Annotated in this window: 51 protein-coding genes (1 of these 51 running past the window's edge); 18 read left to right on the forward strand and 33 right to left on the reverse strand. The window is 46.2% G+C overall.

What is annotated here, in order from left to right:
• Positions 1–5: 5 nt before the first annotated feature.
• From ACYVGR_RS07835 to ACYVGR_RS07875, 9 genes are all read right to left on the reverse strand, one after another.
• The gene (locus ACYVGR_RS07835; RefSeq protein ID WP_460955250.1) at positions 6–419 is read right to left on the reverse strand and encodes a 3-hydroxyacyl-CoA dehydrogenase NAD-binding domain-containing protein; all 414 of its coding nucleotides are present in this window, start codon (positions 417–419) and stop codon (positions 6–8) included.
• Positions 416–823: a RidA family protein gene (locus tag ACYVGR_RS07840; protein ID WP_460955252.1), complete on the reverse strand. Its 408-nt coding sequence runs from the start codon at positions 821–823 to the stop codon at positions 416–418. The genes ACYVGR_RS07835 and ACYVGR_RS07840 overlap by 4 nt, the downstream gene beginning before the upstream one ends.
• Positions 820–1,617 carry a creatininase family protein gene (locus ACYVGR_RS07845; protein WP_460955254.1) on the reverse strand — a complete coding sequence of 266 codons (798 nt, stop codon included), beginning with the start codon at positions 1,615–1,617 and terminating at the stop codon, positions 820–822. Before ACYVGR_RS07845 ends, ACYVGR_RS07840 begins: the two co-directional genes overlap by 4 nt.
• A gap of 99 nt (positions 1,618–1,716) precedes the next feature.
• Positions 1,717–3,507, reverse strand: coding sequence for a RagB/SusD family nutrient uptake outer membrane protein (locus tag ACYVGR_RS07850; RefSeq protein WP_460955256.1), 1,791 nt, complete (start codon positions 3,505–3,507; stop codon positions 1,717–1,719).
• Positions 3,508–3,530: 23 nt separating this feature from the next.
• Positions 3,531–6,692, reverse strand: coding sequence for a SusC/RagA family TonB-linked outer membrane protein (locus ACYVGR_RS07855; protein ID WP_460955258.1), 3,162 nt, complete (start codon positions 6,690–6,692; stop codon positions 3,531–3,533).
• A gap of 718 nt (positions 6,693–7,410) precedes the next feature.
• A complete protein-coding gene (locus tag ACYVGR_RS07860; protein WP_460955260.1) occupies positions 7,411–8,049 on the reverse strand; it encodes a GntR family transcriptional regulator in 639 nt (212 codons plus the stop codon).
• A gap of 121 nt (positions 8,050–8,170) precedes the next feature.
• Positions 8,171–8,533 carry a cupin domain-containing protein gene (locus tag ACYVGR_RS07865; protein WP_460955262.1) on the reverse strand — a complete coding sequence of 121 codons (363 nt, stop codon included), beginning with the start codon at positions 8,531–8,533 and terminating at the stop codon, positions 8,171–8,173.
• A 13-nt stretch (positions 8,534–8,546) separates the two neighbouring features.
• A complete protein-coding gene (locus tag ACYVGR_RS07870; RefSeq protein ID WP_460955264.1) occupies positions 8,547–10,445 on the reverse strand; it encodes a redoxin domain-containing protein in 1,899 nt (632 codons plus the stop codon).
• A gap of 150 nt (positions 10,446–10,595) precedes the next feature.
• Positions 10,596–12,059, reverse strand: a complete 1,464-nt coding sequence (locus tag ACYVGR_RS07875; protein ID WP_460955266.1) for a sodium:solute symporter — start codon at positions 12,057–12,059, stop codon at positions 10,596–10,598.
• 158 nt (positions 12,060–12,217) lie between these two features.
• On the opposite strand from ACYVGR_RS07875, the gene ACYVGR_RS07880 reads away from it, so the two are divergent.
• From ACYVGR_RS07880 to chrA, 5 genes are all read left to right on the forward strand, one after another.
• Positions 12,218–12,508: an ATP-dependent Clp protease adaptor ClpS gene (locus ACYVGR_RS07880; RefSeq protein WP_182463388.1), complete on the forward strand. Its 291-nt coding sequence runs from the start codon at positions 12,218–12,220 to the stop codon at positions 12,506–12,508.
• A gap of 91 nt (positions 12,509–12,599) precedes the next feature.
• The gene (recR, locus tag ACYVGR_RS07885) at positions 12,600–13,211 is read left to right on the forward strand and encodes a recombination mediator RecR (RefSeq protein ID WP_460955268.1); all 612 of its coding nucleotides are present in this window, start codon (positions 12,600–12,602) and stop codon (positions 13,209–13,211) included.
• 150 nt (positions 13,212–13,361) lie between these two features.
• Entirely contained in the window at positions 13,362–14,057 is a 696-nt protein-coding gene (locus tag ACYVGR_RS07890) for a superoxide dismutase (RefSeq protein ID WP_460955270.1), read from the forward strand.
• A gap of 140 nt (positions 14,058–14,197) precedes the next feature.
• Positions 14,198–15,157: an isopenicillin N synthase family dioxygenase gene (locus ACYVGR_RS07895; RefSeq protein WP_460955272.1), complete on the forward strand. Its 960-nt coding sequence runs from the start codon at positions 14,198–14,200 to the stop codon at positions 15,155–15,157.
• A 145-nt stretch (positions 15,158–15,302) separates the two neighbouring features.
• The gene (gene chrA, locus ACYVGR_RS07900) at positions 15,303–16,505 is read left to right on the forward strand and encodes a chromate efflux transporter (protein WP_460955274.1); all 1,203 of its coding nucleotides are present in this window, start codon (positions 15,303–15,305) and stop codon (positions 16,503–16,505) included.
• 15 nt (positions 16,506–16,520) lie between these two features.
• On the opposite strand, the gene ACYVGR_RS07905 is transcribed toward chrA, so the two are convergent.
• From ACYVGR_RS07905 to ACYVGR_RS07915, 3 genes are all read right to left on the reverse strand, one after another.
• Positions 16,521–18,695, reverse strand: a complete 2,175-nt coding sequence (locus ACYVGR_RS07905; protein ID WP_460955275.1) for a GEVED domain-containing protein — start codon at positions 18,693–18,695, stop codon at positions 16,521–16,523.
• 203 nt (positions 18,696–18,898) lie between these two features.
• Complete coding sequence (locus ACYVGR_RS07910; protein WP_460955277.1) at positions 18,899–19,387, reverse strand: GtrA family protein; 489 nt, start codon at positions 19,385–19,387, stop codon at positions 18,899–18,901.
• Positions 19,388–19,450: 63 nt separating this feature from the next.
• A complete protein-coding gene (locus ACYVGR_RS07915) occupies positions 19,451–20,368 on the reverse strand; it encodes a PhzF family phenazine biosynthesis protein (protein WP_460955279.1) in 918 nt (305 codons plus the stop codon).
• A 313-nt stretch (positions 20,369–20,681) separates the two neighbouring features.
• On the opposite strand from ACYVGR_RS07915, the gene ACYVGR_RS07920 reads away from it, so the two are divergent.
• Positions 20,682–21,212: a GNAT family N-acetyltransferase gene (locus tag ACYVGR_RS07920; protein ID WP_460955280.1), complete on the forward strand. Its 531-nt coding sequence runs from the start codon at positions 20,682–20,684 to the stop codon at positions 21,210–21,212.
• A gap of 179 nt (positions 21,213–21,391) precedes the next feature.
• Here the strand turns inward: ACYVGR_RS07920 and ACYVGR_RS07925 are convergent, their stop codons facing one another.
• The 4 genes from ACYVGR_RS07925 to ACYVGR_RS07940 form a co-directional block, all read right to left on the reverse strand.
• A complete protein-coding gene (locus ACYVGR_RS07925; RefSeq protein WP_460955281.1) occupies positions 21,392–22,186 on the reverse strand; it encodes a phytanoyl-CoA dioxygenase family protein in 795 nt (264 codons plus the stop codon).
• A gap of 51 nt (positions 22,187–22,237) precedes the next feature.
• Positions 22,238–23,608 carry a hypothetical protein gene (locus tag ACYVGR_RS07930; protein WP_460955282.1) on the reverse strand — a complete coding sequence of 457 codons (1,371 nt, stop codon included), beginning with the start codon at positions 23,606–23,608 and terminating at the stop codon, positions 22,238–22,240.
• Between the two features lie 83 nt (positions 23,609–23,691).
• Entirely contained in the window at positions 23,692–24,765 is a 1,074-nt protein-coding gene (locus tag ACYVGR_RS07935; RefSeq protein WP_460955283.1) for a hypothetical protein, read from the reverse strand.
• Between the two features lie 507 nt (positions 24,766–25,272).
• On the reverse strand, positions 25,273–26,031 hold the full coding sequence (locus ACYVGR_RS07940; RefSeq protein WP_460955284.1) for a DeoR/GlpR family DNA-binding transcription regulator: 759 nt from the start codon (positions 26,029–26,031) through the stop codon (positions 25,273–25,275).
• A gap of 323 nt (positions 26,032–26,354) precedes the next feature.
• On the opposite strand from ACYVGR_RS07940, the gene ACYVGR_RS07945 reads away from it, so the two are divergent.
• The 6 genes from ACYVGR_RS07945 to ACYVGR_RS07970 all read left to right on the forward strand — a co-directional run bounded on the left by ACYVGR_RS07945 (position 26,355) and on the right by ACYVGR_RS07970 (position 36,569).
• Positions 26,355–29,468 (forward strand): SusC/RagA family TonB-linked outer membrane protein, encoded by a 3,114-nt coding sequence (locus ACYVGR_RS07945; protein WP_460955286.1) that lies wholly within the window; start codon positions 26,355–26,357, stop codon positions 29,466–29,468.
• Between the two features lie 11 nt (positions 29,469–29,479).
• Positions 29,480–31,000, forward strand: a complete 1,521-nt coding sequence (locus tag ACYVGR_RS07950) for a SusD/RagB family nutrient-binding outer membrane lipoprotein (RefSeq protein ID WP_460955288.1) — start codon at positions 29,480–29,482, stop codon at positions 30,998–31,000.
• Positions 31,001–31,009: 9 nt separating this feature from the next.
• The gene (locus ACYVGR_RS07955) at positions 31,010–33,286 is read left to right on the forward strand and encodes a glycoside hydrolase family 20 protein (protein ID WP_460955290.1); all 2,277 of its coding nucleotides are present in this window, start codon (positions 31,010–31,012) and stop codon (positions 33,284–33,286) included.
• Positions 33,287–33,356: 70 nt separating this feature from the next.
• On the forward strand, positions 33,357–33,815 hold the full coding sequence (locus tag ACYVGR_RS07960; RefSeq protein ID WP_460955292.1) for a RidA family protein: 459 nt from the start codon (positions 33,357–33,359) through the stop codon (positions 33,813–33,815).
• Positions 33,816–33,934: 119 nt separating this feature from the next.
• Positions 33,935–35,155, forward strand: coding sequence for an aminotransferase class V-fold PLP-dependent enzyme (locus ACYVGR_RS07965; protein ID WP_460955293.1), 1,221 nt, complete (start codon positions 33,935–33,937; stop codon positions 35,153–35,155).
• A 136-nt stretch (positions 35,156–35,291) separates the two neighbouring features.
• Positions 35,292–36,569, forward strand: coding sequence for an amidohydrolase/deacetylase family metallohydrolase (locus ACYVGR_RS07970; RefSeq protein ID WP_460955295.1), 1,278 nt, complete (start codon positions 35,292–35,294; stop codon positions 36,567–36,569).
• A 92-nt stretch (positions 36,570–36,661) separates the two neighbouring features.
• Here the strand turns inward: ACYVGR_RS07970 and ACYVGR_RS07975 are convergent, their stop codons facing one another.
• The 11 genes from ACYVGR_RS07975 to ACYVGR_RS08025 form a co-directional block, all read right to left on the reverse strand.
• Positions 36,662–37,111: a (4Fe-4S)-binding protein gene (locus tag ACYVGR_RS07975; RefSeq protein ID WP_460955297.1), complete on the reverse strand. Its 450-nt coding sequence runs from the start codon at positions 37,109–37,111 to the stop codon at positions 36,662–36,664.
• A 38-nt stretch (positions 37,112–37,149) separates the two neighbouring features.
• On the reverse strand, positions 37,150–37,566 hold the full coding sequence (locus tag ACYVGR_RS07980; protein WP_460955299.1) for an OsmC family protein: 417 nt from the start codon (positions 37,564–37,566) through the stop codon (positions 37,150–37,152).
• Positions 37,567–37,678: 112 nt separating this feature from the next.
• Positions 37,679–38,308 (reverse strand): orotate phosphoribosyltransferase, encoded by a 630-nt coding sequence (pyrE, locus tag ACYVGR_RS07985; RefSeq protein ID WP_460956080.1) that lies wholly within the window; start codon positions 38,306–38,308, stop codon positions 37,679–37,681.
• Positions 38,309–38,467: 159 nt separating this feature from the next.
• Positions 38,468–39,754 (reverse strand): hemolysin family protein, encoded by a 1,287-nt coding sequence (locus ACYVGR_RS07990; protein ID WP_460955301.1) that lies wholly within the window; start codon positions 39,752–39,754, stop codon positions 38,468–38,470.
• Positions 39,755–39,842: 88 nt separating this feature from the next.
• Positions 39,843–40,070, reverse strand: coding sequence for a hypothetical protein (locus ACYVGR_RS07995; RefSeq protein WP_182464339.1), 228 nt, complete (start codon positions 40,068–40,070; stop codon positions 39,843–39,845).
• A 52-nt stretch (positions 40,071–40,122) separates the two neighbouring features.
• Positions 40,123–42,798, reverse strand: a complete 2,676-nt coding sequence (gene ccsA / locus ACYVGR_RS08000) for a cytochrome c biogenesis protein CcsA (RefSeq protein WP_460955303.1) — start codon at positions 42,796–42,798, stop codon at positions 40,123–40,125.
• 73 nt (positions 42,799–42,871) lie between these two features.
• The gene (locus ACYVGR_RS08005; RefSeq protein ID WP_460955305.1) at positions 42,872–43,312 is read right to left on the reverse strand and encodes a cytochrome c maturation protein CcmE domain-containing protein; all 441 of its coding nucleotides are present in this window, start codon (positions 43,310–43,312) and stop codon (positions 42,872–42,874) included.
• A 46-nt stretch (positions 43,313–43,358) separates the two neighbouring features.
• On the reverse strand, positions 43,359–43,613 hold the full coding sequence (locus tag ACYVGR_RS08010) for a CcmD family protein (protein WP_460955307.1): 255 nt from the start codon (positions 43,611–43,613) through the stop codon (positions 43,359–43,361).
• A gap of 68 nt (positions 43,614–43,681) precedes the next feature.
• A complete protein-coding gene (gene ccsA / locus ACYVGR_RS08015) occupies positions 43,682–44,341 on the reverse strand; it encodes a cytochrome c biogenesis protein CcsA (RefSeq protein ID WP_460955309.1) in 660 nt (219 codons plus the stop codon).
• 68 nt (positions 44,342–44,409) lie between these two features.
• Positions 44,410–45,084 carry a heme exporter protein CcmB gene (locus ACYVGR_RS08020; RefSeq protein ID WP_460955311.1) on the reverse strand — a complete coding sequence of 225 codons (675 nt, stop codon included), beginning with the start codon at positions 45,082–45,084 and terminating at the stop codon, positions 44,410–44,412.
• A 330-nt stretch (positions 45,085–45,414) separates the two neighbouring features.
• Positions 45,415–46,578 carry a DmpA family aminopeptidase gene (locus ACYVGR_RS08025; protein WP_460955313.1) on the reverse strand — a complete coding sequence of 388 codons (1,164 nt, stop codon included), beginning with the start codon at positions 46,576–46,578 and terminating at the stop codon, positions 45,415–45,417.
• A 258-nt stretch (positions 46,579–46,836) separates the two neighbouring features.
• Here ACYVGR_RS08025 and ACYVGR_RS08030 point away from each other — a divergent pair, with 258 nt between their 5' ends.
• Both ACYVGR_RS08030 and ACYVGR_RS08035 read left to right on the forward strand, forming a co-directional pair.
• Entirely contained in the window at positions 46,837–47,076 is a 240-nt protein-coding gene (locus tag ACYVGR_RS08030) for a hypothetical protein (RefSeq protein WP_460955315.1), read from the forward strand.
• Positions 47,077–47,120: 44 nt separating this feature from the next.
• Complete coding sequence (locus tag ACYVGR_RS08035; RefSeq protein ID WP_460955317.1) at positions 47,121–47,396, forward strand: hypothetical protein; 276 nt, start codon at positions 47,121–47,123, stop codon at positions 47,394–47,396.
• An 83-nt stretch (positions 47,397–47,479) separates the two neighbouring features.
• Here ACYVGR_RS08035 and ACYVGR_RS08040 read toward each other — a convergent pair whose 3' ends face one another.
• Entirely contained in the window at positions 47,480–47,689 is a 210-nt protein-coding gene (locus ACYVGR_RS08040; RefSeq protein WP_460955319.1) for a hypothetical protein, read from the reverse strand.
• 405 nt (positions 47,690–48,094) lie between these two features.
• On the opposite strand from ACYVGR_RS08040, the gene ACYVGR_RS08045 reads away from it, so the two are divergent.
• The gene (locus ACYVGR_RS08045) at positions 48,095–49,567 is read left to right on the forward strand and encodes a sensor histidine kinase (RefSeq protein ID WP_460955321.1); all 1,473 of its coding nucleotides are present in this window, start codon (positions 48,095–48,097) and stop codon (positions 49,565–49,567) included.
• 585 nt (positions 49,568–50,152) lie between these two features.
• On the opposite strand, the gene ACYVGR_RS08050 is transcribed toward ACYVGR_RS08045, so the two are convergent.
• The 5 genes from ACYVGR_RS08050 to ACYVGR_RS08070 form a co-directional block, all read right to left on the reverse strand.
• Positions 50,153–50,479, reverse strand: coding sequence for a hypothetical protein (locus tag ACYVGR_RS08050; RefSeq protein WP_460955323.1), 327 nt, complete (start codon positions 50,477–50,479; stop codon positions 50,153–50,155).
• 184 nt (positions 50,480–50,663) lie between these two features.
• A complete protein-coding gene (locus ACYVGR_RS08055) occupies positions 50,664–51,872 on the reverse strand; it encodes a glycosyltransferase family 4 protein (protein WP_182463360.1) in 1,209 nt (402 codons plus the stop codon).
• 166 nt (positions 51,873–52,038) lie between these two features.
• Positions 52,039–52,812, reverse strand: coding sequence for a glycosyltransferase family 2 protein (locus ACYVGR_RS08060; RefSeq protein ID WP_460955325.1), 774 nt, complete (start codon positions 52,810–52,812; stop codon positions 52,039–52,041).
• Positions 52,809–53,408 (reverse strand): WcaF family extracellular polysaccharide biosynthesis acetyltransferase, encoded by a 600-nt coding sequence (locus tag ACYVGR_RS08065; protein WP_460955327.1) that lies wholly within the window; start codon positions 53,406–53,408, stop codon positions 52,809–52,811. The genes ACYVGR_RS08060 and ACYVGR_RS08065 overlap by 4 nt, the downstream gene beginning before the upstream one ends.
• A gap of 19 nt (positions 53,409–53,427) precedes the next feature.
• Positions 53,428–54,360: a glycosyltransferase family 2 protein gene (locus tag ACYVGR_RS08070; RefSeq protein WP_460955329.1), complete on the reverse strand. Its 933-nt coding sequence runs from the start codon at positions 54,358–54,360 to the stop codon at positions 53,428–53,430.
• A gap of 133 nt (positions 54,361–54,493) precedes the next feature.
• Between ACYVGR_RS08070 and ACYVGR_RS08075 the strand changes: the two genes are divergently transcribed.
• The 3 genes from ACYVGR_RS08075 to ACYVGR_RS08085 form a co-directional block, all read left to right on the forward strand.
• On the forward strand, positions 54,494–56,485 hold the full coding sequence (locus ACYVGR_RS08075) for a sialate O-acetylesterase (RefSeq protein ID WP_460955331.1): 1,992 nt from the start codon (positions 54,494–54,496) through the stop codon (positions 56,483–56,485).
• Between the two features lie 63 nt (positions 56,486–56,548).
• The gene (locus ACYVGR_RS08080; RefSeq protein ID WP_460955333.1) at positions 56,549–57,313 is read left to right on the forward strand and encodes a methionyl-tRNA formyltransferase; all 765 of its coding nucleotides are present in this window, start codon (positions 56,549–56,551) and stop codon (positions 57,311–57,313) included.
• Between the two features lie 104 nt (positions 57,314–57,417).
• Positions 57,418–57,671 carry the start of a polysaccharide deacetylase family protein gene (locus tag ACYVGR_RS08085; RefSeq protein WP_460955335.1) on the forward strand. Its footprint extends 595 nt past the window's final position, so only the first 254 of its 849 coding nucleotides appear in the window; its start codon is at positions 57,418–57,420; its stop codon lies off the right edge, out of view.

The following is a 57,671-nucleotide window of genomic DNA, read 5'->3' on the forward strand; positions in this document are numbered from 1 at the left end:
CATGGCTACGATCCGACTTCTGGGTGCTTGAGGCCGCTTTGCAAGACCGATACCGGAATGGCCGAGGTGTTACTACCAATAATTGCCGTTGGTGCGAGGACCGTTTCCAGTTGATGATACAGCCGTTTCTTTTCGTCTATACTCTCCGTAATCGACTCAATCACAACGGGATGATTGCTCAATAACGAAACGTCGTTGGTGATGGTAAGACGGCTTAGAACGCTTTCAGGTGTATCCGTCAACAGCCCTTCCTGGCTTAACTGCTGTAGGTAGCCAAGAATACGATTCCGGGCTTCATCGGCGGTTTCGATTTCTTTAATCAGCGCAATAACCGTGTGGCCAGCCGCCAGAATGCAGGTTGCAATGCTACTTCCCATCAGGCCAAGCCCTACCGTTCCGATGCGTAGTTTCGAACTCATAAATCGCTGGGTTGAACGGTGGGAGAACTGATGCGGGCAATGGCGTCAATTTCAATCTTGATTCCATCCGATAGCACCGATTGTACTGTTGTACGGGCTGGGCGTATGCCGGTGAAGAAGCTGCTATAGGCGGCATCGTAGCGGTCAAACTCGCGGATGTCTTCCAGATGGACGGTACATTTTACAATGTCATCAATGGTTCCCCCGGCGGCTTCTACAATCTTTTGTACGTGCGAGAGCGTCAGTAAGGTTTCTTCTTCGATGGTGCCGTATTTCACCTCACCCGTTACCAGATCCAACGGACCCTGACCGCTAACGAATAGCAGATCACCGACCAGCACACCGGATGAATAGGCTCCTGTGTTGACCGCTTTGTCGGGATGTTTAATTTCCAGCTTCTTCATGGTTTTGTTGCCAGGTTTTCAGACAAAGGCCAGTTTTTGAATGATTCCAGAAATTGGATCAATGCGTTGACTGCCTGGTCGAATAAATGTTTTCCTTTTTCGGGCGTGCCCAGTTGAGGTTCTCCGCTGCTACCGTTGCTGGAAATGAATTCGGTTTGTTTGAAGATCGTTACGCCCCGATACGGCTCGTCATCTTCCCAGCCGATGTAGCCATTGCGCTCAGGTCGTTGTGCCCGTGCCACCCGTTCCATCCAGACTTTTTCGGGGAAAAGATGGAGCATCAAACTCGTTTCGTATTCGCAGGCATGACTCAATGCCGGGCTTTCCATCGGAGCCTCGCCCGCAAACGGACGGCCTGCCAATTCCCAATAGGTTGCCAGCGCAATGGTAGGCTGATGGCTGGCGTCGAAACGTTTGCTCAAGATGGCCAGCGCCTGTTTCACGGGGGTAATATTGCCGCCGTGCCCGTTGAGGAGTACAATACGTTTGTGCCCACTAAGTACCAGCGACTGTACCAGATCTATAATTACCTGCGTGTATAATTCCGGGGCAAGGCTCATGGTACCGCCAAAAGACATATGGTGGTGACTGGAGCCAAACGGCAGGGTGGGACATAGCATCACCGTTTCGGGCAACGCTTTCTCGGCTTCCTGAGCAATCCTGGTTACGATATCCGTATCGGTTGACACTGACAGATGCGGGCCGTGCTGCTCCATTGCCCCGAGGGGAAGCAGAATAATGGCGTCCTTAAGGGACTGTTTAATCGATTGATACGTTGACGCGTAAAAGAGCATACTTACTTTAATTTAGCTTCTATTGATTCTTTGGATTCTATTGATTCTGGTTGTCAACACAATAGAATCTAAAGAATCAATAGTTTCGGATCAGGAAGTTTAGTACCCCGGATTTTGTACAAGTACAGGTGCGCTACCCGTCACACTTAAATCAATCTGAGCCTGCGGAATCGGGTAAAGCTCGTTCCTGCCTTTCGTGAACGTCGCTCCTTTCATATAGGTGAAATCGTAGCCTGAAATAGACGTTTCGTGCTGGACGTAATTGTTCAGCGTCGTAGCCATATAGCCCGTACCGTTATCCCAGCGACGTAGATCGAAGAAGCGGTGGCCTTCCATCGCCAGCTCCAGTTTACGTTCGAACCGGACGGCTTCCCGAGCATAGTCTTTTCCATTAGCTACGAACTGATCGGTGTATAAACCGACCTTGTAATTAGCCGCTGGCTCGCTCGTGAATCCTTTCAATGGGGCACTGTTGTCAACATATTTCTTTACCCAGCCATTCGGATTGGCGGCCCGTGCCCGAACCATATTCACGTAGGTTTGCGCCTGCGCCAGCGAACCAATTTCAACTTCCACCTCAGCAGCCCACAGGAGAACATCGGCAAAGCGAATCATGGTGTAATTGTTGGATGTCCAGCGCGAAAACATGGAAGTTGTTGCCTGAGCGGCCTGATAATAGATTGTTTTAATCGGACTGTAAGGCCCTGCTACAGCTTGTACCCGAATCCAGGCTTTACCCGGATGGATACCCCAGTCGAGGTAGGGTATTCCCCGGCGACCAACTGTATAATCCAGACGCGCATCGAGGGTTCCGGTGTAGGGTGTAAACGGTGCGCTACTTTCAATACCCTGATCATTGGTTATATCGGAGTTATTGAAGGTTGTGAGCAAAGGCAGACCTGTATTAGGGTCGGTTTTGTACGAGTTAACCAGACTGAACGAAGGCTGATAGGCTCCGCAACAGGTAGCCGGGCCACCCATCGGGAAGTTCAGTGCGTCGCCGTAGTTGCCGTTCTGATAGGTTTGATCGATAGACATCTGCACTGCGAAAACCGATTCGGCGCTGTTCTTTTTTAGCGGATTGAAGTTATCAGCGAAATTGACCAGCGCATATTTAGCGCCTGAAGCCGTCACGCCATTCGCAATCACATCGGCCAGAACGGGCTTCGCGTCGGTGTATTTATCCTGGAACATGTATACCTTGGCCAGAAACGCTTTGGCTGCCCAGCTATTCGCCCGACCTGGGTCCGATTTGGTGGCGCTCAGGTTGTCGGCTGCAAATTTAAAATCCGCTTCCAGTTTAGGCCAGATCGAGGTCGTGTTCGACACGTTGTAGTTGCCGTTAGCATAACTCACCGTCTCATCGAGGTAGGGGACATTCTCCCACAACTTAGCCGCTTCGAAATGATAGACCGCCCGCAGGAACATGGCTTCGGCTTTTACCTGCTTGATTTCGTCGGCGGTCATCGAATTGTCGGTAACCTTAGCCAGCAATCGTAACACGTCGTTGGCCCGTTGCACACCCGCGTACAACACAATCCATTTGTTGTTGAATGGAGCCATGGTTGCGTCGTATTTGTAACTCTCGACCGATTCCATCGGGGGCAAAGCCGATGCCTGGGTTCCGGTATGTGCGTCATCGGAGGTTACACCCCCGAAAATCCAGTTGCTAACCCCGATAAAGTAATAGGTTGTGTTGGGAACTCCCCAGCCGTCGAGCAGGGAGTAAGCTCCAACTAAGAGGCCATTGACCCCGGCCTTGTTCGCTAATGTCGATTCGCTGGTGGCACCGATAGCCCCTACTTCCAGGTAGTCTTTTGTGCAGGAATTGGTTGCGGTTAAAAATACCAGGCAACACGATAAGCCGACAACAAACTTCTTATAGTTCATGATTGATAACGGTTTATGGTATTTTAAAAAGAGACGTTAAGGCCGAAGATGAAATTTTTCTGATTGCTGGGGTAGTTACCATAATCGACGCCAAAGGCCGAGCTAAGTCCGCTCACTTCGGGGTCAAGCCCGCTGTATTTCGTGATGGTGAACAGATTGGCAGCCTGACCGTAGACCCGGACTTTATTCAGGCCGTATTTCCGTAACAGGAGTGGGCTCACGGTATAACCAATCACCAGCGAGCGCATTTTCAGGAACGAGCCGTTTTCGACGTAGAACGAGTTAGATACACCCGATGAGCTGAACGACCCCGTCGATTCAATCTTTGGAATGTTTGAATTTGGGTTTTCAGGCGTCCAGGCATTTAACAAATCGTTGCTTTTAGCGCCTACATAGGTACTGAAAAAGTGGGTGAACGATTTTACGGTGTTGTAAATCTCATTCCCCTGCGACCCGTAGAGCGTAGTCGAGAAATCGAAGCGCTTGTAGGTTACCCCCAGATTCAGGCCATACGTAAAGTCGGGGTTTGGACTACCCAGGAAGGTGCGGTCGCTGGCGTCAATCTTACCATCGCCGTTCACATCCTGGTATTTAAAGCGACCTGGAGCAGCACCACTTTGCGTAGGCGAAGCCGCTACTTCGTCATCGCTCTTGAACAGGCCAATTACTTTGTATCCGAAAAATGAGCTTACTTCCTGACCAACCTGGTTCCGAACGACGTTGCCCAGGTTCTGGGTGTTTGCGGTTTCGAAGTAGGTGGGCGACGGAATGTTGATTACTTTGTTGTTGTAGGTGGTAATATTGGCACCTACGCTGAACTGTAGATCGTTGTTGACGGTCCCTCTATACGTTAAGCCAATATCGACGCCTTTGTTCTGAATATCGCCGACGTTGACAGTCGGTGCGGTTGCGCCACCAGCCGTTGCTGGCAAGGTTTGCGGGAACAAAAGACCATTGATCGACTTCTTGTAATATTCGAAAGATAGGTCGATTTTGTTAAGCAAGGTGGCATCGAAACCCAGGTTAGTCACTACGTTTTCTTCCCATCCCGTATTCGGGTTTCCGATGTTGGTTTGCGCAAAGCCCTGCGTGATTTTGTTGCTACCCGTAATGTCGTAATACGCATCGTAGAACGACCCACCGAACAGCGTAAAGGCGTTTTGTGGGCTAACGTTATTCTGCGAACCCAGCACGCCGTAGCTGCCACGTAGTTTCAGATCGTTCAACCAGGTCACGTTTTTCATGAACTCTTCGCCCGTCACCCGCCAACCGGCCGATACCGATGGAAACGTACCATATCGGCGCTGAGAGCCAAACCGCGATGAGCCATCCCGACGAACAGTAACGCCTAACAGGTACTTCTCTTTGAACGAATAATCCAGCCGACCAAATAGAGAAAATAAGGTGTTTTCGTAGGCGCTACTGGTATTGGTTACGTTCGATGTACCGTTGTTGAGTGTCAGGTAGTCGTAGCTGGTAGAGAAGAAACCGCTGCTGGAAGCCGTAACTGCCCGGCCGTAGTTCCGAATCGCTTCTGAGCCAAGAATTACTTTTATAGTATGATCTCTAAACGCATTGGAGTAGGTCAGCGTGTTGGTCCACATTGTATTCGTGTTGTAGGCAGAAGCCTCAGCGAACGAATTGGGGTTTGTATTGCCTTCTGAGTTGTTATAAGGCGTAAACGTAAAGGTTGTAGCGTATTGATTATCAATGCTTCCGCCGAAGCTGGTCCGCGCCGTGAAGTGCTTCAGAAAGTCGACTTCAGCAAATACGTTTCCAACGACATCCCAGGTATTCGTCCGGTTATTGGCGGTGTTCATCTGAACGGCAACCGGGTTCGAAGAACTACCTAACTCAGGTCCGGCAAAGGTTCCGCCATAGTTTCCTTTGATGTCATAAACCGGAATGATTGGCATGGCCCGATATGTCCAGGCAATTGGGTTACCGCTACTCAGGTTGTCGAAACCAGGATTCTGTTTGTAGAAGAAATAGGCGTTCTCGCCAATACGAACGTTATTTTTGACCTTGAACTGCGTGTTAACCCGGCCTGAATATCGTTTGAGGTAGGTTTTCAACATAGTGCCCTGTTGATTGAAATAATTCAAAGAGACCATGTAATTCGACTTATCAGTGCCACCACTGGCTGTCAGGTTATGACTGGTTATAGGGGCACTTTTAAAAAGTTCATGGAACCAGTCGGTGCCCGTTTTGTTGACTGCCTGGATGAGGTAATTCCTAGCAGGGTTGGTTGCATCGAAGTTGTATTTTGATGGATCAACGGCTGCGTCACCTGCATTCCCTACGCCGGTTGCGCCTGGGCCACGGTATGTATAGTCCGGTAACCCATTCTGAAACAGACCAGTAGTTGGATAGGCCACTTTCGTCAAACGGGCGAAATCCGTAGAGTTCATTAAGTTGAACACATTGCCCTGCAAGGGTTGCTGGGTACCATAATAAGCATCATACGAAATAGTTGGCTGGCCTGATTTTCCTTTTTTGGTCGTTACGATAATGACCCCGTTCGAGCCACGAACCCCGTAAATGGAAGCTGCGCCCGCATCTTTCAATACCTGAACCGACTCAATATCGCTGGCACTCACATTGTTGAGTTCCGCCTGAACCCCATCGATCAGCACCAGCGGCTGGGTATTACCAAACGAGCTTATCCCCCGAATAAAGATGTTGCTGGTACTTCCGGGCGCGCCTGAATTCAGAATGGTTACCCCCGGTACCTGTCCCTGCAATGCCTGTACGGCTGAACCGGCAGGGATAGACTTCAGCGATTTCATATCGACAATCGATACCGAACCCGTAATGTCCTTCTTCTTTTCGGAGGAGTATCCCGTAACGACAACCTCACTCAACGAAGTGGTGGAAGGGGCCAGCGCAATTGAGAATGTTGTTTGTGAGCCAACCGTAATTTCCTGTGCCTGATAGCCGATATACGATACAATTACGCTAGCGCTGGCCGGAACCGTCAGCGTAAAGGCTCCATCGGCCCCGGTGAAGGTACCAACAGTTGTTGAGCCTTTAAGTAATACGTTTGCCCCTGCAATGGGTAGCTGATCTTCAGCACTGGTGACTTTCCCTGAAATCAGTGTTTGCGCATTTGCCCAAACTGTTGCCAGCATGCAGAAGAGCAGCATGCATACCGTTTCTTTTCTAAGATGTAGTGAGTCGTTCATAATCTGTTTTACAAAAAGAGTTACGCATTTGAAGAGTGTTGCCATGGGGTACTCCATCGTAGCCACTTACGATCCTTGTGAAAAGAGCCGTTGATACGTCGTTGAGCTAATCAATACATGTTTACTTCTAAAGCGGTGTGTTACACTGTGATTTAGGTCGGTTTAAGGTAAAGTAGATTCCAGACGCCATTCGGCTTGTTCGGCAATCAGTAGTTAACTGTGTAAACAGGGCCCTGCCTATTCAGCTAGCTATATCACCCGTCGACTTGTTTGCAGTGCGACTATTGGTACTAACTCTATTTAGCAAGAAGGACTGTGCTTGCTTCTGGTATTTGATTACAAATCAAGTGTATTTTTGTAAACAAAAAAAAATTTCAGAATAATTTTTAAGCTAAACGGGGTAATTCTTTCAAGAAATAGGGAGTGAAAGGTCATTTCGGATGAAATAATCGGCAGATTGGCAAAAGAGAAGAATAAACACGAAGTGAAATTGTTGGCAATCGGGTTGGAGAGTGGACGTTTACAGGATCCGTTGAATGTACCTTGCTAGGTAAGTTTGATAAGTGGGGGAAAGGTACGAATGTCCCATCGGGGGCGTACCAAAGCATTGTCGCATTCAAATTGGCCCATTACTTAAGCAACTAAGCCTATGCAAAATGACCCCGATGGATGGTCGGGGTCGTGTGCAGGTAATTCTTATATATTATTCGTATTTCCGCTATTCAATCTCTAGCGAAGCGGCTTCTCCCCGGAGTAAATGCTTGATAAGTGCCTCTTGTGCAAGGGGTAAGTCTTTGTCTTTCAGCCCTTTTAGTATTTGTCGATGTTCCTGGTCAGTAAGCTCATAATCGTTCATGTGTATCTGAGTCTTCCCAATTTTTTGGTGGAATAAGGGAATGTTGCTGATTTGGTAAATGTCCATTAGCTTAGAATTACCAGCACAGTCGATGAGGGTTTCATGAAATTTGACATCAGCCTCCAGCGCACCGCTCAAATACCCACGAGCGACCATAGACGAGAAGTCGTCGCAGATTTCTTCAAGCTTGGCAAGCTGCTGATCATCAATCTTTTGGATCGCTAACCGTAAGGCGCTCAATTCCAATATTTCGCGTATTTCGCGTATTTCACGAATATCATCGGCCGTTATGGATTTCACGAAATAGCCGCCTTTCTCGCCAAAGACAACTAATTGCTCACCCTGAAGTCGAGTAAGCGCTTCGCGAACCGCCATCCGATTCACATCCAGCTTTTTAGCCCAGAGGTCTTCTTTTAAGCGAGTTCCCGCCACTAATTGGTTGGATAATATTTTTCGCCTGATTTCGATATAGGCCTTATTGGCAAGCGAATCGACTTTCATATTTTGTAAACAAAAAATAGATCTATTTAGATGACAAATGTAAGATTTTTTGTAATCAATTAAGTTATTGTATGATTCTGTGTGATGTATGTATTGATTATATCTCTTTTGCGAAAAAAATCTATTCCGTCACGACGACCCGATCGCCATGACTCTTGGGCGTTGAAGTAACCATAAAAACGACATCATGCAGTGAGTCGTTCCGCATTTGATGTGGAACGAAGGGCGGGATTTCGATGCCTTCGTTTGCCTTCATACGGATTGTCTCCTGATTGATTTCCAGAGTCGCTTCGCCCGATAAGACAAAGAAAAATTGCCGCGACTGTCGGTGATAATGTTTTACTTCAGCCGTTCCTGGTGGCATACGTTCCTGAATAATGCTTAGTGAATCGGATTTTACTAAATGCCAGCCATCGCACTCAGCTCCCCAGATGTAGTGTTCGGCATTTTGCGTAGATATGATTTTCGGATTATCCTCTGGCATTGGGTTTGAACATTTACTTTCCTTCTTTCAGCATTTCGACCACCAGGGCCAGCTCATTAACGGTGGCTTCAGGGTCGCCCGAAAAACCAATTTGCCGATACCGAACGCGACCATTAGGGCCAATTACCACCTTCGTTGGGATGCCCTGAACTTTATAGGCATTAGACACTTTCTGCTGACTATCCAGAGGCACCACAAAATTGTATGGATGTTTTTCCATGAAATTATGCACTCGCTGAACTGGCCCACCTTCGCGTGTATTGACGAACAGGAACCGGACATTTGGGTCACTTTGGAATCGATTCTGAGCCTGTTGCATGGCTGGGAACGACGCAATGCATGGCCCGCACCAGGTGGCCCAGAAATCAAGGACAATCACTTTACCCTTAAAGGCCGAAGACGAAATGGTTCGCCCCAATAAATCGGTGAGGGTAAAGGCAGGAGCTGGCTCGTTGATCAGCTTTTCCTGAATCTCATCGCGTTGATCTGCCTTTATATCGGCTTCGAGATTGGCCAGATACGTATCGGCTTTGGCAGGTGTGTTGCCGGGTTGTTTGGCATACCAATCATGTAACGCGGTTTTCAGGCCCGGTGTCGCCTTGCCTACCTGAATGGCAGCCTCAGTCATCGGAAGCGCATCGGAGGCATGATTCGCCCGTAGAGCGCATAGGAAATAGCGTTCGTTCGTGCGTGGATCACTGGCTTCGGCATCATCGGGATTGATAACCTCCTGGTAGGCAGTATAGGCTTCGGTGTATTTGCCTTGCTGTTCCAATGCCCGAGCATACGTGTTCATTAACTGCCGTTGCCGGTTTTGCTTTTCAGCTTCCCAGTTAGCCGACGCGTTTCTGGGTTTGGGGTGCGCTTTTAATACGGTGATCGCGTGCTTGATCAGCTGTTCCGCTTCGGGTAAAGAGCGACGTTCGTCGGCTAGTTGAAAGGCAATGGTATTCAGAACCAGTACATCGGTTTGGGTGGTTGGCTGCTGTTCGACAAACGTAACCAGACCCCGGATATCGTTATTTTTGAAGTATCCATTTGTCATAATCACCGCCAGATCGGACAAATGCGATGAAGTCGGAAATTCATGGACAAAGGCTTCATAAGCCGCTTTTTGGCGAGTCCAGTCCGTTTGGGCCCGAATGGCGATAGCGCGGTCTTTCTGTACTAACGAACCCGCAGGTTCCAACACTTTTTGCCGCTCGCGGAGGGCATTCACTTTCTGATAATCACCCATGCTATCGTACAATCGTATCGCATCGGTCAATTCAGTAAGCGTTGGATTTGGGCGGGAAGCTAAATAACTCTCTATCTCGGCTTTGACTTTAGGACCATAGCCCGGTTTTTTCTGTTTAATAAGCGCGGCTAACCGATCGGACCAGTACAGCGGCTGCAAATCAGGGTTTTGTGCCAGCTCATGATTATAGAGCGTGACAACCCAGTTAGGATCGAACCGTGTGTTTGTTTCATTCAAAAAATGACTACGTGTAAATACCGATGCCTGACCACCCGTAGCATGGGGTACAATTCGGCCCGATGCATCACAAACCGGAATGACATAAAACTGGCCATTGTTCAGGTCAGTCCGCTGAGGCTGCTTGCTATTTCGAAAAAACAGCATTGTCCCCGTTACGTCTTTAGTCGGGATGTAAATTTCGCCCACATAATCAGTGCCCTGTCGTACTAACGAGACGGTTGTCGGGCGGCTGATCTGCATCATACTTGGGGTACTATACCGCACAAAACGACCCTCCAGTGTGCTGTCTTTGGCCAGAGGGGTCGTTTGGGGGCTATATGTAAATGACACTATCTGTCCAAGCTGCGGTTTTTCGGGCGAAAAACAGAATTGGGCCTGAGCGAATGAAAACGCTATTGACAGCAGGGAAAAGGTTAGGGAAAGTCTACTATTCATAACGTATTTTGTGTCACAACCGACTAAAGTCAATAATAAAATAGAATTAACCACAAAGACACGGAGAACGCAGAGTTATAGTTTGATAATACGTGAATTTCTGCTCTGAGTTCTCTGTGTCTTTGTGGTACATAATCTTGCAAAATGCACTTACACCGCCACAACTTCTTCTTTCTGTACCGGTTTCGAAATCGCCCACAGGCCAACAAACGTAAACAGGCCGTTCAGTAGTAACCGTTCGAAACCAAACTGATAACCGCCAAACCAGGTCGCTGAGTTTTCATTGACATAGTAGGTGAGTATGGGTGAAACCACACAAATGAACGGCACAACGCGATCCATAACTGGGCGTTTGCTGAAAATACCAAATGCATACAACCCCAATAATGGTCCGTAAGTATAGCCCGCAATGTCAAAAACGGCGGTAATGACTTCTTTGCTATTCAACTGTCGGAACACAATGATGACGATATAAAACAGTATTGAAAAGCCAATATGAACGATGTGTTTGATTCGGGACCGTTCGGCTTCCGGGCGCTTCTCCACGTCCATGAAATCGACACAAAAAGAGGTTGTTAGCGCGGTTAGAGCAGAGTCGGCACTGGCGTAGGTAGCGGCTGTAATACCCAACAGAAACGTAATGGCAACAACTAGACCAAGGTGATTGAGCGCCAGCATTGGGTACAGGTCATCGGTACGAGTTGGTATTTCGATACCTTCGCGTTGAGCATATACGTATAACAAGACACCAAGCGAGAGGAACATAAAGTTCACGAAAACGAGTGTTACCGTAAACCAGAACATGTTCTTCTGGGCTTCGCCAATATTCTTACAGGTCAGGTTTTTCTGCATCAGATCCTGATCAAGACCAGTCATTACGATAGCAATGAATGCCCCCGAAATAAACTGCTTGAAGAAGTTCTTAGGGTCATTGCCATCCCAATAAAACACCTGCGACATCGAGCTGGTTTTTACGGTTTGGATCAATCCGCTGAACGATAAACCCAGCTCCTGGGAGATTAGCACAATAGTCAATACAACCGCCGTAACCAGAAATACGGTTTGGAGTGTATCGGTTACAATAATCGTTTTAACGCCCCCTTTGAAGGTGTAAATCCAGATTAATCCGATTGTGATGAACACCGAAACCTCGAATGGAACGCCCAATGCGTTGAAAAGAGCAATCTGTAAAACCCCGGCTGCTACGTAAAGCCGCACGGCTGAACCCACCGTTCGGGCAAGCAGAAAGAAGCCCGCTCCCGATTTGTAGGACCAGAACCCAAATCGCTTTTCGAGGTAGCCGTAAATGGAAATCAGATTCAGTCGGTAATAGAGGGGCATCAATACGGAGCCGATCACAAAGTAACCAACGATGTAGCCCAGGACAACCTGAAAATACGAAAATCCAATCTTTCCAACAGCTCCTGGAACCGAAATAAATGTAACGCCTGATAAGGAAGTGCCAATCATCCCGAAAGCGACTAACCACCAGGGAGACTGGCGATTCGCGGTAAAAAAAGCATTGGTATCGGCTCCCCGGGCTGTGTAAAACGAGACGGCAATCAGCATCCCGAAATAGGCAATTAAAATCACTAAAGCGAGGGTAGTGTTCATGAAGTAGACTAACGATTTATAACGGACAACGTACAAGTGGAAAGCCTGTCCGAAGGCAACTTTTTAAGCTCAATTAAGGTTGTTTTTGTGTACGGATATAGTTTTTAAAACTGCCCATTTTTCCGTAAATTTGCTAAGTAAACACGCTTTTCGATCCCATGCAACCTTTTGAAGAAAACGACTGGTCGACCGACGTACATGTACTCGATGAAGTAGTTGAAACCGACGTTCATAACCTCGTGGTTTTCAATGATGATGTCAATACGTTTGAACACGTCATTGATACGCTGATCGACGTTTGTGAACACACCCCCGAACAGGCCGAGCAATGCACACTCCTGATTCACTACAAAGGGAAGTGCTCTGTTAAAAACGGTTCATGGGAAGAACTTGTCCCGATGCGTAATGAGATCTGCCGTAGAGGTATCTCGGCTGAGGTTTTAAATTAAAGGCGAAAGAGCGAAAGAGTGCAAGAGCGAAAGTTGACGCGTCAGCCACTCTTTCGCTCTTGCACTCTTTCACTCTTTAATTAGCAAACAATTGGAGTATCCATCCAAACTAATAGAAGAAGCGGTTAACGAGGTGTCGAAGCTGCCGGGAATTGGGAAGAAAACCGCACTCCGGCTGGTATTGCATCTGCTTAAACGTGACGAAGACCAAACCGAGTTGCTGGCCCAGAGCTTAACGGCCATGCGAACGAAGGTCAAATATTGTCAGAAGTGCCATAACCTGTCAGACCACGATCTGTGCACCATTTGCGCCAGTCACAAACGCGATCAATCCTTGATTTGCGTTGTAGAAGACACGCGCGATGTCCTCGCGATTGAAAATACGGCCCAATTCAAAGGCTTATATCACGTGCTGGGAGGAATTATTTCGCCCGTTGAAGGAGTCGGTCCAAGCGATTTGCAAATTGACTCGCTCATGGCTCGTTTACGGGGGCCAGAAGGTGAACACGTTCGCGAAATTATCCTGGCCATTAGCCCCACCATGGAAGGGGATACAACAGCTTTTTATCTGCAAAAGAAACTCAAGCCGTTTAATCTTAAAATCTCGACCATTGCCCGGGGTATTCCCATCGGGGGCGATCTCGAATATGCCGATGAGGTAACCCTTGGCCGGAGTATTCTGAGCCGGATTGCCTATGAATAATCTCTGGCTCCAATAGCCTAGGGGAGACAAAAACTCGTTTCTTTGCGTCTGTGACCGTTCGTTGTTGAACATTCGCCCATTTGTGGGGTTTTGTTTAACGGCACCTGTGGTCACAGACGTTTTTTGTTTTTCCCAAAACCAATCATTCGCATGAATCGCTCCGAGTTTTTGAAACTGGCATTCGGTACTTCAGCCAGCTTGATAGCCTTCCGTTCTCTTGGATTTGCACCTGCTCAGGCAGAGGGACCGTTTAAGTTGCCGCCACTCCCTTACGATACGGGCGCACTTGAGCCACATATCGATAAAATGACCATGGAGATTCACCACGGTAAGCACCACAAAGCTTATGTGGACAACCTGAATAAAGCGGTTGCCGGAACCGACATGGCGAAGATGGATATTGAGGCCCTGGTGAAAAGCGTAACAACCAGTACCCCAGCCGCTGTGCGTAACAACGCGGGTGGTCACTGGAATCACACGTTCTTCTGGAATATCATGGGGCCTAATGCGGGTGGCGCACCAAAAGGCGCTCTGGCCGATGCGATTAATAAGAAATACACTTCGTTCGACAATTTTAAAACGGAATGGGCTAAGGCTGCCACCGGTCGTTTTGGGTCAGGCTGGGTATGGTTGATCAAGAATGGTAACGAGGTTGAAATTGTCTCGACACCGAATCAGGACAACCCACTAATGGCGCTGGCCGAGAAAAAAGGTACACCTGTTCTGGGCCTTGATGTTTGGGAACATGCTTATTATCTGAAGTACCAGAACCGTCGCCCCGACTATGTTACCGCTTTCTGGAACGTAATTGACTGGAATAAAGCAAGCAAGCATTTCGGCGCCTAACCGAAAGAGTAATAGCGTTAAAAAGTTATAAAGTCATAAAGTTGTAGAGTTGGTTAACACGCCCATGGACTCTACAACTTTATGACTTTATAACTTTTTAACTCTTAGCTTTTGTATTTTTGTGAAAATAGTTTTCGTCTATGTTAGCAGAAGAATTATACAATGAAATTCCGTCTTTGGATTTGGCGGATTTCACCTCAGGCGATCCTGACCGCAAAGCTAAATTCGTGCAGGATTTAGGCCGGGCGTTTAACCAGATTGGATTTGTGGCCATTCGGAACCACGGCCTGACCGATGAGTTGACGAAAAAATTATATAGCTCAGCACAGGCATTCTTTTCATTGCCGGATAGTGTGAAGCAAAAATACGAGCACCCCGAACTCAACGGCCAGCGCGGCTATATTGGCAAAGGGAAAGAAACCGCGAAAGGCTTTAAAGTCGCTGATTTAAAGGAGTTTTACCACATCGGTCAGCCTGAGCCAGAAGGCGATATGCCTGCCAATGTGATTCCTGAAGAATCGCCTGAATTCGGGGAAGCAACGCTGACAGCTTACCGAACACTTGAGAACGCAGGCAAGCAATTGCTGCGAGCTATTGCCCTTTATCTGGAGTTACCCGAAACGTATTTTGATGATAAAGTTCGGAACGGCGACAGCATTCTGCGGGCTCTCCATTACTTCCCACTTGATCCCAACACGACGCCTGATGGTGCTGTACGAGCGGCTGCTCATGGCGACATCAATCTGATTACATTGTTGATGGGGGCTTCGGCTGATGGCCTGGAAGTATTGCGTCGTGATGGTAAATGGATTGGCATTACAGCCCTGCCCGATCAGGTTGTGGTTAACGTGGGAGATATGCTCGACCGGCTTACAAACCACAAATTGAAGTCGACGATTCACCAGGTTGTGAACCCGCCCCGCGAGAAAATGAATCAGTCGCGCTACTCGATTCCGTTTTTCATGCACCCACGGGCCGATATGGACCTTACTAGCCTGGAAAGCTGTATTGATACACAACACCCCAAACTATATGTCGATATGACAGCCGGGGAGTTTCTGGACGAGCGGTTGATGGAGTTAGGACTAAAAAAGAAATAGTCAGTTACGAGTCAGGAGTAGTCAGAAATAGTCAAGTGTTGTCAGGAGTAGTTAAGAATTGCCTGATAATCGATTTCGACACTTGACTATTTCTGGCCACCCCTGACTATTCCTGACTACATTTGACCACTCCTGACCCTCAACCATGTTGCCTTATCTAACGACTGCTAAACCCGTGCGCCGAATCCGGTACATCATCTTCCTGAAAGATGTGCTGATTCTTGCCCTCACAACGTTTGGTGGTCCACAGGTGCACCTGGCCATGTTCTACGAACGTCTGGTGAAGAAAAGGCGCTACCTGACGGAAGAAGAATTGCTGGAGCTGAATGCCCTGGGGCAAGTGTTGCCGGGGCCAACCTCCACCCAAACTATCACCGCTTTAGGGTTTAAAATTGGCGGACCGAATCTGGCCTACCTGACCGTTACCATTTGGATTCTGCCTGCTGTATTAATCATGACAGCGGCCGGAATCGGGATATCTTACCTGGAACGTCATCATCTATCGCTTCAATTTGCCCGGTTTATTCAACCAATGGCCGTTGGCTTTATGATCGTGGCTGGGTATCGGATTGGGCAAAAGGTTATTCAGGATAAGGTGAGTCTGGCGCTTGCCGTTACGGCAGCGTTGGTTGGCTATGTTTTTCGATCGCCAGTTATGACGCCAATTGTTATTGCCATTGGTGGCCTCACCACTGCGCTGACTTATGAAAAGCAGGAGCGAATGGAGAAAAAGCCATTGAGCGTTCAATGGGCTAATTTTTTTCTGTGGTTAGGTGTGTTTGTTTTAGCGGCTGGAATGGGTGCTATCACGCACGCCTTGCCGGTTCGGCTATTCGAGAACTTTTATCGGAACGGCAGCTTTGTTTTTGGCGGAGGACAGGTATTGACCCCTATGCTCTATAATGAGTTCGTGGCTTTCAAGCATTATCTGACCCGTGAGGAGTTTTTGTCCGGCCTTGGTCTCGTACAGGCTGTACCAGGGCCTGTATTTTCGTTTGCCTCTTACATTGGGGCACTATCCATGCGTGATGCAGGTGTGCACGGTCAACTATGGGGCAGCTTAGTGTCAACAGTTGGGATTTTCCTGCCCGGTACGTTTCTTATCTTCTTTGTCTATCGTTTCTGGGAGCAACTCAAACGGTATCGGGTTGTACGTGCATCTCTGGGAGGAATCAATGCCGCCAGCACAGGATTGACCGCAGCCGCAGCCATCGCACTTTTTGAACCAATGGCACCACATTGGCCATCGGTGGTCGTGGTGTTAGTGACGATAGGATTGCTATTGTACAGCAAGATTCCGCCTTACGTACTGATTTTAGGTGGTTTGCTGGCAGGCATTGTCTTATAGTTTCTTCCTGAGTTCTTACGGCTGAAAGAGTAACTGACCAGTTGGATTAATGGCAAGTTGGCCACCAACCGTGTAGTTTACCTGCAACGCTTTGGCTATAAATCCATTAGGGATGGTAACCTGATGACCAATCGTAACTAAATCGGTTTGGGTGGGCAGCCGATTGCACGACCAAACGGTAGGATCGTCCCAGGAACCGACTTTGAGTGTGTACATCGCTGTGCAGGAATTGACCGTAACTACAGCAATGCCGCTACCTGTTCCAGTTGCACACCCATTGAGCACGTTAGCTAGTGTGTACGTTGTGCTGATTACAGGAGTCACGGTGAAAGTAAATGGGGAAGTCGTAATACCTGTGAATGTAATCGGCGAGCTATTGCTGGTATTCACTGTTAATGAAAAAGGGCTACTACCAGTTAATGTGGCTGTAAGGGTTGCCGTTTGCCCAGTTGTGATAGTTGTTGTACCGCTTAGGCTGGCAACGGGTGGAGTACAAGGTTGCTTCACAACTAAGATATAGTCTTCTGTCTCTCCGTAATCATAACTACCACATGGGTCTCCCGGAATTGTTGAGAACGCAGCAACGATGCGCATAGCGATTGCACTTGCGGTCGTGCTGATTGGAATGGCCAACGTACCTGAAAAGGTAGCTGCCTTATCGGCGGCTGACATTTGATATAGCCGTTCACTGATCTCAAAAACATGATTGTTGTTTAGGTCAACCCAAATTGAACTACCCATCGCATTCATCGTACCTTTGGTAACTGTAAACGTGGCCGATTGCCCTGCTGTGACTGTTCCACTGACACCTGTAAATGACGTATAGTAACTAGTTGTGCTGGATGAACAACCCGAATTTTGACTTAAGATTTTATTGTTAACAGTTACACCCGTTATATTGATCGAGTAGGGGCATCCATCGTCAGAGAAATTAGGAAGGCAATCTGGCGCAACTACAGATGCCGTTGTACTAATACTGCCTGTGGTTGTATTAGATGCCTTAATGCGATAGTAATAGGTAGTCCGTGGGGTAAATGATGCATCGGTAAACGTTGTCACATTAGGCTCTACCCCACCTATCGGGACGAATCCTGTTGTCGGTGATGTGGATCGTTCGATAAAGTAACCCATTTCATTGCTGGCGTTATCCTGCCAGGTTATCACTAGTTGATTACTCAGAATGCTGGCGACTACGTTGGAAGGGGCTGCCATGCTTGTTGGAGGAGCATTTAGCGTATAAGCGGTGTGGCTCTGGCGGGTGGCTAGACCGGCCTGAATCCGGTCATATTGGCCGGCTGTAAAATCATGCGTACAGGGATAATAGTAGGACATAATATTCGTTGGCGAAGGGGAATACAGATTTCCCTGATCGTCGGTAAATGAACAGGTATAGCTAGAGGGGCATCCAGAAACGCAGGAACTGGTTGCATCAGCGTATCGCCCATAAGGATCGGCTGGCGTATCACAGATTAAATCGCCTGTTGTGGTACAGTTTGCCCCACTGCCCCGAGTCACCCGCTCATAGCCATAGGCCGATTCGAAGGTATGTAGCAGATTGAACGTATGGCCTAGTTCGTGCGGCACTAACCGATTGCCCATATCATCGTCATAATTTTCATCGAGAATGATTGTACGAGTAGAGGCTACATCATTCGATGGGAATCGGGCATAGCCTCCCAGATTTCCATTATCGAACTGATGGACATAGTATTGGTTCAATGCATTCGTTACATCGTATGGGGCTATCGTGGCATCATCTGTATTTTGCCGGTACTGGTTATAAAGGGCGTCGTTATTTATATAGTCGGGAGTGGTGCCTGAAAAATAGAACTGGATACCGTTACCATTCTGAAGATAATACTTGTTGGTAAGCGCCATTACATTGTTAAGGCTAGCCATGGTATAGCCGCCCGTACCATCCGATTTGCGGATTATGTGCGGTCGGATGGGGATGTAAGTAATCGTGGTGAAGAGTGCCCCAGAGGCTTTTTTCAAGCGGAGGGCCAACGCTGCTTCCGCTTCAAGATCCTTTCGTTCTTCGGCCGTTAAGCTTGCAGTACCACACAGAACGGCACGCGGTTTAATAAGTTGGGCTAGCAGCAAAGAAGGAGTAGCCAGGCTTAAACTGATAACTACGTAAAAGAATTGAATAGACGAATGTCTGGCTTTTTTTAAGTAGAGAGTAGGCATAGGAACCTGTTGGTATTGAAAATTCAATGTACAGCAGTTTCCTATATAAATAGATATATATTTATACTATTTTTAATGAATAGGATATAAAAATGATCTTAATTATAGTTTAGTCTTACTTTATTGATAGTTTCTAAATGTTGTTCTGGTCGACCATTTGCCAAGAGTTTTCGAGACGAACGTTTATTTCTATTCAAACTCTACTATAAGTTGAGTAATGCTTTCAGCTTTTCATAGAACCCGGTATTCGCGAATGTGAAGCGTTTGTGAAGTATATAATTACTTAAAAAGCTAAGCCCCATACCGGCAATCTGCGACATGAATTTATTCAGATTAACTTCCTTCACCGAGAAAGGAATGATAATGGTATGGGTTCCAATGGCTGCCGTTGAATAGTCATTTAGGAAAGACGCTCCATAAACGGTTATCAGGCAAGAGAGTATAGATACAAGCGTAAATTTGACGGCTTCCCGTTGTGTTTTTGCCGAGTTTTTCGCGTTGAAGGCAAAAAGCTTAGTCAGAAAAAAGCCCGCCAGAAAAGCGATGATATACCCTATAAATAAAGCTTGCTGGTACGTAACCTGAAACCAATCCTGAAGTACGCTTCCAGCTATTAGTTGTACAGATGCACCGATTGCTGCAACAATAAAATAGGCTAAAACATCTCGGCGGTTAAAAAGCTCATTGGCCATAATTAATACGAAAAAGTTGATATTAGGAGAGTTAAGAGTTACTATGATTTTGGCTTTGTTTTGCTAAACATACCAAACTCCTTCTGAGATTAATTTATTCCGCCCTCCCACATTTAGTTGATAATTACCGTTCGTGATTTTTCCATCAAGATACAAATGTGATTTTCGTCCTATTTGAAAACCCTGTTCTACAGTTACGTTAATTTGGGGACTCATATGGGCTAATAAATAAGCTAGAAAACAGCCGTTGGCGCTGCCCGTTGCTGCATCTTCCAATAGCTTATTATTTTCAAGTAATAACATTCTACTGTTATAGGTATTACCCGATTCATACGTTTCTTTGGTGAAGAAAAATAGAGAGGTGGAGTGCCCCGCCGGGCTGTTAGTTTGGTGCCGATTTCGGAAAACTAGAAACTCTTTAAATGAGTCATACGTGAGGCTAAGGCGTTCCATAGCCGCCAAACTGGTGAGCGGGATAAGAATATACGGAAGCCCAGTGCTTATTTCCTGAATAGGAAGGCTCGTGTCAATGTCGTTCAGGCTGATTCCGAGATCTTTAGAAACTTCTTCTCTTGTAAAGGTATCTCTAAATTCAGGCTGTGCCTGGCGCATGAAAAATAAGCTATCATCCAGATTTTCAGGATTGAATATGGTAATATCGATGTCGCTATGAGCTAATTCGAGGACTAAGTTAGGGATAGCTTTTGGTAAAATAAATTTAGCGATGATATAGCTGGTGCCGAGTGATGGGTGACCCGCAAACGGAACTTCCTGTTCGGGTGTAAATATTTTTACGACAAAGCGTTGATTGTCTTTATTTTCTTTAATAAAAGCTGATTCAGCAAAATTAATTTCTTTCGTAATTTGCTGCATTTCCTTTTGAGAAAGTGAATCTTCCAGATCCAGAAAAACAGCTAACTGATTACCCTGATATTTTTGAGAAGCGAAAACATCAACAATGTAAAATTTTACTGATTTCATTATACGTTAATCTGGAATCTTTTCAAACTTTCGTTTCTATATGAACTACTAACTTTTTGTCATTTTGAGGTCGGGAAAAACCTTAAGTTTGCTTATTAATCAAGCTTGAGATTTCTCCGACGTCGAAATGACAAAAAAGATTAGTAAGAAAACTTAAACACGATCTAGGAGAAATCCTTGGAAAAGAGTTGCAGTTATTTTTTGAAAATACACGACGCAAATCTAGAAGGATATATCGAGACTTACTGGCATGTAGATAGGTTTAGACGTACAATAGCCATAATAAGTCAAAAAAATCAATGTAGATTAAGCGATGAATTCACATTTTCTGTACTCACCCCGCTTACTTTTCGTAGCGGCTTCACCAAGTCTATTGCAGTCAGAGTTAATTAGTAACCAGCAACTTGCGCGCTCCCTGAATGTGGCTATTCCTGCTGATTGGCCTCCAGGTGAATATGATCAGGGAGCTATGCAATTTTTTCTGGATCAACTTTTAGCTGGTGGAGAAGAGGCTACTGGCTGGTACGCCTGGTATGTGATTGCGTATCCGACGGCAACAACTCCCGCCACTTTGGTCGCTAGTGGTGGTTACTTTGGCCCGCCAGATTCAATCGGTTTACTGGAAATTGGTTATTCTGTTTCCCACGAATGGCGACTTCAGGGAATTGCTACCGAAGTGGTTGCAACGCTCTGTAGACATGCCTGGCAGCAAGCAGGTGTAAAGCGAATTATTGCCCATACGTTACCAGGCAATCAGGCTTCTATTGGCGTGCTGGTTAAAAACGGCTTTCGTCAGATTGAAAGTGACGATTCAGAAAAATTGTGTTTTGAGTTCTTAACGTGAATTATGGAGGATTTACGAATAGAATTATACTAGTTTTTTGTCATCCCGACGGCAGGAGGGATCTTCGGCAACTGGTTATTTACCGAAGATCCCTCCTGCCGTCGGGATGACAAAAAACAATATTATAAATAACTGATAATCAGCTAATAATTTCAGATTTTGTCCATTATTCACGTTTCTTAGGCTAATCGCAATGCTAGACGAATGGCTTGCTCAACTGGTGCATAATGGCCGTTTGTCCGCTTCAATTGAAATGGATGAGCTGGTAGGAGTGGTGGCTGAGCCAAAAATCGCGGATTAGTGCCGTGGTGTGGTTGGGCAGCATGAACCAGAAACGGATGGCATAAATAGACGGTGCCCGCTTCGCCGATTGCCAGTACTTCGGGTAGTCCGGCTGTTTCGTCAAATCCGTTTACGGCCAATTCGCGCAAAGACAATCCCACTTCGCCAGCGGGCTCCAATCGACGCGCAATATCGAAGTGCGAGCCAACCCGAATACGCGTTGGTGCATCGTTTTCATTGATTGTTGAGAACAGAAACAACATCAGTAGCGATCTTCCTTTTGAAACTACATTAGCCCGCCAGGACAGAAAATCAGTCGGGTCGTCATCTTCCGTTGCAAAACTTACGTCGATGTGCCAGCCTGTATCAGTTGGATCGACGGGGCTGGGAAAACGAATAGGAAACGTACCCAAACTAGTTCGGGGTTGCCATTGACCAGAACCAACCAATTGATCGAATGCATTCAATAAGCGGGGCGTATTGGCTGCTTGCCGGAATGGTTCCTGGGCATAATTACCAAGCCGAATAACGGGACTAGTCCAGGTAGTTGGATCGTTCGGATCGCAACCCGTATCTGCCCAAAGTATAGTTCGGCACTCTTCGGCCAGGCTTGGGGAGAACGCCTGGTCAATGCGAACAAATCCCTGCTGAATAAAATCCTGAATTTGTTGATGATCAAGCGTGTTTTCCATAGCCAAGCGTCGGGTAGAAGCAATAAGGCAGGCGTTGAGCCTGCCTTACGCTTATAACTCATCGGAAAGAAACTTCCGAACGGTTTGATAGGGTCTGAGTGCCTGTGGTTTACCATTCGTCCCGTTAGTAGGCGAAGTGCCATTTGGACGAGATTCATCGGCCCGCTTTCTGTTGTTCTGAAGCGTCAGCATCTCTTTCCGTAATTGCCGCTGTTCTTCAGCACTCAAGACAGTACGTGTGGCTTCTCCCTGACCGTAGCCGTCGTTGAAATTGCTGATGCGACTATCAGTTTGGGCTAATTTTAATTCAGCAAATAACTCATTTAAATCGGCATTTATGGCCTGACGTTGTTCTTTCAACTCCGTGAGGCTAGGCAATAAATCGAGGTTGTGTTGCAGCACGTTTTGCTGGGTAAGCTGCTCCGCAAACTGAGCTTCAAGCGGAGCAATTTGCTGATCAACTCGTTTCAGACGACGGCGTAATTTCCAAAGCTTTATATCGGCCTGCAACCACCTAAACCAGAAGGCTGACAAAACCGGCAACGCAATGCCCAGACAAACGGCTCCGGCAAGTGCGAACAAAATGCCACTCAATACAAACGATAAAAGTGCCCAAGGGCTATTGACTAGGGCTAAATTTAGCTCACTCGACTGGCCCAGTTGTTTTTCAATTTGGTTAAGTGTCGATGGGCTAAGGGTTTGTGTTGCAGCAGTTGGATCGGTGTTCAGTTGGAGTTGACGAACAGATTTATTGATGGCCGATTTGAGTTGATCGGTACGATAAGCTTCATACCGAAACCAGCCTAGCACGGCTAATGTCAGTACCGAAAACACGGCCAGCGCCATTTTAAAACGCCCGTATCTCTGCCCATTTTTTACCGGATCTTCCTGGTAAGGCTGCTCGATCAGTCGATCATAAGCAGGCTTTAACAGAATGGACACCATGGCTAACCCGACGGCAAAGGCCCAGGCTTCGTTGGTGTTGCGGATGTTAAGCGCATAGGCCACAATTTCGTGGGAGATAATTAAATCACCCGCCAAAAATGAAATACCTGCAATGAGGAACAGAATTCCTGCCAGAAGTGAGTAATCAGGCGCAGCCTTGGTCCGGCGTTCGAGCAGGTTATCTCGTTCTGTTTCCAGCGCCTTCCGATCGGACTCGTGCTGGCTGATTTGTTTGGCTAACCGTTCTACCTGTACTGTATGTGCCTGTAGCGTAGCAAAAGCTGTCCGGTTGGCGTCCGTTGTTTCGGTAAGCTGCCGTTCGGTATTGGCTAGCTCGGTCCGTTTTTCCTGAATCCGTTCAGAAAGCCAGTCTGTATTGATCTGACTGGATAAATAGCCTTCGTATGTTTCCCGATTTACGCCTTCCACACCGCTGGTATAGCCGTGTTGAAAGTCGGGATTATTGGTTGGTTCCATAACTAGTCAAGTTGTATGGTTAGAAAGTTGTAGAGATATACGTTGTGCATTTTAACCAGGAGAACAGGGCAACATAATCAGTACTACAACTCATTAAACATCGCTTGTCGCTGCTGCGCGCTCAGTCGATCACGGAGACTGCGGGCAAGCTCAAACTCACTGATAAATAAGTTAACAAGCCCATCGCGTTGAGTGTTCAAACGGGTCTGTTCGGCCTGGACATGATTTAGGGCTGTTACAATAGGCCACTTCTTCGTCCGGATGGCATCAATTTCCCGATTCAGGCGCTCAATCTCGCCTTCCCAGGCAGGGATGTTCTGCTTTTTATCAATGGCTAATTGATGATTGTGCTGAATCGCTAACAGATCGGTCTGAATCGCCGTGAGTGTACTTAAAAGGAGTTTTCCGGCTAAGAGGAAGAGAAAGAACACAAACACAAATAAACCAACAGCTTGAGGGGGCGATTGGGTCTGTAAGGACTGAACGAGAATAAAAAGCGACGTGGCAAGCGGTAAGCCAAACTCCTCGATCAGTCGTCGACCGGTTAAACGAGAATCGGTTTCGTAAAAAAACGATGTTCGCCCAAACAAATTGAACATGCCCGCCATAAAAACACCGACCGCAATCCATCGATTGGGAAATGTTGGACGCAGGGTTTCGTCGATCAGATAAAAATTGCCAACGCACAACACAAGCGATAAAATCAGGCTTGCACAGTGACGAATCAGATTATGCGGAGTTGTTTGGGCGTCACGTAGATCGCTACTTTGATCACGAAGGCCTGTGATACGATTTTCCCGCTGTTCAATTAATAGATTGAGTTCGCCAATTTTGTCGGTGTAATGCTCGACCTGTTCCTCCAGCGGGGCTACTTGTTGGCCAAAATAGGCCCGAATTTGAGCGACCTTACCATCGGGTCGAGCATCTGAGAGGCCAAAAAGCACACCCTCATCGCGCAAACTCTCTTCGTCGGCCAACCAGGCGGGTAATGGCGCAGTTGTACTATAGGTATTTAACGGAAATTCAGGTTCTGGCTGGTTCTGAAAGGTAGTATCCAATGGTGCAGATACGGGCATAACCGTAACAGTAGGAGCTACAGGCTCCTGTTTTGCCGAACTGCGGGAAAAAGCGGAAAATAATCGATTGATAAGCGTCATTATAGAAACCAGCCGACATAGCGTTGGCCGGATCAGGTCGTTAAATAGAAAACGCCTGTAAATACGGAAATAGTACCCTATTGATGCAAATCATCCGTGTGATACGGAGAAAATTTAGGCTGAATGGCAAGGGATATCGGGTAAATTTAGGACTGTTGCTTCACCAAATTAGATTCTACCAGATACTATTGATTCTATTAGATTGATAAACGATAAACGTCCAAATTGAATCGTCAGAAACACTAGTACTCGTCCAATTTAGTTTCTATCGATTCTTTGGATTCTATCGTCTTTGATTATCAGCACAATAGGACCAACCGCGTGGGCGGCCCCGAGAATCGATAGAATCCCCTAGAATCTAGTTTGCCAAAGCACTAGTACTCGTCCAATTTAGATTCTTTTGATTCTATTGTCTCTGATTATCAATGCAATAGCAACCGAAAGAATCTATAGCAACAGTTAGAATCTATTTTGTCAAAGCATAGAACCTGCATTAGATAAGTATCATTACAAGACTTCGGTTTTCCCGGTTCGGTAGGGCGACAATTGCGGAGAATCGGCAGGTAGCTCGGTGATCAGATAATCGATCTGGCCCAAATCGGCCACTTTCATACGCATAACGCTGTTCATCTTTTCGGAAATAGCCAGAATAACAATTTTTTCCGCAGCCCGAATCATCGTTTTCTTGGCCTGTACCGTTTCCCAATCCGAATCGGTTAGTCCCTCTTTGGCGTCGATGGCGTTGGTTCCCATGATGCACAGATCGACGCGTAATTCTGATAGACGCTGGTACACTTCGCCACCTACACTCATCTGGCTATAGCGGGAAATTTGCCCGCCAATCATAATGATTTCCAGATTGGGTTTGTCCAGTAACTCAACGGCTGTGAGGGGGTTAACCGTAATAAAAGTTGCTTTTAAGTCCGCTGGAATCATCTTGATGAACTCCCGGATCGTTGTGCCACCGCCCATCAAAATCAGCATGCCATCGCGCAAGAGCGTAAGTGCTTTCTCGCCAATGATCCGCTTGCTCTGATGTGCATACGTTTCCTGCAACTGCGAGGAGTGATGGTACGCCTTCGACATAGCGCCCCCACGAATTTTAATCAGCTTCCCTTCGTCGGCCAGGTCATTTATATCGCGTCGGACGGTGTCTTCAGATACGTTTAGCGTAACAGCCAAATCGGTCAGATTGATTCGCGTATGAAGATTCAATTGGTTGATTATTAAATCTTTACGTTCCTCCTTTAAAAAAGCAATTGACATAAGAGAATGTTACGTTCGGTTACTTAACACAGAAAGCAAAATAAGGGCAAAATCTTACCTATTCACAAATTGATCAGACAACAGCCTAAAGACTAGTTGCTGATTTATTGCAATGACCTTTGCAAAATCTCCAATTATGCCGCATAAAGCACCTAAAAAATGTACTTTTTGCATATAATGTCTAGGTTTTTGCCATATAGAAGAAATATTATTTGCAAAGTTGCAATATTGGCGGCTATATTGCGCAAGAATTGCATTGAAAGATTGCAAAATTTGCAAAATGCCTCCCGGGTATTCTTAACTTAACTAATTAATCATAAACTATGGATCGTATTTTACTACGCTGGCCTACTCATTTAAGTAAGCTGCTCACAATGCTCTGGTTGTTGAGTGTGCCTGCCTTCGCACAAACGATTTCGGGGAAAGTGACGAATATCGGCGATGGCGCTACGCTACCCGGTGTAACGATTGTTGAGAAAGGGTCTACGAAAGGAACTGTCAGCGACAGTCAGGGAAAGTATTCGATTAATGTGTCGAGCCCGCAGGCCACACTGATTTTTTCGTACATCGGATTTGTAGCTCAGGAAATTACCGTAAACGGTCGATCCGTAGTTGATGTGAGCCTGAAAGAAGACGCTACCCAACTGGGTGAAGTTGTTGTAACGGCGTTGGGGATTACAAAAGATAAGAAAGCACTGGGTTACTCGGTGACTGAAGTCAAAGGGTCGGAATTTACTCAGGCCAGAGAGAACAACGTAGCGAACGCACTTTCGGGGAAAATCGCGGGTGTAAACGCAACGGGTCTCTCAACCGGTCCTGGCGGCTCCAGCCGAATCATCATTCGGGGGAACGGTTCGTTGACGGGTGATAACCAACCACTGTACGTAATTAACGGGATGCCAATTGACAACACGGTGCCCGGCGGTGCTGCCACGACCAACGGTGGTCAGGGGAACGTGGACCGGGGTGATGGTATCGCTGGTATTAACCCCGATGATATTGAGTCGATTAGCGTTTTGAAAGGGGGTACTGCTGCCGCTCTATATGGTTCGCGGGCGGCCAACGGGGTTATCCTGATCACAACTAAAAAAGGGAGAGCACAGCGCGGCATCGGTGTGGAGTACAACTCGACGTTCACGATGGAAAATGCGGCTGTTTTCCCGGATTGGCAGTATGAATATGGCCAGGGCGATAACGCGGCTAAACCAACTACACAGGCGCAGGGCATTGCCTGGGGGCGTCGTTCCTGGGGGGCTAAAATTGATGGTTCTGACTTCGTTGCTGCCGATGGATTGACACATCCATACATTGCGCAGAAAGATAACATCAGGAATTTCTACCAAACTGGTAAAACGTTCACGAATACGTTGGCATTTACGGGTGGAAATGAGAAAGTTAACTACCGTTTTTCATTGTCTGATCTGGACGCCAAAGGCATTCTACCGACGAATACCTACAAGCGCAAAACGGGTAACCTGAATATTAACGGCACATTTGGCGACAAGATCGCCCTGGAAGCCGTGGCTCAGTATACGTTGGAAAACGGGCATAATAAAACCGGCGCTGGCGATGCCCTCGGTAACCCAAACTGGACGCCTTACATGATCGGTAACACCTCCGATATTCGGTGGTTAAGCCCAGGCTACGATGCTAATGGTAACGAGATTGCCTGGAACGATGCTGATATTGCGTCTAACAGTTACTTTGTCGTTAACAAATACCAGCAGGACGACAGTAAAAACCGCTTCATTGGCCAGTTGGGGCTGACGTACAAAATCCTGAAAAACTTGTCGGTGAAAGGAACCGTGAGCCGGGATTTTTATAACTACAACTACCGCTACATTCTGCCAACGGGTACTCGCTATATTCCAAATGGTCAGTTCAATCAGTTGAAAACTGACGTGAGCGAAACCAATAGTATGCTCACCGCGAATTATAATACAACCTTTGGCCACTTTGGATTTTCGGCGCTGGCCGGGATGAACCAACGGAACTTCAGCTATAATCAGTTGAATTTGTCCGGAGCAACGTTTACGATTCCTTTCTTCTATAGCTCAACAAACCTGGCTACTTCGAGCACCATACCGCTCAACCAACACACCCGGACTAACTCAGTATTCGGTTCTGTTGACTTTGATTATAAGGGAATTGCGTTCCTGACGGCTACCGGACGACAAGATTGGTTCTCAACCCTGAGTCCGCAGAACAACACCATTTTTTACCCATCTGTAGGAGGTAGCTTCGTGCTGTCGCAGGCGTTCCAATTGCCACGAATGGTTGATTACGCCAAAGTTCGTGCTTCATGGGCACAGGTGGGTGGCGCTACACCCGATCCGTACGTAGTCAATCTGACTTATTCGATGATTCCAAGTTCTGGACAGCCGCTTCAGAACGTGACGACTAACCTTACGACTAGTTCGGGCTTGACTAACGCAGGATTGAAACCCCTGACGTCCACGACATTTGAAGCAGGTATCGATTTACAGTTTTTCAATAAAAAAGTGGGCCTTGATCTGACCTATTACAACCGGGCCACTACGAACGATATCGTGCAAACAAGCACCTCGCCAACATCGGGTTATAACTCGGTTTACCTAAATGTCGGTAAACTTAACAACCGGGGTATCGAGGCTCTGCTCACGGTAGCGCCTGTTCGTACCTCAAACTTCGGCTGGAATCTGAGCTACAATATAGCCTACAACCAAAGCAAAGTGGTGAAACTGGCCGATGGTATCAATTCGATGCAGATGGCAACATCAGTAGGTAACTGGGCTTATATCAATTCCATCGAAGGTAGCTCGTACGGAACTATTGTTGGTACAACGCGAGTGCGCGATGCCAAGGGCAATATTGTTTACGACCCAACTACAGGATTTGCCCAAAAATCGGCCCTTCAGGAATTGGGGAAAGGGGTTCCCCCAATCACAATGGGTTTGACCAATGAATTCCGTTATAAGAACTTCTCGCTGAATATTCTGCTGGATGGGAAGTTTGGCAATAAAGTGTTCTCCGTGATGGAAGTATACGCCAATCGGATGGGAAAACTGAAACGGACACTCGATGGTCGCGAAAATGGTCTTACTCTCAACGGGGTGACACCAACGGGCGACACCTACACGCGTACCGTTGCCAAAGAAAACCTGCGTGTTTTCTATGACAACGACAAGAACTACACCGAACTGTTCCTGCACGACGGCAGCTTTGTGAAACTTCGTCAGGTTATCTTCAGCTATAACATTCCGGTTAGCGCGCTCAAAATCGTGAAATTACAATCGGCCAGCATTTCGTTTGTGGCTCGTAACCTCCTGACACTCTATAAGCAAACGGATAATTTTGATCCTGAGCAGAGTTTCACCAATAGTTCCAACCAGGGCTTTGAATCGTTGGGATTACCCCGTACCCGTAGTTATGGCGCAAACCTCATCGTAAAATTCTAACGACGACATTCATGAAAACTATATTTCATAAAGTTACCTATTGCCTCCTGACACTTTGTGTATTGCAGAGTTGCGACAAAGGACTGGAAGAACTCAATATTAACCCTGACGCGTCTAGCACGGTCAGCCCCGATTTTGTCTTTACCAAAGCGCAGTATGACGCCGTTGGTAACATGATTACGGGCTTGCAGGGAACGATGCAATACACCACCAGCTACAACGATGTAGCGAGCTGGGGTTCCAAATATATTTTCAACCAGGGCACGGCTCCCTACACTGTTTTTACGAACGCTTACCCGAACGAGATAAACGAAATTGGTGAGGTAATTCGGGCGTTGGAAAAAGATCCGCTGCAGGTGAACAAACTGGCCATTGCCAAAATATGGCGAGCCTACAGCTTCTCCAAAATCACCGATTTATACGGCGATATTCCATACAAGCAGGCCGCACAGGGGTATACCCAAAGTATTTTCAAGCCAGTTTATGATCCACAAAAGGATATTTATGCTGATTTGCTGAGTGAGCTGGAAAAAGCGATTGCGCTGTTCGATGCAACAAAATCGACTTTTGGGGCGGCTGATTTGATGTACGGGGGCGACATCAATAAATGGAAGAAATTCGCCTACTCGCTCATGTTACGTATGGGTATGCGGATGACCAAGCCCGATGTGGCGCTGGCCGAAACCTGGGTGAAAAAAGCCATTGCCGGAAGTCTGATCACCGAAGATGCCGATATGGCTAAGATTACGTATCTTTCTTCAGGTCAGGTTATTAACCAGAACCCATTGTCGTACTGGATGATCAATAGTGATTACCTAAAGGCCGACGGTGTAAGCAATCCCGAGGGTGGTAAATACCACGAAACGTTTATCAATTACCTGAAGAAAACAAACGATCCCCGCTTGCCTGTTCTGTCGGTTGTGTACGTTGGTGGCAAACCAAGTACCGATGTTAGTATTCAGAAAGGAATGGTTGCTACGATTCCAAATACCAAACCGTCTGATTTCGTCACGTACTCAGAACCCAATCAGAACACAATTCTCAAGCTGAACGCACCAATGTTGGTGCTGACGAATGCGGAGGTTAACTTCTATCTGGCCGAGGCCGCTATTCGGGGTTGGTACACGGCGAAGACACCTGCAGCCTTGTATGATTTAGGCCTTAAAGCAGCTATGCGCCAATGGTCGTTGTTTGGTACTGATGGCGTGATTTCGCAGGCGAACATTGATGCGTATGCTGCCGCTAACGCTTTTGTTCCTACGGCAACCCAGGCGCAGCAACTGGAGCAACTGTATACGCAGTTCTGGGTATCGGTTTTCCCGAATTCGCAGGAGGTATTCTTGAACTGGCGTCGTACGGGTTATCCGGCTTTAGTGCCTAATAACTACACCGGAAATATTACAGGAGGAAAAATCTTCCGTCGGATGCTTTACCCTGCAACAGAAGAAAACCTGAATAAAGAGAACTATTTAAGCGCCGTTGCCCGCCAGGGTGAAAATACATTCCTGACCCAGATGTGGCTGGATAAATAATTTGTGTGGATGAAACACGCCATTCGAACAAGCTTACTATTCCTCCTCAGTTTAGGAAACCTATTCGCCCAAAGCGGACTAATTCCTGAACCAGTAACCTATCGCCAGATAGCGGGTGAATTTCGACTTGGTCCCCAGGTCGGAATTTCATCCGGTGCTGGGGTATCAGGTCAATTTGTGGCTTTGTTTCAGGCGCAACTTCGGGCTTCTACGGGGGTATCGCTATCGGTAAAAAAGACGAAGGCTAGCATCGATCTAAAAATTGATAAAAGTCGGGTTACACAGGCAGAAGGCTATCAGCTTCAGATTAGTACGGGCAGAATTAGCCTGATTGGTCATGATGAGGCCGGTTTATTCTACGGGCTACAATCGCTAACCCAGCTGTTTTCACAATCGAAATCGGCCATTATTCCGGCTTGCGACATTACGGATTATCCACGATTCTCGTACAGGGGCATGCATCTCGATGTTAGCCGACATCTGTTTCCGGTAGCATTCATTAAAAAGTACATTGATGAGTTGGCCCTGTTTAAATTCAATATGTTTCATTGGCACTTGACCGATGATCAGGGCTGGCGAATTGAGATTAAAAAGTACCCAGAGTTACAGCAAAAGGCCGCCTATCGGACCGAAACGCTAATTGGCCATAAGAAAGAGTTGCCGCATCGGTTCGATGGCAAGCGGTACGGTGGTTATTACACCCAAGCCGAAGTGCGCGAGATTGTTCGGTATGCCACACAGCGACATATAACGGTCATTCCCGAAATTGAGATGCCAGGACACGCTATGGCCGCGCTGAGTGCCTACCCGAAGTTAGGTTGTCTGAAACCAGATGGTCGGCCGGGTGGCCCATACCAGGCGGCTACATTTTGGGGCGTGTTCGATGATGTTTTCTGCGCTGGTAACGATAGCACGTTTGCCTTTTTAGACGATGTACTGGACGAAGTAATTGAGTTGTTTCCGTCGAATTACCTTCACATTGGTGGAGATGAATGTCCGAAAACGCGTTGGAAAACCTGCGCCAAATGCCAGGCCCGCATCCGTAATGAACGTCTGAAAGACGAGGATGAGCTTCAGAGTTATTTCATCCGACGTATCGAACAACATGTAAATAAGAAGGGTCGGCAGGTGATTGGTTGGGATGAAATTCTGGAGGGTGGCCTGTCGCCGGGCGCTACCGTGATGAGTTGGCGAGGGATTGAAGGAGGAATAGAGGCCATAAGGCAAAAGCATAATGCGATCATGACGCCCGAAAGCCACGTTTATTTCGATTACTATCAATCGCTCTATCCTGAAGAGCCCTTGGCGGCCGCTGGCTATACGCCTTTAAGCAAAGTATATGACTATGAACCTATTCCGAACGATCTCACTCCCGATGAAGCTGTATACCTAAAAGGCGTTCAGGGAACTGCCTGGAGCGAATATATGGATAGCCCTCAACAGGCAGAGTACATGATTTTTCCTCGAGCCATTGCGGTCGCCGAAATCGCCTGGAGCCAACGAGAGCATCGCAATTATCCTGATTTTTTGCGCAGGCTTCGCTTACAGGAGAGGCTGTTAAAACGCCTGAACGTTCAATACGCCAACCGTTTCGATGAGCTAACGGATTCGGTAATTGTTACACCAACGGGTTCGGTGCAACTAAGACTTTCGACCACATTACCCGATGCAACGATTCGCTACACAACTGACGGTACAGCCCCAACGTTGAGCAGCATTACGTATACGAAACCAATTGATATCGAAAAGACTGAGACGATAAAAGCAATTACCTTCATCAACAAACAACCACAAGGACGGGGCTTTCAAAAATCGCTGACAATCAGTAAATCAACGGGTAAACCCGTCAACTTTACAACCGAACCCACCGGTAATTATCGACCGACCAGTCCGCTAGTTGCTGTAAATGGCGTTGCTGGAACTAGCCGATACAATACGGGCGAATGGATTGGTTTCCAAGGGAAAGATGCTGATATACTGATCGATTTGCAACGTATACTATCGATTTCCAGCATTGGCACGCACCTTTTAAACTATCACTGGCAGCGCATGTGGGCACCGAGTGTACTCAGCTTTGCCGTGTCGGAAGATGGCAAAACATTTCGACAGGTCTATCAGCAAACACAGTTCCCGATTAATGGTATAAATCCCGTAAACGCTACGTTTCCACCGACTCCGGCGCGCTACGTACGTATACAGGCAACCAATAAAGGCATCATTCCTCCGGGCGAATATGGCGCTGGTGGAAAGGCATGGCTACTACTCGATGAGTTTCGGGTAGATTAACGAGGTTACAATCTTACCCATAAGAGCATAAATTTCAGTAAATCAAAGACATAGCTGTATCATTTCGCCAATGGAAACACAACGCAGATCTAGTTTAAAACGCCTTTTTGCCTCATTTGCAGGGATCGTTGGCTTAGGCTCAACAACCAAAGTAATGGCCGAGCCGGCTCCTGAAAAAGAAGTATACAACGTAGTTACTCAGCAGGACGTACCCCTGTTCTCTGGTTCGACCAAATTGGGTAATCTGGTATTTGTAGCCGGAAAAGGCTACCACAAAGAAGGCGATATTAAAGTGCACACCGACGAAGTGCTGAAAGAACTTGAAAAGGAGCTGATCAAGGCTGGCTCATCGATGGAAAAAGTGTTGAAGGTGACTGTCTTCCTGCATGATCTAAACGACTATAAGGCTATGAACGAAGTCTACAAAGGTCGGTTTGGTAGTAAGCCTCCAGTTCGGACAACGGTAGCCGTTTACGGGGGCGTTCCCGGCGAATCGCTGGTCGAAATGGATTGTATTGCGTACATCTAATGTAGTCGTGGTGTTGGTTTCTCAAAACCGACACCATTGCTGACGCAGATTGTCAGGTTTGAGAACCTGACATCACAGAGAACCAAACGCCCAATCTTCCCTTTTTACTAACTACTTCTATGTTAAGCAGACGAAAACTCATTAAGCGCTTATCGAGCGTCCCATTGCTGGGTGGATTGGCTGGTGGTCTTCCAGTCGATGTAGATGCTGAATCCTTCACTGCTCCCAAGCGAGATTTGTTCAAAGAATTGGGAATCAGAACATTTATCAATGCGGCTGGCACGCTAACCTACATGACTGGCTCACTCATGCACGACGAAGTGCTGGATGCTATTAATTGGGGAGCAAAAGAATTTTGTCTGCTTGATGAAATTCAGGATAAAGTGGGTGAAAAAATTGCTCAACTGGTTCATTCAGAAGCCGCTGTTGTGACTTCAGGTGCGTTTGCGGGTATGACTCTGGGGCTGGCTGGGATTCTGACCGGAATGGATCAGAAGAAAGTAGAGAAGCTACCGCATCTGGAAGGTACGGGTATGAAAACGGAAGTGATCTGCCAGAAAGCCCATGACATTGTGTACAATCACGCGCTGACGAACACCGGTTGCAAAATTGTCGTGGTCGAAACGGTCGAAGATGTAGAGAAGGCAATCAACGAAAAAACGGCCCTCATGCACTTTTTGCACATCGAAGCCGATAAGGGCAAAATTATGCATGAAGAATGGGTGGCGCTGGGCAAAAAGCATAACATTCCTACCTCCATCGATATTGCTGCCGATGTGCCACCAGTTGAAAATTTATGGCGTTTTAACGATATGGGCTTCAGTTTCGTGGTTATCTCGGGCGGGAAAGCCATGCGGGGGCCACAAAGTGCGGGTCTGTTGATGGGTAAAAAAGACATTATCTCGGCGGCTCGCTTACACATGCCTCCTCGTGGATTCAATATTGGTCGGGGCATGAAAGTCAACAAAGAAGAAATTTTTGGTATGTATGTGGCTCTTGAGAAATTCATCAATGAAGACCACGACAAAGTCTGGAAAACCTGGGAAGAAGGAACGGCCCATATCGAAAACACGGTGAAAGGAGTACCCGGTGTGAAAACCGAAGTGCATGTTCCCCCGCTAGGAAATCACACACCGACGCTTCGCATTGCCTGGGACCCGGCTAAACTTCGTATTACGGGTAAAGAACTGCAGGAGTCACTGCGCAAAGGCGATCCATCGATTGAAGTGGGTGGAGGAGGCCCTAGCAACATTAGTGTGACTGTCTGGATGATGAAGCCGGGTCAGGAAAAAATCGTTGCCAGACGAATCAGGGAAGAACTATCCAAAGCTGCCGTTTAATTTTTCTTTTTTCGACAGGATTAACAGGATTTACAAGATTTCTTGGATTACAATCTTGTAAATCCTGTTAATCCTGTCGAAAAAACTAGCTGATATTTCTCAAAACCTACCCTGTCAACTTTAAGCATTTTCCATCGTGAAAAAACTAGTGCTGTGGCTGTTCGCGGCCTTGTTGGGCAACCTGGCGTTCGCCCAGACTTATAGCATCCTGATTAAAGGCGGGCACGTTATTGATCCCAAAAACAAGATTGATGGCATCATAGACGTCGCTATCAATGATGGCAAAGTTGTTCAGATAGGCCGGAATCTTGATCCCAAAGAAGCCATTCAGGTAGTTAACGCCAAGGGGCTGTATGTGACGCCCGGCCTGATCGACATGCACACGCACGTATTTTTTGGTACTAATCTGGATCAAACGTACAGCAACGGCCCCAATGCCTTACCGCCTGATGGATTCACGTTCCGTAACGGAGTTACGACCATTGTGGATGCTGGTTGTTCGGGCTGGCGCGATTTTGAGACGTTCAAGAAACAAACCATTGATCGGTCGCAAACGCGTGTATTAGCACTACTAAATATTGTGGGGAGCGGTATGCGGGGTAGTAGGTTTGAGCAGAATGTAGATGACATGGACGCCACTCAAACGGCAGCTATGGCAAAACAATACCCTGATTACGTAGTGGGCTTTAAGCTCGCTCATTATAGTGGCTACAATTGGACACCCACAGAGCGCGTCGTTGAAGCTGGGAAACTGGCTGATCTGCCTGTCATGATTGATTTTGGTGGGAGTACTCCTACGTTATCACTCAACGAATTATTTACGAAACACCTTCGTCCTGGCGATATCTACACCCACTGCTTTGGGCAGTTGAAAACACGTGAGCCAATTCTGGATGTAGAAACGGGTAAAATCAAACCCTTTGTTTGGGAGGCCCAGAAAAAAGGAGTTCTCTTCGATGTTGGGTACGGTGGCATCAGTTTTGCGTTTTCGCAGGCCATTCCAGCTCTGAAAAGCGGTTTTTATCCGAATACTATCAGCACGGATATTCACACAGGTAGCATGAACAATGCCATGAAAGACATGCTTAATGTGATGTCGAAATTTATGGCAATGGGCATGGATTTGCGTAGCGTGATTCAGGCGAGTACTTGGAATCCGGCCCAAGCTATCCGACGTCCTGAATTAGGTAGTCTTACAATAGGCTCAGAAGCTGATGTCGCTATTCTGACAATCCGCAATGGGAAATTTGATGCCAGAGATACGGGCTACTTCGGTTTCTTCGATTACACCGGCTATAAAATTGAAGGCAAGCAAAAGCTGGAATGCGAAATGACCATTCGAAAAGGTAAAATTGTGTATGATCTGAATGGGATAGCTAGTCCCGCTATCGTTGTGCAAAAGCCAAAATCGTGATAAATAATTGAACGCAGATTTTTATGATTTTTAGATCAGGGCTAATTCTTACACAATCATAAAAATCTGTCCGGGCCGTCGTTACGGTTCTATCAGCCTGTAAAGCCAATTTTGAGGTGCGAGCCATCGCAATAAGGTTTGTTACTACTGGCTCCACACCGACAAAAGGCCGTAACTTTATTTTTCTGGGTTTCGTGACCACTGGCATCTTTTACGCGCAGGTTTCCGTACACGAGTAGTGGTCCATTGGGAAGTGGTTCGACTAAACTCTCGGCCTGAATATCCTCTGTTTTAACCGGGTCATCGTTTCGGAAATAGCTCAATGCTTTCGATGGGCAACGGTCTACCTGTTCAGTAATACGATCGGTAGGTGCACCATCTATTTTAATCCAGGGTCGTTCTCTTGGATTGAATACCTCGATCAATTGCGTCCAGCATACTTTGGAGTGAATACAGACGGCCGGCTTCCAGACAACCGTAATTTCACCGTTTGTATACGTTTTGGTAATGTCGGGAGTGGAGTTATGTTCAGCCTGACTCATAGCGTTTTGCGAGTTAAACCTACAAGGTTGCCAAAACCTTATAGGTTTGTAGTTATAGGATCTTCAATCAAAATCGTTTCAAAATCAATCGGATTTTGGAGTGCCCGATGAACCGGGCAGCGGTCGGCCATTTCAACTAGGCGTGCGCGCTGTTCTTCACTCAAACTGCCATTTAAGATCAGCTTTAAAACGAAAAGAGAGCGTTTCGTTATTGGATCATTGGAATACTCGACATGTGCCACCGCTGAATCGAGCGGCCAGCCTTTTCGGTCGGCATACATGCGCAACGTCATAACGGTGCAGGTTGCCAATGACCCAGCTAACAATTCACCCGGCCGCATACCCCGATCCTGTCCACCCATATCGCTCGGTTCATCGGCAACAATTACCTGCGAATCAGTCGAGAGGTGCGTTTCGTAAGGGGTTCGTTCAATACGGGCGGTTACGATGGCCATGAGTTATTGATTTAGCGTTTACTGTAGATTCTATTGTTTCTTTGGATTCTATAGATTCTGACTATGTTAATGCAAAAGAATCTATAGAGTCCAAAGAAACAATATTAACTTCTTACTGACCCCATTGAGCTGGATTTTGACGCCAGGCGGCTAGTGATTCCATGGCTTCGGCTGGAATATAATCAAGCTCCTGCGCTTCAACGAGCAGCGCATCGTAATTACTCAGGCATACCAGTGGCACGTTCTTCGCTTCGAAATTTTGACTGGCAACCGGGAATCCATAGGTGAAAATAGCGGCCATTCCCAAGACTTCGGCCCCGGCTGCCCGAAGTGCGTTCACCACTTTTAGGGAACTTCCCCCGGTCGAAATCAAGTCTTCGATAACAACGACACGTTGCCCATTAGTCAGATGTCCTTCAATCTGCTTGCCCATGCCGTGAGCTTTCGGTTCAGGCCGAACATAGCAATAGGGGAGGTTCAGCGCGTTGGCAACCAGCGCACCTTGTGGGATACCCGCAGTGGCGACTCCGGCAATAACTTCAGCTGTGGGAAATCGTTTCCGAATGGCATCGGCCAGCGCATTTTTGATAAATGTTCGTACTTCAGGATAAGCGAGTGTAACCCGGTTATCGCAATAAATGGGAGATTTCCAGCCCGAGCTCCAGGTAAACGGTTCATTGGGCTTAAGGCGGACAGCCTGCACAGCCAGAAGATGCCGTGCTACAGTTTTTTGAATAAGTATTGAATCCACGGAGTAATGAAAAGTATTGCCTCAAAAGTAAGCAAACTCAGTCAATCTGCGCTGATAATGAGGGGTAGATAATGAATAATGGAAAATGGATAGTGTATAATGTTGTATAGTGTACAACGAAGATTGCTGGTCGTTATGCCCCATTATCCATTATTCCTGACTCAGATGCACTTTTACCGTGTCAATTCGAGTGCCATCCATCGAGACGATGGTAAAGGTAAAAGGAGAAAATTCAATGATTTCGCCAACTTGAGGAACGTCTTCGTGCGTTGCCAGAATCAGCCCGCCGAGTGTATCGTAACTGCCTTCGGGAATGTGCCAACCGTAGGTTTTGTTCAGATCGTCAATCTCATGCCGGGCGCTTAAGAGCCAGGTTTTTTCATCAAGTCGTTGTTCTACCCAATCTTCATTGGTGTCGTATTCGTCCTGAATCTCACCAAAAATCTGCTCGACCATGTCTTCAACGCTTACAATGCCCGCTGTGCCGCCAAATTCATCAACGACCAGAGCCAGGCTCTTTCGTTCCGACAGAAACCTGAGTAGTAAATCCTGAGCGGGCATGGTTTCGGGAACAGTAATAATCGGCGTGATAATTTCTTCGACAGTTGCTGGCTTTTTGAACAGTGCCAATGCGTGACAGTAGCCGATAACATCATCGATCGTATCCCGATAGATCACAATCTTTGAGTGGCCGCTTTCTTCAAATGCCTGCCGAAGTTCTTCGACGGTGTCATCTACATCAATGGCCGAAATTTCCGTTCGTGGTACCAGGCAGTCGCGCACGCGTACGTCACGAAATTCAATCGCGTTGTTAAAAATTTGGGTGTCTACTTCAACCGATTCTTCGGTAGTATCGGCCTTCTGGTTGTTTAACTGCTGGAGATAGTGGTTGAGGTCGGTCAGGCCGAAGACAGGCCGAATCTCGGGGTTACGTTTGCCAAGTATATAGCGGATAAAAAAGCGGGCGGTACCCACCAATACCCGAACAATGGGCGCTATGGCTTTGTAGATAACCCAGAGAGGGACTGCTAAAGCTTCCAGAAATCGGTCGGGGTGGATGAGCGCCAGACTTTTAGGTATATAATCAGCTAAAGGCAGAAAAATAACCGTCAGAATGAGTGTTTCAATGGCAATGACAACAAATTCCTGCTCCGCCCATGTCTGAGGCAAAACAGCAATCAGTAAGGGATTGAGCGACATAACCCCTAAGACGGTGTACAGGACTAAAAAGAGCGTATTGCCGGTTAGGGTTGTACCGACGAACAAAATGGGGTTCTTCAGAAAGCCCGATACGAGTTTTTCGCTCAACGGCCCCTGCTTGCTGTGCAGCTCAAAATACAACCGATTAACTGATACATATGCCATCTCAACTGCCGAAAAAAAACCGGCTAGTACAAGAGCAAGTAAGGCACCGAATAAAAGGAGGGAGGCTTCCAAGTATATTTGTTTTATTGTTTAAGGTTCAATGTTTCAGGTTCCAGCTCAACTTGCGCATAAAGTGGAACACGAAACATTGAACCTTGAACTATTTTTTCTTCTTCTTCCGATCTTCGACCATTTGCTTAATGGTTGGTGAAACGGCTTTTTCGCGTTCCAGGCGTTTGTTCTTAAAATACTGAAAAGCGAACAGGAAACCGACACCGAGCATAAGCAGCCAGTAACTGTCGGCGAAGGTTGTTCGCTGGTATTCGGCAATCCAGAGAATTAGAAAACCGGCGGCAGCCGAAAGCAAGAGAATTTCAGAGAGTTTCAGTTTCATGCGTACTCAGCAGTAGTCAGTTAGATGGGTAAGTACCAACTGATGACTAAGCCACTTTGTTTTTCATCTTGTCAAACTCCCGATACCGGCGAATGGTTGCGATCAGGAAGCCGATCACGACTACCAGCGTACCAATCCAGAGTATGTTGATAAGCGGTTTTTCAATGGCTTTCATCACGATATAATCGCGCTGGGTTCGGTTAACTGCAAAGGTAAATTTACCCGTTTGGGGGTTAATCTCGTTCAACTGGATACGAACACCCAGCTCATCACTCATTTCGGCTGGGTGCGCTACCATTCGGTTTTTGATGATAAACGCCGGGCTCAGAATATGTTCACCGTTTTTATCCAGCACGCGTACTTTCGCACGGACGGCGGCATCTTCTGGGCCAATTTCCATGCCTTCTACTTCGTTGGTTCGGACAACATCGTCCAGAATAGCGACATAGTCGTTCAGGAAAAAGGTGTCTTTGATGGCAACGCTATAGGTTTCGGTTTTCTCCCATTTGTTTTCATCACCTGGGTTAGGTACCGAGTTTACATAGGTGTACATATCCCGATCCGCTTTGTGGCGAATGTCGGGCGATGCCAGTAAGCCCATTCGTTCATTTACCTGAGCGCGTGGGTACAGATTGAAAATTTTTCCGTTTGGCTCCCGATACTCAACGTCGTAATAGGTGTTTTCTGGGTAAAGGGCTAAAGTGTCACCTTTTTTATGATAAACCTTGCCATCCTGAATGATATCCTTAAGAGCAATACCGTGGAAATCCCCTTCAATTACTTCGACATCCTTGCGTGGAATATAACCAGGGACGTCGCGTGCTTCGATGCGCTGGCCGCGATAGGTAAGTTGGTATTGACCCATCCGCTCGGGCTGATTGAGCCACAGAAGCGTATTTTCTTTGTTCTGTTTGTTGTTGTCTTTGGTGAATTCCTCCTGATTAGAAATCAGCAAGCCACTTGTATTGAGCGAAATAACTTTTGTATAACCCGCTGAATAAAGTATTCCAATGAGCATCAGGGCCATACCAATATGCGAAATGGCCCCGCCCGACAGACGGTAATTCCCTCGAACCACAGCAAGCAAAATGCTGCCATTAGCCACCAACGCGAAGATCGAGGATACCAGCAAGATCATATAAACCGGATTCTTCATCTCGCCGAAGGCAATTAAGCCAGCGCTGATGAGTAAGGTGATGATTCCGGGTGTGATAAGCGCGTCCCACTTTTTGTTTTCTAGTTTACGCCACCACATATACTGACCGACACCGGTTAGTAGGGCAATTACCACAAAGAACCAAATCTGGAATTTGCTGTAGTGAGCAACCTGATCGGCAGGAAGGGCTAGGTTTGAAATTTTACCGAACGATTCCAGAATCTTGTTGTAAACTGGAATAGAAGTGGTTGCAATGACTTGGAAGGCCGCCAGACACAGCACCGTGGCACCAATAAATATCCAGAATTCCTTGCTGTAGACCGATGCTTCGTCGGTATCGGCAGGAATATATTTCCACTTGCTGGCCGCCAAAACCACTGCCAGCACGATAAAGGCCATTAGGTACAGCAGTAACTGTCCTGAAAGCCCTAAGTCGGTAAAGGAGTGAACAGAGGCATTTCCCAGGATGCCACTTCTTGACAAAAAAGTAGAATACAGAATCAGAACGTAGGTGGCAATGGTCAGGATAATGGACATTTTCAAACCAGCCGAACTGCGTTTCGCAATCAACATCGTATGTATCGCTGCCACCAATACCAGCCAGGGAACATATACCGCGTTTTCGACCGGGTCCCAGTTCCAGTAGCCTTCAAAGTTAAGAGTTTCGTAAGCCCAATAGCCACCCATCATCACGGCGATACCCAGAATCATCCCACAAATGAGCGTCCAGGGCAAGGCTGGTCGAATCCATTCGAGAGGCTGGTTACGCCATAGGCCAGCAATACAGTAAGCAAACGGTACCAGCGCTAATGCGAAACCAAGAAACGTGGTAGGAGGGTGAATTACCATCCAGTAGTTCTGGAGCAATGGATTAAGCCCATTTCCATCTTTTGGTACAAAATTCGGATCGGCCGAAAAGATGGGTGCATCAGGCATGGCTTCACTTAACAGCAGGAAAGGCGATGATCCAACTTTGAACGAATCCCCAAAAATGACACCCAGAATCATAGAGGCCAGAAACGTCTGTACCAAAGCAAAAATCGCCAGCATGGGAGCTTCCCATTGCTGGCTGCTCGTCCGTGTCAGTACAACACCCAGGGCTGCATTCCAGAACATCCACAAAAGGAACGAACCTTCCTGGCCTTCCCAGAAGCATGAAATCATGTATTGCACCGGCAGTGCCCGCGACGAATGGCTCCAGGCGTAATGATATTCGAAATAGTGATTGTAAATGATGTAGAACAGACTCGAAGCTATACCAGCAACAGCCGCGCCATGAATGTAAAAGGCCCAGCGAGCCAACGTCCGCCAATCGTCACGAGCGGGAGGTTCTGGATTTTGAACGGTCGGTTTTGCTTTCCGTTTAGCAGTTTTGCCGCCGAAACTAGCTTCTCTCGACGTGGACTCGCCTGCGTAGGCCAATTGTGGCTCCTCGACTAGTTCAGCTTGCGCCGTTTTTCCTAAGCCAAGCGCCGACAGAAAATAGGCAACCGTTGCCACGAGTGCCGTAACAAACGATAGTATAACAAAAAAATGGCCGAGTTGCCCGACTGTAGTATGTATCATGAATTGAATGATTGAATTGTTGAATGAATGAATGAGAGAATTCAATAATTCAATCATTCAATCAATCTGTCACTTACAACTGTGCCGTTTTAGCTTCGTGTTCAGTGGTTTCCAGCTTGCCGTCCTGATATTTCGATGGGCATTTTAACAGAATTTTATTGCACTGGAAATGATCGCCCTTCATCGTACCGATAATGACAATCTGTTCGGACCGGTCGAAATCCTGCGGCTTAGGGCTGTTAAATACAACCTTTTGAGCCCGGTTGTCATTATCGACAAGGGTAAACTCAAAGTGGTTTGGGTCAATGGCTGGGTTGTAGAACATATCGGCAATTTGACCATGTTCATCTTTTTTGAGCTTACCAACTACGTGGATCATTTTGTCGTCGCCATCCTGCGCCATTTCAGTGGCTTGCTTGAACGTAACATACGAACTGGCATCGCCCGCCGTTGCGACAATAATACCAATGGCCAGCGCGATAATAACAATGCCGAAAATATGAGTGAGCTTCATTGTGTTAATTAAGTGTAATCAGTGATTGCAACTAAGCACCAATGCGTTAACGACGAACTGCTGCTGACTTGTCTTTTACTTCTTTCTCCAGTTTTCCAATTTGCCGATCGAGCCGGACGAGGTAAAGAATGATACCCGCAAATACGGCTGCAACTACCGCTACAACGACCCATATTTTGCCATCAGCCCGAAGCTGATCAGCCATTTCAACCCCGTTGGCAACGGGTTGTTGAGCAAATAACGGTTGGCTAAGCAGAAGCAAAGCCAGCAATGGAGTTTTTGTCAAAAAAGACAGTCGCATCTGAAAACGAAATAGTTGAAAAAAGAACGTAAAAATAAGGCGAATCATTCCGGGAACTACCCATGACTTTAGTCATCTAAAGTCGCTTTTACCCGACGGAGCCTGATTCGAAGTTCGGTGATCCAGACGCCCAGTAAGATAAAACCGATAATGGCCGGGTAGAATACCATCCGCATGTTATTGTCCATATCGTATTTTCCGAATGCAGGATTACCGCCATTGCCTGGATGGAGTGAATCGGTCAGGCGGGGCACAATGAAAATCAGGGGGACAAATACGGCAAAAGCAAAAATGTTGTAGACCGCCGAAATACGGGCGCGTCGTTGCTCGTCGTCGAACGAACCACGTAAAATTAAATAAGCAAGATACATTAACATGCCCACGGCCACACTATTGAGCTTCGGATCGTTAGGCCAGGGCTCGCCCCAAGTGAAATTCGCCCACAAAGACCCCGTTGCACAACCCAGAATCCCGAACAGAATGGCAGTGTTAGCAAACTCAACAGCAATCAAATCGTCGTCGAATCGGCCATTGCGAAGGTACTTAATAGAGAAGATCGCTGATGTGAGCAGCAGGGTAATCATCCCAAACCAAAGCGGTACGTGAAAATACACGTTTCGAATACTCTCATTCAGAATTGGTTGACGAGGGACAACTCCCAGAAAGCCTTTCAGAATGACATACGATAGAATCAAGACGGCTAGGGCCTTCCACCAGGTTTTATTCATTTTTGTAACGCGGACATCCTGTCCGCATTTAATAATCAAATTATTGCGGACATCCTGTCCGCGTTACATTAACTCCGCCATAAAAACGGAAACAACAACCACGACATCGTTAAGACAATAGCGTCGATCGCCAATACCGTTCCTATTTCATTCCAGCTAACACTACGATCCAGACCGTCGAGGGCGTTTTTGGATATTTTCAGGAGCATCAGCAGGAGTGGCAGAATAATTGGGAAACTCAAAACGGCCATTAACGTAGCTGGATTCTCTGCTTTGCTGGCAATACCGGAAACAAGTGTTAATGAGGCTGCGAAACCTACAGCCCCAAGGACTAATGTGACCATATAGATAGGTACGTCGTTAACGGGATTTCCTAGTACGAAAGCATATACGCTAAAGCCCAGAAACGCTAACACCAGCATCAGAACCGTATTGTACAGGATTTTTGAGAGAATAATCTGCTGTGGACTAGCTAGCGTGTAATAATACAATTGGCGACTGGCCCGCTCCTGTACAAAGCTTTTGGCGATGGCATTGATAGCTGTAAACAACAGGATAATCCAGAAGAGCGTATTCCAGACGATAGGTGTGAGTTGTCCGCGCCGAGCGTTAAAGCTTAAGTAACACACAAACACCGCCCCTACAATGTACAACAGCATCCCATTGAGCGCATAGCGTTGTCGCCATTCCAGCAGAAATTCCTTCCGCATCAATGCACCCATTTGCCGTACTGACTCTGCCATTGTGGTTTTGTTAATTCTGCAAATTTACAGCGCAATGCTGACGCGGAAAAGAAATAGTATTGTTTTCGCCCTTTTATCAGTGGATATAAAGTGAAGTCATACCCAAAACAAGCCATTACGGTGGGTAAGCGAGGAATAGGTAAGGCTTTATCATTGCGGGATTGCTACTATTAATACTCTATTAACAGATTGTTAATCAACTGTTAATTTTTCATACATGGCCTAGCCCATAGTTTTGTGGAAATTAAAAGTATTAGATAGTAATAAGAAAAGCGGGTTAGCCATGTTGACTCGCTTTTTTGTTAGTAGCGATCAAGGCCAATAAGTCCCTTACTTGATTCGATTATACTTCTTAAGTACATCAATGACCAGCTTGTGCGGAAGCGCGTAGGATTTGTTGCCGTTGATGCCCTCGGTTGTTTCGGCGGCTACCATGGCGTTGATAATGGCTTCTTCAACGGCCTGAACGGTTGCATCGAACAGTGGATTGATTAAATCGTTGGGTAACTCGTCTACTTTGGTGAATCGATCTCGTTGAAAAGCGGACGGATTGGCGGTAGAAAAAGCAATGAAAATATCGCCCGAGCCATTTTCACCACGTCCGCCCACTTTACCAACGCCTATGGGAACGCGAGCTGCTATGCGCTTTAGTTGATGGGGTAACAAAGGCGCGTCTGTAGCCACCACAACAATAATGGACCCATCACCTTCCTGTCGGTAATGCACCGGGGGAGCTTTTAATACGTTGTTCAGCGTGTCTTTTAATTCCAGACCAACGGGTACTCCGGCAATGGTTAAATTTCGTTTTGCTCCAAAATTTGACTGGACTAATACGCCGACTGTAAACGTGGAATCTCTGATTTTGACAATACGTGATGAGGTCCCAGTCCCCCCTTTAAATCCCAGGCACATCATTCCGGTACCACCACCAACATTACCTTCTTTTAATTTACCAGTTGCTGCCGTGTTCAGCGCTTCGTAGGCATTGCTTTCCTTTACGTGGAAGCCATAAATGTCATTCAAGAAGCCATCGTATGTCTCGGCAACAACCGGATAAGTGTACCAGAAGTTTTCTTTGTACCAGTGTTTTTCAACGAACCATTTTAACACCGCATCCCGAACAACCCCCACGCTATTCGTATTGGTTATCATAATGGGTGTTTCCAGAAAACCGGATTCGGTTATCCAGGTAGTGCCTGTCATTTCGCCATTTCCGTTCAAGGAGTACCAGTTGGCGAAAACGGGATTGTTAGTTCGCCCTCTTGGTAAAATGGCCGTGACGCCCGTTCGGACTGGGCCTTTTCCTAACACATTTTTGCCTTCTCCCGAAATGATGGTGCTATAGCCAACTTCAACACCTTTGACATCAGTGATGGCATTAAATTTCCCGGTAATACCGTCGAACGGGATGCCTATATCGCGAGCTCGTGGTTTTTGGGCATAAACAGCAAACTGGCTTACGAGAACAAGCGTGATAAATGAGAGAATTTTCATGTTGTGGGTGTCAGTCGATTATGTCCTAAAAATAACCTTTAGTAGTAGGATTTACGTAGAACCAAAGCAATTTCTAGGTAAAGTTTCGGAGCGGAAAAATGGGCATTCGCGGTGCAAAAAAGGCGATTAGGCTTACTTGATTTGGCCTTTGGTTAAAAAGTAAGGAGGTTAGAAAGCGTAATGAAGGCAGGAAACTCAAACTTACAGAACTAAGATGTGGGTTTACTTGAGTACTCAATGTTTTTACTGAACAGTACCATGATAGATACTAGAATGGTGAAGCAACCTAAAAAACTGCGGGCATTCATACTAATCCTAGCGGCTGCTGGCTTGTTTTTTCTGGCCATGAGTAGCGTTGCGCTGGGGGTTATTGAAGTGATTCAGAATGATACTACTGGAATTTGGTTGGTAAGCGTAGGGATAATACTGCATGGCACTGCGTTTTTAGTTGCCTTGGGAGGAGGTAGGAGACCGAAGCACCAGCTAATAAACAGTTAATAAGGACCCTATATGAGTGTGTAGTTTACTAATCAAATTAAGCCATGGTTTACAGTCGGGAAATATACTTTGAAGAGTACCCTCCATCTATTGAAAAAATAATTGAACGGGTTGGTCAGCGAACAGGTATCAAGGCGACCTACCTGGCTGATAAATGGCTGTTGACAAATCCAGTTGATATTCGCGACGTTTTTTGTTTATATCCGGATGAAGCGAATACAATTACCCTGATTAACGAAGGTGAAGTGAGAGATTTGTTGCAGGCCACTTTGTATACGCTGCTAGAAATGGGCGGCCACTATTCTGACTGGACTAATTAAATTCTGAACTTAGCCTAGACGGCAAAACTATATGCCCGGTTTCTCTAGAGTCGGTTTTTTCGTTTAGAATACACATGAAAATATTATGGATTTATAACAGATTCTGTTCCCTGTACAGCTTCATAGCCGCCTTCAATAATGTTTTTGTAAGCTGTTAAGTACTTAATCGATTCGGTACAATCCATATAACGGTCAAAGGTTATCTGATCCTTCTGGCGAGTTATGACAATATGCCTATCGCTGGTTAGAATATCCCAGGCTACTTTTATTCGTAATAAGTAGTTTTTGATCATAGCTTTTTCATTGACCGATTGAGTTAGGTAAAGTCAGCGCCAGCGCCCAATTGATTACTGATTCCACGCGTCCGCACGTTGCGTTTATGCCATAGAGTTATAAGGCTGGTTTTGGTTTAATGCAAATCCTAGTAAGATTTTAAGAATAGTCACTTCCGAGCTTACCCACAGCTGAATTTCATAGGAAGTTTTTGCAAAAGCGATGCGAGTCTCGAGTCGGCTTTCACTTTTTTTAATATCTTTCCCTAAGTAATTTATGATTGATGTTGATCGACGTTAGTGGGATAATGGCTACTCCTATCTCATCGTTTAACGAAATAAGCAACGTTAGAAAAATACCTTTAAAATTGACTGATCATCGATTACGGCATGTGCCCGTCGATCGTGTCTGTCTACTATCCCATTATGAATTCTGCTCGCCTTAAACTATTGTTAGTAAGCACGTTTGGGCTTGTTATTGTTCTACTTGGCCTAACCGCCTACTTGTCGTGGCGGAGTAACCAACAACAACAGGAGTTAAATGAGCAGGTACGCCATACATATGAAATAATCTCCCTGGTTGAGCAGGTTGCAGCCCTGTCACGAGATATTCAGACCGATGCTCGTAACTATGAATTATCCGGGAAACGGGAGTTCGCAGTGGCCTATTGGCAGGCTAGGCAGCAACTGCCTGAACGGCTCCGTTTGCTGGATCAGGCACTCAGTAATGAACGTAGTGAACAGGATCGATTTCATCGGCTAAGCAGATTTATCGATCAGCGCCGACAGGTTAGTCAGCGTTTATTCGAAAAGCGAAGTCAGCCGCAGGTTGGCCCTACCTCGGAAGATTTATTAGCGCAGGGGCGTGAATTGCTGTCTCAATTGCGCCCTTTAGTCGGGCAGTTGACCCAGCATCAGCGTGCATTAGCCAATTGGCGTCGGAAGCAGGCTGAGCGAGCGTATCAGGTCACCCAGCAATGGATTATCCTCTCGAGCGGAGCTGCTATAATTGTAATTGCCTTTGTATTCTGGCTACTGTTTGTACAATTGTTGCGCCGTATCCGGAATGAAGCGCAACTGGCTCAGTATGAGGTAGAATTACAAAATCAACTACAACAGCAACAGGCACAAAATCAGGCGTTGGATCAACTGAACCAGCAACTAACCCGATCCAATGAGAACCTGCAACAGTTCGCTTATATTGCCTCACATGACCTACAAGAACCTTTACGCAAGATTCAGCAATTTGGCGACCTTTTGAAAACGCGTTATACAACGTCATCGGGTGAGGAAGTAATGTACCTGAATCGGATGCAGGTGGCCGCCAGTCGTATGTCGTTGCTGATCAAAGATTTATTGACGTTTTCCCGGATTTCTACTCGCCCAGTGCCAGCCGTTTCGGTATCGACTAAGCAGGTGGTTAGTGACGTTTTAGATACCTTATCAGTTGCCATCAGTGAAACGAAGGCCCAAATTCGAGTGGGTGATTTACCGACCTTACCAGGCGACCCGTCTCAGTTAGGCCAGCTTTTCCAAAACTTACTCGCCAATGCCATTAAGTTTAGTCGTAAAGATCAGTCAGGTACTTTAATGACTCCCGAGGTTAGTATCCAGGCTATCCGTATCCCAGTTGGAGAACTTCCTGATGCAGTAAAGCCAACTCGTTTGGCTGAGACGTTTTATTGTATTGAGGTTACTGACAATGGCATTGGTTTCGATGAAAAATACACGGATCGAATCTTTCAGGTTTTTCAACGGCTTCATGGTAAAGATGAGTTCGCCGGGACGGGGGTAGGTTTAGCGATTTGCCAAAAAGTAGTGACCAATCATGGGGGAGTTATTACGGCTACGAGCCAGCCGGGTAAGGGCGCTACCTTTAGTGTGTACCTCCCAGCTTAGTAGTTAAAAGATTAAAAAATAGTTGGATGAATAGAGCGGCTTTTACTTAAAAACAGACTTTATTTCTAGAGATGTTACTAATTAATCTTTTTAACGTCTAACTAATATTGATTGCTCGTCCACTATTAGCAATCAATATGGTTTAGATTTTAACGCTGGAACAGTTGATTCCAGCGTTTTTTTGTGACTTTGATTTAGTTTTTCAATCTAATAAAAGTAAGCATCGGAATCTATCCCATAAGAGCCGACATTTAACTAGAAAAGCCCCTGTCCATATGGAAGGGGCTTTTCATTTAGCACTGTCTACTAGACTATGCTCTGGAAGGGATGTGGTTTTGGTCAACTATTATGCCAAATCCCTGGTATAAGTAGTTCACTGAAAATACATTAGGTTATTTTTTGTCATCCCAAGGAACGAGGGATCTTCGGAGGCAGGATAAGAGGTCATCTCCGAAGATCCCTTGTTCCTCGGGATGACAAAAATGCCCCTCTCGCATACTATAAACTATTTATGCTTGAGTACTTAAGTTCAATTAGGTTTGCTTCCTTTAGAACCTCTTGTTTTATTAACAGCGATCATTAAAGTCAATGATTCGAGAACGGATGATGTCCGACCAAAGCGGTTTCCTGGAGTATTAGCTCGACAATTTCATGCCAGAAACGACCAACATACCAGTGAAGGTGTTGTGGGGTGTACGAAAATTGTTCAAATTCTCGTATCAAACTTTCGCGTGAATAAGGGTCTGCTTGTTTCAGCACCAATTTAAGTTCGGTATAAACTTTATAGAGTTCGTCATCACTAAAGCATTTTCCCCACTGGCGGGGTAGAATACCTGGAAAAACCGTCTTCGAAGCAAAAATGGTTTTAATATATTCCTTCAGCAGGTTGAATTGATTGGTTTGCGAGATCATGGTGGTAGCGAATTTATACGTAACCATTCACTAAAATCTTGCCAATCATTAAAAAAACATCTACAATAGTTCTTGTTTATTTATAAACACTAAAGAAGGAGGATTCCTATTCAGGCTTTTGCAGTTTCTACAAATAAAAAGCCCTTTGGAACTTCCAAAGGGCTTTTTATTTGTTTTTAGAGGTTTACAGATAATCGACAATCCGTTTGCCTGAAATCCCGTTCTGCAATTCCCGACGGATCACCGCCCGACGCCGACGTGGATGTGTTGATACATATCTCACCCGCATTTTGAGCGTGAAACTCACCAGCATATATACACCAAACAAGCACCCTAAAATCACAATAGAAAGTGTATTTGAGATATTACGGTGTAATAGCAGAAATGTAATGGTGTTGAATAACGATGCGCCACAGAGGACTGCCGTTGCCCCAATATGTGAGAGGCCATTATCTAACAGAATGTGATGCATGTGATTCCGGTCGGCGGAGAAAGGTGAACGTCCCGCCAGAATCCGTACGAGGAAAACCCGTAATGTATCGAAAATTGGTACAATCAAAATGACAATGGCAATGATGGGGGCATTGAAAAAGGCAGTCGGCTCATATCGGTAAGACGCGTTGAGGCTAACGAACCGTACAGCAAAGAAAGCCAGCATAAAACCAATGATAAGCGAGCCGGTATTCCCCATGAAAATTTTGCTGGTTTTGGAGAAGTTAAACCGAAGGAAACCGAGCAATGCACCTGTCAAGGTAAATGCCAAACAAGCCATCGTAAAGTGATTCGTTAGCAAAAACCAGCCGCCAAATGTACCACTGGCAATTGTAGAAATACCGGCTGCCAGGCCGTCGATGCCATCTATAAGGTTAATAGCGTTCGTGAGCGTAATAAAAATAAAACACGTCAACAAAGTGCCAACCACAACATCAATATGGTGAAAACCCATAATGCCATACAGATAATCGACGCGCAAATCGCCAAAGAGAATAAGGATCATGGCCGCCAATACCTGAAACATGAGTTTCTTGGCTGGGTCAATACCTACCAAGTCATCTTTGATACCAATAAAGAACAAAATAGTCATGCCAACAATGGACAGATTGGTCCGATAAATTTCGGTCTGATCAATGCTGGGCCACAAGAAATAGGCAATCAGAATAGCCGCAAAGATGGCTATGCCGCCAAAAGTTGGTGTTGGCGTAGAGTGTGACCGACGTTCGCCGGGCTTCTCCATCAGTGATTTTAGTTCCGAAATCTTAATGACAACGGGAATGGCTACAACGGAAACAAAACAGGCAACCAGTAAGGAAAGTACGCATTGGTACAGACCAAGCGTGAACAGGTCATCACTGAATTTATGTTGTAGATAGGCAATAAATAAATCAATATTCATAAGGCAGGACGTTTAGATATTGTTCTCCTTTCGGGATTATCGTAAACAATTCGTCAAGTAGCGCTACCTGTGCCGAAAGTTTAATTGTTTATTTCGGCCTGGAAAGGAGCGTAAAAATCATGGGTTTAACTAATATCAGACTAAAAATCTGAGTTAACGGTCATACCTATTCGTTATCAAGCGCTTCGGGTGGTTTGGTAACATATTGTTTTAGCTTCCGTAAAGGCTTCAGCCAGAAGGTGAAAAAATACGGAGTCAGCCCATTTAGTTGCCAGGCGAGTTTATCTTCGCGGTTAGCTCTCAACCGATTTTGGACACTACTGTTACTAATTCCGCCCGCTCGCATGACAATGGTTACTTCGTCCATGTAAGCAAGTTTGGCTTTGTTTTTGTGAATAAACCGTAGCATCAATTCGTAATCGGCAGCGCTTTTCATATCGAGCCGAAATAGGCCATATTTTTCGTAAAGCCATTTCTTCGCAAAAAACGAAAGATGGCCTGGCATCCAGCCCCACGAAAACGCATTCTCGCTGTACCAGCCAGATCGCCAGTAGCGTTTAAGCTTTTGTGGATTATCGCGTTCTACGTATAGCATATCGCCATAAACAGCATCGCTACCCGTTCGTTTGAAGGTCGCTACCATGTTTTCTATAACACGTTTATGCCGATAAAAATCATCCGCATTCATCAGCCCAATTATGTCGCCTGTGGCTAGTCTGATCCCTTTATTCATGGCATCATATAAACCTTTGTCAGGTTCGGAGATAAATTGGGCAACTTTCGTGCCGTAGGATTGTACGATTTCTACGGTCCCATCGGTCGATTTTCCGTCGACAATAATGTACTCAATATCGGTATAGGTTTGATTCAGAACCGATTCTATGCAGTCTCGAATAAACTCTGCGCCGTTATAAACAACTGTTATGATAGAGACTTTCACGCCGTAATAGTTCGTTGCCGGACAAAAACAGCCGGATTGCCCTGATAAATACCATATGCCTCTAATGAATGTGTAGCTACCGAATTGACCGATAGTACAGCATGAGATTCGCAGTGAACACCTGCGCAAACAACTGCTTTGGCTCCAATCCAAACGCCATCGTCCAAAGTAATAGGCCGAGTTGTTAAATCGAAGGTTGACAGGCGATAGTTATGGTTACCCGTTAAGATCATGGCTCCCTGAGAAAGACAGGCGTGATCACCAATAATCACTTTGCTCAAATTATCAATCCAGACCTGTTCACCTATCCAGACGTAATTACCCACTTCTAGTAACCAGGGGTATTTAATATTTACGGCTGGTTTGAGCATAACGTGATGACCGATTTTTGCGCCAAACAACCGTAAAATCGCTATTCTGAAACTGCCTGGTATTGGTAAATAGGTATTGATAAAGAAGGCATTAACAATGAACCATACGATCACTCGCCAACGTGGGCCGTGGTCATACCAGCTATTGTCGAACCGGGATAAATCGGTTTTACCAACAGGCTGATTTGATGGTGGTTCGTTGTTTTTCTTTTGATAGGATTCCATGAATTGACTAGTGGTCGAGTTAGGATTGGCTAACCTGTTCTGAGCGAGCTGGCCGCAGATCTTTGCCATATTCTTTTCGGAAGTACTCAATGAGTGCTTCTTTATCATCGCCAACCCGAAGCTTTACTTCCATAAGTTTAGCATCGACCAGGAAGCGGTACCATAGTCCTTGTAAAAAACACCAGGCGAAGCCAGGGATACCATCCAGAAAGCCTAAACGAATAAAATAGCGATAAATAAAATAGAGTATTGGCCGTGTAAATAAGGGTAACGATGCATATTTTGCTTTTAAATACCGCGTGCGTTGATCCTGTGTCCCAAACAAGCGGGCTTCCATCGTATCGGCCTTATCGAAATGATGACGATAATTCAGCAGGTTAATCATTTCCAAAATGGAGTAATGATTGTGCTTTTGCGTCCACCAGGTCAAATTATTCAGATTATGATCAACAAGGTCGTGATCGAATTGAATCGACTCGCCTTTGGTGAGTTTGATATGTTCGTCATGCCAGACCTGCTCGCAAAACCCATCGCCCCGACGCCAGAGTCGAAGGAGCCAGAGTGGATAGAAACTTCCATGGCGAATCCAGCGATTTAAAAAGAATACTCTACGCTTCACATAAACGCCACCTACCTCTATAGGTAAACCCAATAACCGACGGTTGATTTCATCGGCTAATTCGGGCATTACGTACTCATCGGCATCCATTCGCATCACCCAGGTGGTCTTGAATGGCGAATGGTCAATACCATAATTGAATTGGGTGGCATAATTCACCCAAGCGTTCTGTACCACTACGGCGCCCATCGATTGAGCAATCTCAACAGTTCGATCCGTTGAAAAAGAGTCAACAATGAATATTTTGTCCGTAAACGGAAGCAAACTCTGTAGACACCGAGTAATGTGTTTTTCCTCGTTGAATGTTAGAATGATGACAGATACATCGGTCATACTTTAGATAGCTTTGGGGGCAATAGATAGGTTTTTTGATTCTTTTTCGTAAAAAAGGCCTTATTTTTATCCACCCGTTATGAGCTCAATAAATCGTGCAATATTATAACTTTTTTTAGACGGGACAAAGCCAATGAAGAGACTTTATGGTGCCTTTATATTGTTTTTGTCATATTTCTGCTCGTTTGGGCAGGTTGTCTTTGACCAACTTCCCCGTGACTTGCAACTATATCCTCGCGATTCAACTAATCAGGCTGCAATCAGTGTGAGTGGTTCGATGAGTGGCACTGCCGTTAGTTATACAAAAATTGGCGTACAAGTGTTGCGAGAGGGTTTGCTGACGAAAGCGCTTAGTCAGACACTTAGTCCAAGCAGTACGACCTTCAAATTGTCGACAACTATTAAGGCCGAAGCGGCTGAATATGGGTTTCGGGTATTTGCTTACAAAGGCGCTGATTCAGTGCTCGTTGCTGAACGGAAACGAGTTGTTTGTGGCGATGTTTACATCATTCACGGGCAATCCAATGCATTGGCCCTGGCTGGGTTAGATACCTATTACTCTGTTGATTTCGATGATAAATATCTTCGTAATGCAGCTTATGCATATGGTAGCCCTGCCTCAAGTATGGCTTGGTTCCCGGCTAAACAGCCTTATGCCAGTGTTGGCGGATTAGGCTTGACAATCCAACGGCTGATCTTGCAAACCTATGGTATTCCAACCTGTGTAATCAATGGTGCTCAGGGTGGAACCCAGATTTCGCTTCTGTTGAACCGTAATCCTGCTAATCACGCCGATACCAATACATTCTACGGAAATCTACTATATCGGGCACAGTGGGCCGGAGTGGCCAGACAGGCTAAGGCTATTATCTTTCGCCAGGGTGAAGAGGATGCCGGAACCGGAATTCCGGGATATGCAGGAAAGTTTGCAACGCTGTACAATCAGTTTCGGGAAGACTATGGGGACATGCGGATTTATGTTGGCCAGATCAATATTCTCGACAATACAAACCCCAATGATAGTGCAGCTGCTTTGCGGGATTTTCAGCGACGTACGAAATTCCTGTTCAAAAATGTTGAGACAATCGCTTCAGTTGGTACTGTTGGCTATCAGGGGGTTCACTATGAACCTTTAGCCTATCAACAGCTTGCCTTTGAGCAGTTCAGGCAGCTTGCCCGTGATATCTATGGCTCAACGGATACACTTCAGATTAATTCACCTGACGTGAAAAAGACATTTTACAATGCCCGAAAAGATTCGATCACCCTGGTTTTCGACGATCAGATGCAGATGGTCTGGAAGAGTGATACAGCCTTTTACAGTTTTGCAACAGGGGTAAAAGAGTATGGCCGTGAACAGAAAGATTATTTCTATCTGGATGGTAAATCAGGCTTGGTGGCTAGTGGTTCGGCCACCGGAAATCGAGTGATTCTGGCACTAAATCAGCCAGCTACAGCCAAAACGTTGCGTTATCTGCCAGCTTACTTTTCCGATAATTTCTCCGCGTTTTATGATGGACCTGTACTAAAAAATTCACGAGGCATGCGTGCCTTTTCATTCGATGGAGTTTCAATTGCCGATGCCATTGCAACGGTGACTACACTGGCGGCCAAACCATTGTCAGAGAAACAAATTCAATTGAATTGGACCGTATCGGCCAATGCGCAAACGCAACTGTTAGAACGGTCGGATGGTACAGCGGGTAATTACAAACAAATTGCCTCATTCAATGGCACAACGGCAACTTACACCGATACGAATTTGCCAGATCCTTTAGGCACCTATTATTATCGGCTTCGTTCGTTCAGTAGCACCTCTGAATCTGCTTACAGTAACGTGGTTGTTACCCGCCCCTTAATCCTGGGTATTGAGCCAACCGAACCTTTGGTACAGCTATACCCGAATCCACTGAGTATAGATCGAATACTTCATGTGGAGGCAAGCCAGGTTACCTTTACCAATCTATCGGTACGAGACCTGTTGGGCCGTGTTGTGAAAAGCTGGAGCGGTACGGCTAAAAATACGCTTACGCTTGGCCTGAGCGACCTGGAAGCGGGTTTATACATTGCTAATTTGCAAACAACTGATGGGCAAATGCTACAACGAAAAATAGTGATCCGATAAGAAATGGATACTGGCTTTCGGTCGGAATATGTAGTTTTGTGACATTACCATAGCCTACTCTTTATGCGCCTTGTTATTCTTACGCAGGATGACCCATTCTACCTCGCTCGCAATATTGACTATCTCCTGAAAAAACTACCGCCTTACGCGGAAGTAGTAGCAACGGTAGTGTTCGACGTTTCGCCATTTGGCAAGCGCGAAAGCTTCAGTGAGAAAATGAAGAAGACCTACGACATCTTTGGGTTGCCTTTTTTTATACGCTACGGAACAAAATTCGTGCTGTCGAAGCTGGATTCTCGGAATAACGTCCGGAAAACACTGGCCGACCGAAACATACCCTTGATTCATATTGAAGGGAATATCAATAAGGATGAAAACTTAGAAAAGTTAAGAGAATATAAGCCTGATCTGTTAGTGTCAATTGCTGGTAATCAGATTTTTAAGCAGAAACTACTGGATGTTGCTACCTACGGTTGTATTAACCTCCATACGGCTCTTCTGCCGAAATATCGAGGCTTGATGCCTTCTTTCTGGGTGTTGAAAAACAAAGAAACACATACAGGCGTCTCGGTATTTTTTGTAGACGAAGGTATCGACAGCGGCCCAATTTTGGTTCAGGAGAAACTGGCTATTGGCAACATGAGCCAGGCTGAGTTAATCGATGTGACGAAGAAAATGGGCATGGATGCGATTCTGAAATCGATCGATAAAATCCATTCGGGCAAGTACACGCTTATTGAGAACGATGCCTCTCAGATGACTTATTTTACCTTTCCGACGAAAGAAGACGTAAAGGCCTTCCGTGACGCCGGGAAACGGTTTTATTAAAAGAGGGAGGAAAGGAAGAAAGGAGGAGAGGAGCGAGAGGATTCATCGATTCCTTCTTGCCCTATCCTCCCATTCCTCCCTTTCTTCCCTCTCCTCCCGTTTTTATGAATATTCTGACATTTGATATTGAAGAGTGGTTTCATATTCTGGATAATGCCTCAACCCGAACAGAGTCGGACTGGAGTCGTTATGAGAGCCGTATTCACCAGAATATGGACCTCATCTTCCAGATTTTAGACGAAACAAAAAGCCGGGCTACTTTTTTCTGCCTGGGATGGGTTGCCGATAAACACCCTGATGTGATTCGACGAATTGATGCTGCTGGCTACGAAATTGCCACGCATTCGTACGCACATCA

The organism is Spirosoma litoris, from assembly GCF_054776755.1.

Excerpts from the sequence above, each read along its gene's own strand:
- ACYVGR_RS07835 (WP_460955250.1), bottom strand. The coding sequence starts at position 419 with ATGAGTTCGAAACTACGCATCGGAACGGTAGGGCTTGGCCTGATGGGA.
- ACYVGR_RS07840 (WP_460955252.1), bottom strand. The coding sequence starts at position 823 with ATGAAGAAGCTGGAAATTAAACATCCCGACAAAGCGGTCAACACAGGA.
- ACYVGR_RS07845 (WP_460955254.1), bottom strand. The coding sequence starts at position 1,617 with ATGCTCTTTTACGCGTCAACGTATCAATCGATTAAACAGTCCCTTAAG.
- ACYVGR_RS07850 (WP_460955256.1), bottom strand. The coding sequence starts at position 3,507 with ATGAACTATAAGAAGTTTGTTGTCGGCTTATCGTGTTGCCTGGTATTT.
- ACYVGR_RS07855 (WP_460955258.1), bottom strand. The coding sequence starts at position 6,692 with ATGAACGACTCACTACATCTTAGAAAAGAAACGGTATGCATGCTGCTC.
- ACYVGR_RS07860 (WP_460955260.1), bottom strand. The coding sequence starts at position 8,049 with ATGAAAGTCGATTCGCTTGCCAATAAGGCCTATATCGAAATCAGGCGA.
- ACYVGR_RS07865 (WP_460955262.1), bottom strand. The coding sequence starts at position 8,533 with ATGCCAGAGGATAATCCGAAAATCATATCTACGCAAAATGCCGAACAC.
- ACYVGR_RS07870 (WP_460955264.1), bottom strand. The coding sequence starts at position 10,445 with ATGAATAGTAGACTTTCCCTAACCTTTTCCCTGCTGTCAATAGCGTTT.
- ACYVGR_RS07875 (WP_460955266.1), bottom strand. The coding sequence starts at position 12,059 with ATGAACACTACCCTCGCTTTAGTGATTTTAATTGCCTATTTCGGGATG.
- ACYVGR_RS07880 (WP_182463388.1), top strand. The coding sequence starts at position 12,218 with ATGCAACCTTTTGAAGAAAACGACTGGTCGACCGACGTACATGTACTC.
- ACYVGR_RS07890 (WP_460955270.1), top strand. The coding sequence starts at position 13,362 with ATGAATCGCTCCGAGTTTTTGAAACTGGCATTCGGTACTTCAGCCAGC.
- ACYVGR_RS07895 (WP_460955272.1), top strand. The coding sequence starts at position 14,198 with ATGTTAGCAGAAGAATTATACAATGAAATTCCGTCTTTGGATTTGGCG.
- chrA (WP_460955274.1), top strand. The coding sequence starts at position 15,303 with ATGTTGCCTTATCTAACGACTGCTAAACCCGTGCGCCGAATCCGGTAC.
- ACYVGR_RS07905 (WP_460955275.1), bottom strand. The coding sequence starts at position 18,695 with ATGCCTACTCTCTACTTAAAAAAAGCCAGACATTCGTCTATTCAATTC.
- ACYVGR_RS07910 (WP_460955277.1), bottom strand. The coding sequence starts at position 19,387 with ATGGCCAATGAGCTTTTTAACCGCCGAGATGTTTTAGCCTATTTTATT.
- ACYVGR_RS07915 (WP_460955279.1), bottom strand. The coding sequence starts at position 20,368 with ATGAAATCAGTAAAATTTTACATTGTTGATGTTTTCGCTTCTCAAAAA.
- ACYVGR_RS07920 (WP_460955280.1), top strand. The coding sequence starts at position 20,682 with ATGAATTCACATTTTCTGTACTCACCCCGCTTACTTTTCGTAGCGGCT.
- ACYVGR_RS07925 (WP_460955281.1), bottom strand. The coding sequence starts at position 22,186 with ATGGAAAACACGCTTGATCATCAACAAATTCAGGATTTTATTCAGCAG.
- ACYVGR_RS07930 (WP_460955282.1), bottom strand. The coding sequence starts at position 23,608 with ATGGAACCAACCAATAATCCCGACTTTCAACACGGCTATACCAGCGGT.
- ACYVGR_RS07935 (WP_460955283.1), bottom strand. The coding sequence starts at position 24,765 with ATGACGCTTATCAATCGATTATTTTCCGCTTTTTCCCGCAGTTCGGCA.
- ACYVGR_RS07940 (WP_460955284.1), bottom strand. The coding sequence starts at position 26,031 with ATGTCAATTGCTTTTTTAAAGGAGGAACGTAAAGATTTAATAATCAAC.
- ACYVGR_RS07945 (WP_460955286.1), top strand. The coding sequence starts at position 26,355 with ATGGATCGTATTTTACTACGCTGGCCTACTCATTTAAGTAAGCTGCTC.
- ACYVGR_RS07950 (WP_460955288.1), top strand. The coding sequence starts at position 29,480 with ATGAAAACTATATTTCATAAAGTTACCTATTGCCTCCTGACACTTTGT.
- ACYVGR_RS07955 (WP_460955290.1), top strand. The coding sequence starts at position 31,010 with ATGAAACACGCCATTCGAACAAGCTTACTATTCCTCCTCAGTTTAGGA.
- ACYVGR_RS07960 (WP_460955292.1), top strand. The coding sequence starts at position 33,357 with ATGGAAACACAACGCAGATCTAGTTTAAAACGCCTTTTTGCCTCATTT.
- ACYVGR_RS07965 (WP_460955293.1), top strand. The coding sequence starts at position 33,935 with ATGTTAAGCAGACGAAAACTCATTAAGCGCTTATCGAGCGTCCCATTG.
- ACYVGR_RS07975 (WP_460955297.1), bottom strand. The coding sequence starts at position 37,111 with ATGAGTCAGGCTGAACATAACTCCACTCCCGACATTACCAAAACGTAT.
- ACYVGR_RS07980 (WP_460955299.1), bottom strand. The coding sequence starts at position 37,566 with ATGGCCATCGTAACCGCCCGTATTGAACGAACCCCTTACGAAACGCAC.
- ccsA (WP_460955303.1), bottom strand. The coding sequence starts at position 42,798 with ATGATACATACTACAGTCGGGCAACTCGGCCATTTTTTTGTTATACTA.
- ACYVGR_RS08005 (WP_460955305.1), bottom strand. The coding sequence starts at position 43,312 with ATGAAGCTCACTCATATTTTCGGCATTGTTATTATCGCGCTGGCCATT.
- ACYVGR_RS08010 (WP_460955307.1), bottom strand. The coding sequence starts at position 43,613 with ATGCGACTGTCTTTTTTGACAAAAACTCCATTGCTGGCTTTGCTTCTG.
- ccsA (WP_460955309.1), bottom strand. The coding sequence starts at position 44,341 with ATGAATAAAACCTGGTGGAAGGCCCTAGCCGTCTTGATTCTATCGTAT.
- ACYVGR_RS08020 (WP_460955311.1), bottom strand. The coding sequence starts at position 45,084 with ATGGCAGAGTCAGTACGGCAAATGGGTGCATTGATGCGGAAGGAATTT.
- ACYVGR_RS08025 (WP_460955313.1), bottom strand. The coding sequence starts at position 46,578 with ATGAAAATTCTCTCATTTATCACGCTTGTTCTCGTAAGCCAGTTTGCT.
- ACYVGR_RS08030 (WP_460955315.1), top strand. The coding sequence starts at position 46,837 with ATGATAGATACTAGAATGGTGAAGCAACCTAAAAAACTGCGGGCATTC.
- ACYVGR_RS08035 (WP_460955317.1), top strand. The coding sequence starts at position 47,121 with ATGGTTTACAGTCGGGAAATATACTTTGAAGAGTACCCTCCATCTATT.
- ACYVGR_RS08040 (WP_460955319.1), bottom strand. The coding sequence starts at position 47,689 with ATGATCAAAAACTACTTATTACGAATAAAAGTAGCCTGGGATATTCTA.
- ACYVGR_RS08045 (WP_460955321.1), top strand. The coding sequence starts at position 48,095 with ATGAATTCTGCTCGCCTTAAACTATTGTTAGTAAGCACGTTTGGGCTT.
- ACYVGR_RS08050 (WP_460955323.1), bottom strand. The coding sequence starts at position 50,479 with ATGATCTCGCAAACCAATCAATTCAACCTGCTGAAGGAATATATTAAA.
- ACYVGR_RS08055 (WP_182463360.1), bottom strand. The coding sequence starts at position 51,872 with ATGAATATTGATTTATTTATTGCCTATCTACAACATAAATTCAGTGAT.
- ACYVGR_RS08065 (WP_460955327.1), bottom strand. The coding sequence starts at position 53,408 with ATGGAATCCTATCAAAAGAAAAACAACGAACCACCATCAAATCAGCCT.
- ACYVGR_RS08070 (WP_460955329.1), bottom strand. The coding sequence starts at position 54,360 with ATGACCGATGTATCTGTCATCATTCTAACATTCAACGAGGAAAAACAC.
- ACYVGR_RS08075 (WP_460955331.1), top strand. The coding sequence starts at position 54,494 with ATGAAGAGACTTTATGGTGCCTTTATATTGTTTTTGTCATATTTCTGC.
- ACYVGR_RS08080 (WP_460955333.1), top strand. The coding sequence starts at position 56,549 with ATGCGCCTTGTTATTCTTACGCAGGATGACCCATTCTACCTCGCTCGC.